At 59.3% G+C, this 56324-nt stretch carries 54 protein-coding genes, 1 pseudogene and 1 riboswitch (2 of these 56 only partly in view); of the genes and pseudogenes, 27 read left to right on the top strand and 28 right to left on the bottom strand.

Annotation, left to right across the window (positions count from 1 at the left end; translation table 11 throughout):
* On the bottom strand, positions 1-47 hold the beginning of the coding sequence (locus ACOWVD_RS04655) for an MFS transporter (RefSeq protein ID WP_049241039.1). The gene continues 1153 nt to the left of window position 1, outside the view; only the first 47 of its 1200 coding nucleotides appear in the window; it begins with the start codon at positions 45-47; its stop codon lies off the left edge, out of view.
* Positions 48-144: 97 nt separating this feature from the next.
* Here ACOWVD_RS04655 and ACOWVD_RS04650 point away from each other — a divergent pair, with 97 nt between their 5' ends.
* Positions 145-1086: a LysR family transcriptional regulator gene (locus tag ACOWVD_RS04650; protein ID WP_015377850.1), complete on the top strand. Its 942-nt coding sequence runs from the start codon at positions 145-147 to the stop codon at positions 1084-1086.
* Positions 1087-1092: 6 nt separating this feature from the next.
* Here ACOWVD_RS04650 and ACOWVD_RS04645 read toward each other — a convergent pair whose 3' ends face one another.
* Both ACOWVD_RS04645 and ACOWVD_RS04640 read right to left on the bottom strand, forming a co-directional pair.
* Complete coding sequence (locus tag ACOWVD_RS04645) at positions 1093-1386, bottom strand: SelT/SelW/SelH family protein (protein ID WP_004928553.1); 294 nt, start codon at positions 1384-1386, stop codon at positions 1093-1095.
* 127 nt (positions 1387-1513) lie between these two features.
* Complete coding sequence (locus ACOWVD_RS04640; protein ID WP_049241037.1) at positions 1514-2752, bottom strand: NAD(P)/FAD-dependent oxidoreductase; 1239 nt, start codon at positions 2750-2752, stop codon at positions 1514-1516.
* Positions 2753-2943: 191 nt separating this feature from the next.
* On the opposite strand from ACOWVD_RS04640, the gene ACOWVD_RS04635 reads away from it, so the two are divergent.
* The 3 genes from ACOWVD_RS04635 (at position 2944) to adhP (ending at position 6249) form a co-directional block, all read left to right on the top strand.
* Positions 2944-3729, top strand: a complete 786-nt coding sequence (locus tag ACOWVD_RS04635) for a sulfite exporter TauE/SafE family protein (RefSeq protein ID WP_033633071.1) — start codon at positions 2944-2946, stop codon at positions 3727-3729.
* Positions 3730-3745: 16 nt separating this feature from the next.
* Positions 3746-5035, top strand: a complete 1290-nt coding sequence (blh, locus tag ACOWVD_RS04630; protein WP_004928544.1) for a bifunctional sulfur transferase/dioxygenase Blh — start codon at positions 3746-3748, stop codon at positions 5033-5035.
* Between the two features lie 197 nt (positions 5036-5232).
* Positions 5233-6249, top strand: coding sequence for an alcohol dehydrogenase AdhP (gene adhP, locus ACOWVD_RS04625; RefSeq protein ID WP_004928541.1), 1017 nt, complete (start codon positions 5233-5235; stop codon positions 6247-6249).
* A gap of 55 nt (positions 6250-6304) precedes the next feature.
* Here the strand turns inward: adhP and ACOWVD_RS04620 are convergent, their stop codons facing one another.
* A complete protein-coding gene (locus tag ACOWVD_RS04620; protein WP_015377854.1) occupies positions 6305-7825 on the bottom strand; it encodes an aldehyde dehydrogenase family protein in 1521 nt (506 codons plus the stop codon).
* Between the two features lie 276 nt (positions 7826-8101).
* On the opposite strand from ACOWVD_RS04620, the gene ACOWVD_RS04615 reads away from it, so the two are divergent.
* The gene (locus ACOWVD_RS04615) at positions 8102-9877 is read left to right on the top strand and encodes a sigma-54-dependent Fis family transcriptional regulator (protein ID WP_421105474.1); all 1776 of its coding nucleotides are present in this window, start codon (positions 8102-8104) and stop codon (positions 9875-9877) included.
* 53 nt (positions 9878-9930) lie between these two features.
* Here the strand turns inward: ACOWVD_RS04615 and ACOWVD_RS04610 are convergent, their stop codons facing one another.
* Complete coding sequence (locus ACOWVD_RS04610) at positions 9931-10848, bottom strand: ABC transporter substrate-binding protein (RefSeq protein WP_021504584.1); 918 nt, start codon at positions 10846-10848, stop codon at positions 9931-9933.
* Positions 10849-10983: 135 nt separating this feature from the next.
* On the opposite strand from ACOWVD_RS04610, the gene ACOWVD_RS04605 reads away from it, so the two are divergent.
* Entirely contained in the window at positions 10984-12183 is a 1200-nt protein-coding gene (locus ACOWVD_RS04605; protein ID WP_164094993.1) for an MFS transporter, read from the top strand.
* Here ACOWVD_RS04605 and ACOWVD_RS04600 read toward each other — a convergent pair.
* Positions 12180-14273, bottom strand: a complete 2094-nt coding sequence (locus ACOWVD_RS04600) for a putative bifunctional diguanylate cyclase/phosphodiesterase (RefSeq protein ID WP_164094964.1) — start codon at positions 14271-14273, stop codon at positions 12180-12182. The two genes, ACOWVD_RS04605 and ACOWVD_RS04600, sit on opposite strands and share 4 nt — an antisense overlap.
* Positions 14274-15221: 948 nt before the next feature.
* Here ACOWVD_RS04600 and ACOWVD_RS04595 point away from each other — a divergent pair.
* Both ACOWVD_RS04595 and ACOWVD_RS04590 read left to right on the top strand, forming a co-directional pair.
* A complete protein-coding gene (locus tag ACOWVD_RS04595; protein WP_049241026.1) occupies positions 15222-16661 on the top strand; it encodes a serralysin family metalloprotease in 1440 nt (479 codons plus the stop codon).
* Positions 16662-16759: 98 nt separating this feature from the next.
* Entirely contained in the window at positions 16760-17074 is a 315-nt protein-coding gene (locus tag ACOWVD_RS04590; protein WP_004928502.1) for an AprI/Inh family metalloprotease inhibitor, read from the top strand.
* Between the two features lie 157 nt (positions 17075-17231).
* Here the strand turns inward: ACOWVD_RS04590 and pqqF are convergent, their stop codons facing one another.
* The 11 genes from pqqF to ACOWVD_RS04535 all read right to left on the bottom strand — a co-directional run bounded on the left by pqqF (position 17232) and on the right by ACOWVD_RS04535 (position 29728).
* On the bottom strand, positions 17232-19544 hold the full coding sequence (gene pqqF, locus ACOWVD_RS04585; RefSeq protein ID WP_197799552.1) for a pyrroloquinoline quinone biosynthesis protein PqqF: 2313 nt from the start codon (positions 19542-19544) through the stop codon (positions 17232-17234).
* Between the two features lie 2 nt (positions 19545-19546).
* On the bottom strand, positions 19547-20683 hold the full coding sequence (pqqE, locus tag ACOWVD_RS04580; RefSeq protein ID WP_273890454.1) for a pyrroloquinoline quinone biosynthesis protein PqqE: 1137 nt from the start codon (positions 20681-20683) through the stop codon (positions 19547-19549).
* On the bottom strand, positions 20676-20954 hold the full coding sequence (pqqD, locus tag ACOWVD_RS04575) for a pyrroloquinoline quinone biosynthesis peptide chaperone PqqD (RefSeq protein WP_049241021.1): 279 nt from the start codon (positions 20952-20954) through the stop codon (positions 20676-20678). Before pqqD ends, pqqE begins: the two co-directional genes overlap by 8 nt.
* A complete protein-coding gene (gene pqqC / locus ACOWVD_RS04570) occupies positions 20954-21709 on the bottom strand; it encodes a pyrroloquinoline-quinone synthase PqqC (RefSeq protein ID WP_015376769.1) in 756 nt (251 codons plus the stop codon). The genes pqqD and pqqC overlap by 1 nt, the downstream gene beginning before the upstream one ends.
* Positions 21710-21718: 9 nt before the next feature.
* Positions 21719-22630 (bottom strand): pyrroloquinoline quinone biosynthesis protein PqqB, encoded by a 912-nt coding sequence (pqqB, locus tag ACOWVD_RS04565; RefSeq protein ID WP_421105473.1) that lies wholly within the window; start codon positions 22628-22630, stop codon positions 21719-21721.
* Between the two features lie 58 nt (positions 22631-22688).
* Positions 22689-22766, bottom strand: coding sequence for a pyrroloquinoline quinone precursor peptide PqqA (pqqA, locus tag ACOWVD_RS04560; protein ID WP_004937827.1), 78 nt, complete (start codon positions 22764-22766; stop codon positions 22689-22691).
* Between the two features lie 117 nt (positions 22767-22883).
* Positions 22884-23933 carry a dipeptidase gene (locus tag ACOWVD_RS04555; protein ID WP_049241016.1) on the bottom strand — a complete coding sequence of 350 codons (1050 nt, stop codon included), beginning with the start codon at positions 23931-23933 and terminating at the stop codon, positions 22884-22886.
* 136 nt (positions 23934-24069) lie between these two features.
* The gene (locus tag ACOWVD_RS04550) at positions 24070-24993 is read right to left on the bottom strand and encodes a LysR family transcriptional regulator (RefSeq protein WP_197763561.1); all 924 of its coding nucleotides are present in this window, start codon (positions 24991-24993) and stop codon (positions 24070-24072) included.
* Between the two features lie 137 nt (positions 24994-25130).
* Positions 25131-26600, bottom strand: a complete 1470-nt coding sequence (locus ACOWVD_RS04545) for a pyridoxal phosphate-dependent decarboxylase family protein (RefSeq protein ID WP_031299643.1) — start codon at positions 26598-26600, stop codon at positions 25131-25133.
* Positions 26601-26618: 18 nt separating this feature from the next.
* Positions 26619-28001, bottom strand: coding sequence for a diaminobutyrate--2-oxoglutarate transaminase (locus tag ACOWVD_RS04540; RefSeq protein WP_164094959.1), 1383 nt, complete (start codon positions 27999-28001; stop codon positions 26619-26621).
* Between the two features lie 506 nt (positions 28002-28507).
* A complete protein-coding gene (locus tag ACOWVD_RS04535; protein ID WP_325994405.1) occupies positions 28508-29728 on the bottom strand; it encodes an NADH:flavin oxidoreductase/NADH oxidase family protein in 1221 nt (406 codons plus the stop codon).
* 72 nt (positions 29729-29800) lie between these two features.
* Here ACOWVD_RS04535 and ACOWVD_RS04530 point away from each other — a divergent pair, with 72 nt between their 5' ends.
* A complete protein-coding gene (locus ACOWVD_RS04530; RefSeq protein WP_103085269.1) occupies positions 29801-30208 on the top strand; it encodes a MerR family transcriptional regulator in 408 nt (135 codons plus the stop codon).
* Here the strand turns inward: ACOWVD_RS04530 and eno are convergent.
* The 3 genes from eno to ACOWVD_RS04515 are packed head-to-tail and all read right to left on the bottom strand — an operon-like array spanning position 30205 to position 32902.
* Positions 30205-31488, bottom strand: coding sequence for a phosphopyruvate hydratase (gene eno, locus ACOWVD_RS04525; RefSeq protein WP_421105472.1), 1284 nt, complete (start codon positions 31486-31488; stop codon positions 30205-30207). The two genes, ACOWVD_RS04530 and eno, sit on opposite strands and share 4 nt — an antisense overlap.
* A 16-nt stretch (positions 31489-31504) precedes the next feature.
* A complete protein-coding gene (locus ACOWVD_RS04520) occupies positions 31505-31933 on the bottom strand; it encodes a hypothetical protein (protein ID WP_004937850.1) in 429 nt (142 codons plus the stop codon).
* 3 nt (positions 31934-31936) lie between these two features.
* Positions 31937-32902 (bottom strand): DHHA2 domain-containing protein, encoded by a 966-nt coding sequence (locus ACOWVD_RS04515; protein ID WP_421105471.1) that lies wholly within the window; start codon positions 32900-32902, stop codon positions 31937-31939.
* A 40-nt stretch (positions 32903-32942) separates the two neighbouring features.
* A riboswitch (Fluoride riboswitch) is annotated at positions 32943-33018 on the bottom strand.
* Positions 33019-33131: 113 nt separating this feature from the next.
* Here ACOWVD_RS04515 and ACOWVD_RS04510 point away from each other — a divergent pair.
* From ACOWVD_RS04510 to ACOWVD_RS04500, 3 genes and pseudogenes are all read left to right on the top strand, one after another.
* A pseudogene (locus ACOWVD_RS04510) lies at positions 33132-33329 on the top strand (sensor domain-containing diguanylate cyclase); the annotation flags it as partial.
* Between the two features lie 199 nt (positions 33330-33528).
* Positions 33529-34377: an AraC family transcriptional regulator gene (locus ACOWVD_RS04505; protein ID WP_164094955.1), complete on the top strand. Its 849-nt coding sequence runs from the start codon at positions 33529-33531 to the stop codon at positions 34375-34377.
* A 53-nt stretch (positions 34378-34430) separates the two neighbouring features.
* Entirely contained in the window at positions 34431-34838 is a 408-nt protein-coding gene (locus tag ACOWVD_RS04500) for a DUF2000 domain-containing protein (protein WP_164094954.1), read from the top strand.
* 36 nt (positions 34839-34874) lie between these two features.
* Here the strand turns inward: ACOWVD_RS04500 and ACOWVD_RS04495 are convergent, their stop codons facing one another.
* Positions 34875-35744, bottom strand: coding sequence for a LysR substrate-binding domain-containing protein (locus tag ACOWVD_RS04495; RefSeq protein ID WP_421105470.1), 870 nt, complete (start codon positions 35742-35744; stop codon positions 34875-34877).
* A gap of 180 nt (positions 35745-35924) precedes the next feature.
* Between ACOWVD_RS04495 and ACOWVD_RS04490 the strand changes: the two genes are divergently transcribed.
* The 5 genes from ACOWVD_RS04490 to ACOWVD_RS04470 all read left to right on the top strand — a co-directional run bounded on the left by ACOWVD_RS04490 (position 35925) and on the right by ACOWVD_RS04470 (position 41515).
* Positions 35925-37097, top strand: a complete 1173-nt coding sequence (locus tag ACOWVD_RS04490) for an MFS transporter (RefSeq protein ID WP_239504273.1) — start codon at positions 35925-35927, stop codon at positions 37095-37097.
* 16 nt (positions 37098-37113) lie between these two features.
* Positions 37114-38166: an NAD(P)/FAD-dependent oxidoreductase gene (locus ACOWVD_RS04485; RefSeq protein ID WP_197763559.1), complete on the top strand. Its 1053-nt coding sequence runs from the start codon at positions 37114-37116 to the stop codon at positions 38164-38166.
* A 261-nt stretch (positions 38167-38427) separates the two neighbouring features.
* Positions 38428-38745, top strand: a complete 318-nt coding sequence (locus tag ACOWVD_RS04480; RefSeq protein ID WP_015377878.1) for a cupin domain-containing protein — start codon at positions 38428-38430, stop codon at positions 38743-38745.
* A 356-nt stretch (positions 38746-39101) separates the two neighbouring features.
* Complete coding sequence (locus tag ACOWVD_RS04475; protein ID WP_004937878.1) at positions 39102-39893, top strand: AraC family transcriptional regulator; 792 nt, start codon at positions 39102-39104, stop codon at positions 39891-39893.
* Positions 39894-39979: 86 nt separating this feature from the next.
* Positions 39980-41515 carry a phospholipase D family protein gene (locus ACOWVD_RS04470; protein WP_085336899.1) on the top strand — a complete coding sequence of 512 codons (1536 nt, stop codon included), beginning with the start codon at positions 39980-39982 and terminating at the stop codon, positions 41513-41515.
* A 60-nt stretch (positions 41516-41575) separates the two neighbouring features.
* On the opposite strand, the gene ACOWVD_RS04465 is transcribed toward ACOWVD_RS04470, so the two are convergent.
* Entirely contained in the window at positions 41576-41989 is a 414-nt protein-coding gene (locus tag ACOWVD_RS04465) for an energy transducer TonB (RefSeq protein WP_060559667.1), read from the bottom strand.
* A gap of 315 nt (positions 41990-42304) precedes the next feature.
* Here ACOWVD_RS04465 and ACOWVD_RS04460 point away from each other — a divergent pair, with 315 nt between their 5' ends.
* Both ACOWVD_RS04460 and ACOWVD_RS04455 read left to right on the top strand, forming a co-directional pair.
* On the top strand, positions 42305-43390 hold the full coding sequence (locus ACOWVD_RS04460; protein WP_421105469.1) for an NAD(P)-dependent alcohol dehydrogenase: 1086 nt from the start codon (positions 42305-42307) through the stop codon (positions 43388-43390).
* Between the two features lie 86 nt (positions 43391-43476).
* Entirely contained in the window at positions 43477-43752 is a 276-nt protein-coding gene (locus tag ACOWVD_RS04455; protein WP_239504272.1) for a helix-turn-helix domain-containing protein, read from the top strand.
* A gap of 36 nt (positions 43753-43788) precedes the next feature.
* On the opposite strand, the gene ACOWVD_RS04450 is transcribed toward ACOWVD_RS04455, so the two are convergent.
* The 3 genes from ACOWVD_RS04450 to ACOWVD_RS04440 all read right to left on the bottom strand — a co-directional run bounded on the left by ACOWVD_RS04450 (position 43789) and on the right by ACOWVD_RS04440 (position 46906).
* A complete protein-coding gene (locus ACOWVD_RS04450) occupies positions 43789-44730 on the bottom strand; it encodes a sugar phosphate isomerase/epimerase family protein (protein WP_164094951.1) in 942 nt (313 codons plus the stop codon).
* Between the two features lie 10 nt (positions 44731-44740).
* Entirely contained in the window at positions 44741-45916 is a 1176-nt protein-coding gene (locus tag ACOWVD_RS04445) for a Gfo/Idh/MocA family protein (protein WP_049241000.1), read from the bottom strand.
* 66 nt (positions 45917-45982) lie between these two features.
* Entirely contained in the window at positions 45983-46906 is a 924-nt protein-coding gene (locus ACOWVD_RS04440; protein WP_021503698.1) for a substrate-binding domain-containing protein, read from the bottom strand.
* 317 nt (positions 46907-47223) lie between these two features.
* Here ACOWVD_RS04440 and ACOWVD_RS04435 point away from each other — a divergent pair, with 317 nt between their 5' ends.
* From ACOWVD_RS04435 to ACOWVD_RS04425, 3 genes are all read left to right on the top strand, one after another.
* Positions 47224-48234, top strand: a complete 1011-nt coding sequence (locus ACOWVD_RS04435) for a LacI family DNA-binding transcriptional regulator (protein ID WP_049240996.1) — start codon at positions 47224-47226, stop codon at positions 48232-48234.
* A 39-nt stretch (positions 48235-48273) separates the two neighbouring features.
* A complete protein-coding gene (locus ACOWVD_RS04430) occupies positions 48274-48786 on the top strand; it encodes a hypothetical protein (protein ID WP_075201891.1) in 513 nt (170 codons plus the stop codon).
* A gap of 85 nt (positions 48787-48871) precedes the next feature.
* Positions 48872-49252 carry a DUF4440 domain-containing protein gene (locus ACOWVD_RS04425; protein ID WP_049240995.1) on the top strand — a complete coding sequence of 127 codons (381 nt, stop codon included), beginning with the start codon at positions 48872-48874 and terminating at the stop codon, positions 49250-49252.
* Between the two features lie 379 nt (positions 49253-49631).
* Here the strand turns inward: ACOWVD_RS04425 and ACOWVD_RS04420 are convergent, their stop codons facing one another.
* Positions 49632-49847 (bottom strand): GrpB family protein, encoded by a 216-nt coding sequence (locus ACOWVD_RS04420; RefSeq protein WP_053091203.1) that lies wholly within the window; start codon positions 49845-49847, stop codon positions 49632-49634.
* 252 nt (positions 49848-50099) lie between these two features.
* On the opposite strand from ACOWVD_RS04420, the gene ACOWVD_RS04415 reads away from it, so the two are divergent.
* Complete coding sequence (locus tag ACOWVD_RS04415; protein WP_033633031.1) at positions 50100-50477, top strand: VOC family protein; 378 nt, start codon at positions 50100-50102, stop codon at positions 50475-50477.
* 85 nt (positions 50478-50562) lie between these two features.
* Here the strand turns inward: ACOWVD_RS04415 and ACOWVD_RS04410 are convergent, their stop codons facing one another.
* Entirely contained in the window at positions 50563-51021 is a 459-nt protein-coding gene (locus ACOWVD_RS04410; protein ID WP_049240993.1) for a YbaK/EbsC family protein, read from the bottom strand.
* Between the two features lie 168 nt (positions 51022-51189).
* On the opposite strand from ACOWVD_RS04410, the gene ACOWVD_RS04405 reads away from it, so the two are divergent.
* Positions 51190-51615, top strand: a complete 426-nt coding sequence (locus ACOWVD_RS04405) for a DUF2231 domain-containing protein (protein ID WP_021503704.1) — start codon at positions 51190-51192, stop codon at positions 51613-51615.
* Between the two features lie 10 nt (positions 51616-51625).
* Complete coding sequence (locus ACOWVD_RS04400; RefSeq protein ID WP_421105468.1) at positions 51626-52927, top strand: PQQ-dependent sugar dehydrogenase; 1302 nt, start codon at positions 51626-51628, stop codon at positions 52925-52927.
* A 40-nt stretch (positions 52928-52967) separates the two neighbouring features.
* Here the strand turns inward: ACOWVD_RS04400 and ACOWVD_RS04395 are convergent, their stop codons facing one another.
* Entirely contained in the window at positions 52968-53576 is a 609-nt protein-coding gene (locus ACOWVD_RS04395; protein WP_197763554.1) for a class I SAM-dependent DNA methyltransferase, read from the bottom strand.
* Positions 53577-53805: 229 nt separating this feature from the next.
* Between ACOWVD_RS04395 and ACOWVD_RS04390 the strand changes: the two genes are divergently transcribed.
* Together ACOWVD_RS04390 and ACOWVD_RS04385 are read left to right on the top strand one after the other, a co-directional pair.
* On the top strand, positions 53806-54207 hold the full coding sequence (locus ACOWVD_RS04390; RefSeq protein WP_075201890.1) for a DUF2946 domain-containing protein: 402 nt from the start codon (positions 53806-53808) through the stop codon (positions 54205-54207).
* Between the two features lie 224 nt (positions 54208-54431).
* On the top strand, positions 54432-56324 hold the 5' portion of the coding sequence (locus tag ACOWVD_RS04385) for a TonB-dependent copper receptor (RefSeq protein ID WP_420286772.1). 174 nt of this gene lie beyond the right edge of the window; only the first 1893 of its 2067 coding nucleotides appear in the window; it begins with the start codon at positions 54432-54434; the stop codon falls past the right edge of the window.

Raw genomic sequence — 56324 nt, 5'->3', positions numbered from 1 at the left:
AATACGACGTTGGCGGACGGTGCGCCGTGGGTGGTGGCGGTGCTCATGGCAAAAATTCCTGTAAGGTGAATGTGCGGTCATTTTTACCGCTTGCTTCATGCCGCTGTAGCCCCCTCGCAGGTAAAACTGTTATACACTCAACGTATGAATAAAATTAACTTACCTAACGGCGACCGCATAACTTTGCTGCATACGCTGGTGCGCATCGTCGAAAGCGGCAGCCTGTCGGCGGCGGCGCAGCAGCTGGGCACTTCGCAGCCGACGATCAGCCGGCGTCTGCAGGCATTGGAACAGCTGCTGGGCGCCAAACTGATCCAGCGGACCACCCACGCCCTCAAACTGACCGACGACGGCGAGCGCTGTTACCGCCAGGCGCGGGGGCTGATCGAACAATGGCAAAGCCTGGAAGAAGGGCTTGGCGGCGCGCGCGACGAACCGGTCGGCGTGTTGCGCGTGCGGGCGCCGCACGCATTCGGCCAGGATCAGCTGATCGGTCCGTTGGGCGAGTATTTGCGGCGCTACCCGCAAACTTACGTTGAGTGGACGCTAAACGATCATTCTCCGGACTTTATTCCCGAGGGGGTGGATTGCGCCATTCACGTCGGTGCGGTGACCGATCCGTCGGTCGTGGCGGTGTTGCTGGCGGAGGTGCCGCGCAGCACGGTGGCGTCACCGGCGCTGTTGGCTGAACGACCGGCGATCGTCGATCTCGACGATTTGGCCTCATTGCCGTGGCTGGCGGTAAACAGTTTTTATCGTAATGAGGTCGTCTTGACCCACGCGACCAGCGGTGAACAGCGGCGTTTCGACATCGCGCCGAGGTTGAGCACCGACAGCCTTTATGCGGCGCGCAAGGCGGCGCTGGAAGGGCTGGGCGTCGCGATCGTGTCGTCTTGGGTGGTGAAAGAAGAATTGGCGCAAGGCGCTCTGCAGACGCTGTTACCCCTGTGGCGAGCCGAGCCACTGCCTATTTACCTGTTGTATCCCTACGCCAGCTATTATCCCGCGCGTTTACGCAAATTCATGGAAATGATGAAAGAAACGATGCCGCGCATTCTCGGCGCGCAGCCGCCGACGGGGCGCTGACGGCCTTCAGTGTCTGGCTTTTTTACCGTCGCTGTGGCCGAGAGAACGATCGGGGAAGCTGTGATCGCGCAGCCGCTGCTTTAACTGCGCCGCATCGGGGAAGCCGCCGTCAATCTTGCGATCCCAAATCATCACGCCATCGACGCTGATTTGGTAGACCCCGCCGGTGCCCGGCATCAGGGTGACGGAGGCGAGATCGTCGCCGAAGGTGTTCAGCAGCTCTTGCGCCATCCAGCCGGCGCGCAGCAACCAGTTGCATTGTGAACAGTAGTGAATCGTAACGGCGGGTGCGTTTTTCATCGTTGATCGACCGGTTAGTGGTGACGGCTTGCAATCAGCCTGCTGGCTCGCAAGCGATGGTGGCTGTGTATCGCCAAATAGTCAAGCGCCTGCTGCGGCCAGAGCGACAAGGGGAGCCGAGTGCGCATCACGGCCGCTTGCTTCCGGCAAACCATTCAACCCCGCGCAGCATGCCCGCCCAATAAAACCGGGGTAAAAACCAGGCTTTCAGCCACCAGGCCATACGGCTGGGCTGGGTTGCGTCGAGCAGTGGAAACGTGGGCAGCAATTTACCGTCATAGCCAAACTCCGCCAGCACAACTTTGCCTTTCTCGACCGTCAATGGACAGGAACCATAACCATCATAATGGGCTGTGAGAGGCGTGCCATGAATACGTGCCGCGACGTTTTCCGCCACCACCACCACCTGCTTTCGCGCTGCCGCCAGGGTTTTGGCGTTTGGCGTTGAGCAACAGTCGCCTACCGCAAAAATATCCGGCCAATGCTTATGTTGCAGCGTCAATTTATCCACATCGCACCAGCCGGCGCCATCCGCGAGTCCGCTTTGCGAAATAAACGCCGGGGCTGATTGAGGCGGCACCACGTGAAGCATATCGAAGGGCAGGGTTAACTCGCGTTTTTCCTCTTCATTTGTCTCCACGGCAAATATCGCTTGCCGATTTTCGCCATCTATACGGATTAAATTATGATTGAAGTTGACCTGTGCACGGTATTTTTCCAAATAGCCGCTCAGCGGGGGGACAAATTGCGGAATGCCAAAAACCGCCGTGCCCGCAAGGCAGAAATTGACGTTAATATTATTCAGAACGCCTTGCCGCCGCCAATGGTCGCATGAAAGATATAAGGCTTTTTGCGGCGCGCCGGCGCATTTTATGGGAAGCGTGGGTTGGGAAAATATCGCCTTGCCGCCTTGCATCTCCCGGACCAGTTGCCAGGTGTATTCTGCAAGATCAAAACGATAATTAGAGGTGACGCCGTTAAATCCTAACGTCTCTTCAAGGCCTTCTATTTTATCCCAACGTAAAACAAGGCCGCAGGCAACAATAAGGAAATCATAGTTTACGCGTTTACCCTGACGGGTCTCTATATATTTTTCATTGGGATCAACCCTGACAACGCTGTCCTGGAGCCATGAGACGCCAGAAGGAATAACATCGCGCATGGCGCGCTGCGTTTTATTGATATCAAAGAGCCCGCCGCCCACCAGGGTCCATGCCGGCTGGTAATAATGACAGTCATTGGGTTCAACGACAATTATATCCGCATCTTTAACTCGCTTCCTTAAGCTTGCGATGACGCCGATGCCAGATGAACCACCGCCAATAACAACAACTTTCTTCAGGGTGTTTATTTTTTCTGGTTTCATGCAGGTCTCCTTTCATAAGAAAGTAGGGGGTTGCGGCTCAGATTTAAAGATAATTTATAGAACTTATAGTTATATTAAAATTCGCATATTCGATTTTGCTATATGTAATAGCCAAATGTAATAAGTTATTTGACAATCAACGCAAACTGATCGTTAATAAATGCCATAAATATCGAAAGGGAATTAATGCATTGGATTTTTTCCATTTTACTTTTTATACCCTGACGCTGTTGGTGATAACCGGGGGAATAGTCGGATTTCTCCTGGCTCTGACCGGGGGAGGCGGATCCATCGTCTGCGTGCCCTTGTTGCTGTATATGGTGAAAATCCCGGATACGCACTTGGTTATAGGCACCAGTGCCATGTCCGTTGCCATTAGCGCGCTGATCAATCTTTTTGTTCATGCCGCCAAAGGAAACGTCCGGTGGCGGACCGGCGTTACCGTTTCGCTGGTGGCGGTGGTGGGAACGCTGGCGGGCTCTCAGGTGGGAAAAATGACGGACGGGCACCATTTAACCCTGCCTTTCTCTCTGCTGATGCTGGTTGTCGCCGGATTGACGCTGAAAAAAAATCATCGGGCAGGCAACGGATTACCGTCCTCCCATCCGACATTTCATCCCGCCATCGTGTGGCCCAGCGTGCTGGCGCTGGGCGCGGTGGCCGGTTTTTTGGGCATCGGCGGCGGATTTTTGGTGGTGCCGGCGCTGCTCTGGTTCTTCCGCTTTTCGCTGGTTGAAGCGGTGGCGACCTCACTGGTCGTGGTTTCCGCCATGGGATTATCGACAAGCGCAAGCTATGCCATGTCCGGCAAGGTGTCGCTGGTCATTACCTGCTGGCTCATCGTCGGCGGTGTTCTGGGGGGCGTCGTGGGGGTGGCGCTCACCGAGCGCCTGAAAAAACGCGAGGACATTATCCGTGTGCTCTATGCCGGCATGTTGTTGGTGCTGGCCCTTTATATGCTTTTTAAAAGCCTATAAAACAAAAGGAAAAAATATGCACATCCGTACTTACCATCATCAGCTCTCCTTTTCGGGGGCGCCCGCAGCGAATGATTTCGCCATCCTGCATCAACAAGGCTATCGGTTTATCGTCAACAATCGGCCAGATGAAGAGCCGGGCGAGTACCTTAACCATCAACAAGAAAAAGCGTTGGCTGAGCAATGGGGAATGGGCTACGTCTATCTGCCTTACACATTCGACACGCTGACCTGGGAGACCGTTTATATCTTCCATTACCTGTTGCGGCGGGGTGAGAAGACCCTGGCGCATTGCAGGAGCGGAGCGCGTTCTGCCTGCCTTTCCCTGCTGTATGCGCTGCGCGAAGGCCAGATAGACGAAGCGCAATTCCGCAGCCAGTGCGCAGAGTATGGCGCCGATGCCGATAAGGCGCTGGGCTGGTATGGCCGGCATCAGGCCGTTCAGCCTCACGCGCAAGTGCACGCGTTTTATGAGCCGGAAAGCGGCAGCCTGCAGTATGTCGTCGCCGATCCCGCAGCGCGTCGCTGCGCCATCATCGACCCGGTGCTGGATTTTGATCGCCGATCGGGCACGGTCTCGCATCAGCAGGCCCGCACCATTTTAAGCTTTATCCAGCAGCAAGGATGGGGAGTGGCCTGGGTGCTGGATACGCACCCGCATGCCGACCATTTTTCTGCCGCCACCTGGCTGGCGCAGAAAACCGGCGCCCTCACCGGCATAGGCGAAAAAATTACCGCTGTGCAGGGGCTGTGGCAAGACATCTATAATTTGAAAGAATTGCCTCCTGCCGAGACCCTGTGGGATGCGCTGTTTGCGGATGGGGACGTCTTTTTTATCGGCAACCTGCGTGCTGAAGTCTTGCTGTCTCCTGGCCACACCCTGGCGTCCGTCACTTATCACATCGCCGATGCGGCGTTTATTCACGATACGTTTTTCATGCCGGACAGCGGCACCGCAAGGGCCGATTTCCCCGGCGGAAATGCGGAAGCCCTGTGGGATTCGTTGCAGCGGATCTTGAGCCTGCCAGCGGATACCCGCCTGTTTACCGGCCATGATTATCGCCCGGCGGGGCGTGAGGCCCGCTGGGAAAGCACCGTGCGAGAGCAGCGCGAGAACAACCCCTGGGTGGCCAACATGGATAAAGCCCAATTTATCGCGCAAAGAAAGCAGCGAGACGCCACGTTGCCGCATCCGGAATTGATGCTGATGGCGCTGCAGGTCAATATTCGCGGCGGCGTTCTGCCAGATTGCGAAGATGATGGGCGGCACTACCTCAAAATCCCTGTTAATCGCTTCAAGGGGTAAATCAAGCCGTGGAGGCGCGATCGTTCACGGCTGCCAACCTCAAGGCGATCGCGCCGTCTGTTAATGGTTTTTTATGAAATAAGCAGACTGATTCATATTTAATTATTTGTTTTTACACAAAACAGGTGGCACTTGCCCTCACCGAATACAGTCACTACATTAACAACTGTACTTCCCACTCTGCTAAGGAAAACACCATGAAAGCTGCCGTAGTGACGAAAAACCATACCGTAGACATTCAGGATAAAGTGCTGCGCCCGCTGAAGCACGGCGAAGCGGCGTTGAAAATGGAGTGTTGCGGGGTGTGCCACACCGATTTGCACGTGAAAAATGGCGATTTCGGTGAGGTGCCGGGCATTACGTTGGGGCATGAGGGCATCGGCGTGGTCTCCGCCGTCGGTGAGGGCGTCACCTCGTTAAAAGTGGGTGACCGCGCCAGCGTCGCCTGGTTTTACCAGGGGTGCGGCCATTGCGAATACTGCGTCAGCGGCAACGAGACCCTGTGCCGCTCGGTGAAAAACGCCGGCTATAGCGTTGACGGCGGCATGGCGGAAGAGTGCATCGTGGTGGCGGACTACGCGGTGAAAGTGCCGGATGGGCTCGATTCTTTCGCCGCCAGCAGCATCACCTGCGCCGGCGTCACCACCTACAAGGCGGTGAAGATTTCCGATATCAAACCGGGACAGTGGATCGCCATCTACGGCTTGGGCGGGCTGGGCAACCTGGCGCTGCAGTATGCCAAGAACGTGTTTAACGCCAAAGTGATCGCCATCGACGTCAACGACGGTCAGTTGGAGTTCGCCAAACAGATCGGCGCCGATCTGACCATCAACTCCAAAACGCAAAACGCGGAGGAGATCATTCAGCAGCAAACCGGCGGCGCTCACGCGGCGGTGGTGACGGCGGTGGCGAAAGCCGCCTTCAACTCGGCGGTGAATGCGGTGCGCGCCGGCGGTAAAGTGGTGGCCGTGGGGCTGCCGCCGGAGAGCATGGATCTGAGCATTCCGCGCCTGGTGCTGGACGGCATTCAGGTGGTGGGTTCGCTGGTGGGCACGCGCGAAGATCTGAAGGAGGCGTTCCAGTTCGCCGCCGAAGGCAAGGTGACGCCGAAAGTGACCAAGCGGCCGCTGGGGGATATCAACGCCATCTTCGACGAGATGAAGGCGGGCACCATTCGCGGTCGCATGGTGATCGATCTCGGCATGGCGAAGTAGGCCACGCGAAAAAAGAAGGCCACCTGCGGGTGGCCTTCTTGTCATTACGCCGGATTCAGAACAGGCCCAGCGGCTTGGCGTCGTAGCTGACCAGCAGGTTTTTCACCTGTTGATAGTGCGACAGCGCCGCCTTGTGGGTTTCGCGTCCGATGCCGGAGTTCTTGTAGCCGCCGAACGCGGCGTGCGCCGGGTACAGGTGGTAGCAGTTGGTCCACACGCGGCCGGCCTTGATCGCGCGGCCCATGCGGTAAGCGCGGTTGATGTCGCGGGTCCACAGCCCGGCGCCCAGCCCGAACTCGGTGTCGTTGGCCAGCGCCAGGGCTTCGGCCTCATCCTTGAAGGTGGTGACGCCAATCACCGGCCCGAAGATCTCCTCGCGGAAGAAACGCATGCTGTTGTTGCCGGTAATCAGCGTCGGCTGCAGGTAGAAACCGTTTTGCACTTCGTCGCCGCGCTGAGCGGGCTCGCCGCCCGCAACGATTTTGCCTCCCTCGTTTTTAGCGATCTCGATATAGGACAGGATCTTGTCGTACTGCTGTTTTGACGCCTGGGCGCCGATCATGGTCTCGGTGTCGAAGGGATCGCCCTGGCGGATGGTGGCGATACGCGCCAGCACTTTCTCCATGAACTGCGGGTAGATGGACTCCTGGATCAGTGCGCGTGAAGGGCAGGTGCAAACCTCCCCCTGGTTGAAGAAGCCCAGCACCAGCCCCTCAACCGCCTTGTCGATAAACTCCGGTTCCGCCTGCATGATGTCTTCAAAATAAATGTTCGGCGATTTTCCGCCCAGCTCGACGGTGCTGGGGATGATGTTCTCCGCCGCACAGGCGAGGATGTGGCGGCCAACCGGCGTGGAGCCGGTGAAGGCGATTTTTTCGATGCGTTTGCTGCGCGCCAGCGCTTCGCCGGCCTCGGCGCCGAAACCTTGCACCACGTTGAGCACGCCCGGCGGCAGCAGATCGCCGATCTCTTCCATCAGCACGCTGATGCCGAGCGGCGTTTGTTCCGCCGGTTTCAGCACCACACAGTTACCGCCCGCCAGCGCCGGCGCCAGTTTCCAGGCGGCCATCAGCAGCGGGAAGTTCCACGGAATGATCTGGCCGACCACGCCCAGCGGTTCATAGATATGGTAGGCCACGGTGTTCTGGTCGATCTCCGCCGCGGTGCCTTCCTGCGCGCGCAGGCAACCGGCAAAGTAACGGAAATGGTCGACCGCCAACGGCAGATCGGCATTCAGGGTTTCGCGGATCGGTTTGCCGTTGTCCCAGGTTTCGGTCAGCGCCAGCATCTCCAGCCGCGATTCGATGCGATCGGCGATCGCCAGCAACACGTTGGAACGCTCCTGCACGCTGGTTTTACCCCAGGCGTCCGCCGCCGCATGCGCCGCGTCAAGCGCCAGCTCGATGTCTTTGGCGTCGGAACGCGGGAATTCGGCGATCGGCTGGCCGGTCACCGGCGAGGTGTTGGTGAAGTAGTTGCCGGATACCGGTTCGACGAATTTGCCGCCAATGTAGTTGCCATAGCGTTTGCGGAACGAAACCAGCGAGCCAGGCAAACCGGGGTGGACATATTTCATGTTAAGCACCTCTCTGCAGATGAAAAGCGGCGCTATTGGGCTGCGCCTGTGAATGCGGCATGTCGCCGCAGCACAGAGAAGCACGGCGCGTGCCAGATTAGCGACAGAGGTAGCATCCGTAAAAAAAAGAACGAGTTATTAAAACCTTAAGCATTGAGAGGGCTGAGAACTTCGGGCGGCGCCGCCGTCGCCGATGATTTTTTGTGTCCCGTGTCGCAACGTCTGGTACACATTTATGATACACATTTGCAACACTCGCGAACGGGGGAGAAACGCATGTTGTCTGACGACCGCTTGCCCGCAGAGGGCGCCAGCTTGCTGACCCAGCCGTTGGCGGAATCCTGGCAACGCAGCCAGGGTTATGGCTTGACGCGCACCGATCAACATATCCCGTTTATCAAAGCCGGATTGCTCGAAGAGCTGCGCAGCCGCAACGATTGGGTGCCGCAGCGGGTACAGCCGCTGATCGAGCAGCTGGGCACGCAAATTACGCGCCAGCCCGCCATTGTGGTGATCGCCGACGCCGACGGGTTGGTGCTGGAAACCCGCGGCAATACCGACTTTCTGCATAAGGCGTCGCGCTTTGCGCTGGCGCCGGGCAACCAGTGGGGAGAAGCGGAGCGGGGCACCAACGCCATCGGCACCGCGCTGGCGCTGGGCGCGTTCTGCGAAGTGCGCGGCGACCAGCATTTTCTCAACCAAAATGCCGGATTGAACTGCACCGCCGCACCGATCTATCGGCCGGATGGCCGCATTGCCGGCATACTGGATCTCTCCGCACCCGCGCAGCGCCCGTACCGCGATGCACAGCGCCTGATCATGCAGGCGGTGCGGCATATCGAACACCGCTGGGTCAGAAGCGCGATCGCCGACCGCCACTGGACGCTGCGTCTGCACGCCGATGCCCGCTGCCTGGGCAGTGCGCAAGAGCTGCTGCTGGTGTTTCACGACGAAGTGCTGATCGCCGCCAATCGACTGGCGATGATGGAGTTCCAGCTCTCGTCGGCCTCATTCGGCTCCGTTGAGTTCACCCAGCTGTTTCCCGACCTGTTGCGACAGTCTTCCGGGGCACCGCGCCAGACGCTGGCCGGCAATCAACAGCACTATTATTCGTTGCTTGAGGCGCCGCAGCGCCGCGTCAGCGCTCTGCGTTCTGCGCCGCCGGCGGAACGGCACGACGAGCAGCATCAGAAAGCGCTGCGCATTCTCAACGCCGGCCTTTCGCTGTGCGTGACCGGCGAAACCGGCTGCGGTAAAGAGCATTTCAGCCGCCGCCTGTTTCAAGAGAGCCGCTGGCGCAACGGCAACTTCGTGGCGATCAACTGCGCGGCGCTGCCTGAGCCGCTGATCGAATCCGAACTGTTTGGTTATGCGCCGGGAGCGTTTACCGGCGCCAATCCGAAAGGCTACATCGGCAAGATCCGCGAGGCGGACGGCGGCGTGCTGTTTCTCGATGAAATCGGCGACATGCCAGCGGGCCTGCAAACGCGCCTGCTGCGGGTATTACAGGAAAAAACGGTCACCCCGCTCGGCAGCCGCAGCGCTTATCCGGTCGAATTCGCGCTGGTCTGCGCCACGCACCACGATCTGCATCGGCAGGTAGAGGCGGGGGCGTTTCGCGAGGATTTGCTGTACCGCATACAGGAATACAGTCTGCGCATTCCGCCGCTCAGAGAGCGGGCGCAGCTGGAGGCCTTCATTTTGCAGCTGTGGCGAGATCTGGGCGGCGAGCGGCGCGACATTCGTCTGTTGCCGGAGGCGCTGGCGATGCTGGCGCGCTATCCGTGGCCCGGCAACGTGCGGCAACTGTTGAGTACGCTCAAGGTGCTGCTGGCGCTGGCGGACGATCATGCGGTGCTTACCCTGGACGATCTTCCTCAGTCCATCGCGGTGCTGGCGCCGCGGCAAGAGAACGCCGATACCGATCTGGGGGCGCTGCAGGCGGCGATCGACAGGGCGGGCGGCAATCTCAGCCGGGCGGCGAAGGCGCTCGGCGTTTCACGCAGCACGCTGTACCGCAAGCTGGGGAGGCAGAAAACGGCGGCGGAATAAGGTGGCGCGATTGAGCGGCGATAAGGCCCCGCTGCGCGGGGCCTGTTGCTCTCTCAATCCCCCAGCCCCGGCGGGTTAATCTCGGAATGGGCAATCTTCTCGTCGCTCTCCGCCCAGCGATCCAGCACCTGCAGATAGCTGCCGTTGGCGATGGCGCTGTTGAGCGAAGCCTGCACCGCGTCCACCAGGCCGTTGCCTTTCTTCAGCGTGACGGCGATGTTGGCGGTCTTCGGCCAGCCGCCGGGCACGATGCCCACCAGCCGGGTTTTGCCGGTCAGCCGCGCCTGATAAGCGCCGGAAACGTTGGGCCCGAAGGTGGCGTCGGCGCGGCCGGACTGAATAGCCAGCGTGGAGGCGGCCTTGTCGGTGACATACACCGGCTGCAGCGGCGCCAGCCCTTTGGCGCGGTTCTCTTTGTCCCAGGCCAGCAGCACCGCTTCCTGATTGGTGCCGGAGTCGACGATGATCTTTTTACCGGCGATATCCGGCGCGGTTTTGATCTGGGTGATTTTACTGTCGGATTTGACGTAGAAACCCAGCGTATCCTGCCGATAGGTGGCGAAATCGAATTTGGTCTTGCGTTCGTTGGTCACGGTGATGTTGTAAACCGCGGCGTCATATTTGCCGGAGGCCACCCCCAGCGGCCAGTCTTCCCACGAGGTGGGCACCAGCTTGAGTTTTAACCCCAAACCGTCGGCCACCAGGCGCGCAATGTCCGCCTCGCTGCCAATCACCGTTTTATTGTCGCGGGCGTACAGGCCGAACGGCGGGCCGCTGCCCAGCAGAGAAATGGCGACCGTCAGCGTGCCGGGTTCCACGAACCGGAAGCCGGCGGGGATTTTGGCCACGGCTTCGGCGCTCTTCACCGTGTGGATCGGCGTTTCGTTGGCGACGAGATCCACGCCTGGTGCGGCGGCGGCGGAAAAACTCAGCAGCGCCGCAATCACTATCATCTTTTTGCTATATATCATTATGTTAATTACCTTCATTATTATGGGTGTCACACGGTCGTTGCACTATCTCTAAAGGCGGCAGATCTGTGAACGAACAAAATCAACTAACCAATCTTGGAAAAATCATGAGGCGCCTCTGGCGGCGCTGAATCGATCGAGGATGCACCATGTCGTCGCGTTTCGCGCATACCGCGCGGCGTGTGGATATTGGGTGGCGTGAGCCTGCTGATGGACGTTTCCTCGGAGATGATCCATAGCCTGTTGCCGCTGTTTATGGCGACGACGCTCGGTGCCAGCGTGATCGTCATCGGGTTGATCGAAGGGCTGGCGGAGGCGACGGCGTTGATCGTCAAGGTGTTCTCCGGCGTGCTCAGCGATTACCTCGGCAAACGCAAGGGGCTGGCGCTGCTGGGCTACGGGCTGGGCGCCATCAGCAAACCGTTTTTCGCCATCGCGTCGTCGTCCGGCATGGTGATGAGCGCGCGCCTGCTGGATCGCGTGGGCAAAGGCATCCGTGGGGCGCCGCGCGATGCCCTGGTGGCCGACGTGACGCCGCCGGAGATCCGCGGCGCGGCTTTCGGGCTGCGCCAGTCGCTGGATACCGTTGGCGCCTTTTTAGGGCCGCTGCTGGCCGTCGGCCTGATGCTGCTGTGGCACAACGATTTTCGCGCCATCTTCTGGGTGGCGGCGATCCCGGCGGCGCTGGCGATTGCGCTGCTGTTTTTCGGCCTGAAAGAGCCGGCCGCCGCGATAACCCACAAACGCACCAACCCGATCACCCGCGCCAACCTGCGGCTATTGGGGCGCAGCTATTGGTGGGTGGTGAGCATCGGCGCGATCTTCACGTTGGCGCGCTTCAGTGAAGCGTTCCTGGTGTTGAAGGCGCAGCAGGGCGGCACGCCGCTGGCGTTGATCCCGCTGGTGATGGTCGCCATGAATCTGGTCTACGCCTGTTCGGCCTATCCGTTCGGTAAATTGTCCGACCGCATGAGCCATGAAGGATTGCTGAAAGCCGGGCTGCTGGTGCTGATCGCCGCCGACCTGGTATTGGCGCTGAGCGATCATTGGGCGGGCGTGCTGTTTGGCGTGGCGCTGTGGGGCGTGCACATGGGCATGACGCAGGGACTGTTGGCGGCGATGGTGGCGCACACTGCGCCGGCGCACCTGCGCGGCACCGCGTTCGGCATGTTCAATCTGATCGGTGGCGCGGCATTGCTGCTGGCGAGTCTCGGCGCCGGAACCCTGTGGGAACTGTTCGGTTCCGCCTCCACCTTTTACGCCGGGGCGATCATCTGCGTGGTGACGCTGGTCGGCATGAAGCTGGCACCGTTCGGCGAACGGCAGGGCGCTTAGCGGCCCTCGACAAACTGCGGCATCGCCTGCAGCAACTCGGGCACCTGCTGGGACTCCACCGCCCGGCTGAACAGAAAACCCTGGCCGATATGGAAACCGGCTTCGCACAGCGTTTGGCGCTGCTGCTCGGTTTCCACGCCTTCGGCGATGATATCGATCGACAGTTTTTGACCGAGAATGCCGATGCTTTCCACGATCGCCAGGATCGCCGGTTCGGTGTTCATGCGTTGAATAAAGTCGCAGTCCAGCTTAATGCAGTCCAGCGGGTAATCCATGATATGGCTGAATGAGGAGTGGCCGGTGCCAAAGTCGTCCAGCGCGATGCGAATACCCATCTCTTTAAGCATTTGCAGCGCGCGCAGTACGTATTTCGAACCGTGCTTGTTGAACGCGTGTTCGGTCACTTCCAGTTCGATCAGGTGATGGGGAATGCGGAACTTCAGCAGACGTTGCAGGAAGGTTTCGGCGTAGTTGTCGCGTAAAAACTCGATCGGCGACACATTCAGCGAAATAGGCCGCACCGCCACGCCGGCCGCGCGCCAGCGGGCGATATCGGCGAAGACTTTCAGCTGCATGGCTTCGCTGATCTTGGTTGCCAATTCGTAGTCGTTGAAGGCCTCGCTTACCGTCGCCGGCAGCTGTACGCCGTTTTGCGGGCAGTGCCAGCGCAGCAGCGCTTCAAAGCCGACGATGCTGCCGTCGATCAGGCAGACTTTCGGTTGGTAGCTGGGGCGGATGCAGTTGTCGCGCACGATCTGGCGCGCGTAGTTGAGCTGGCTGGCGCGGGCGCGGGCTTTGTCCATCATCTTGCGATCGAACATGTAGACGCCGCCGCGGCCGCCGTCTTTCAGTTCATACAGCGCGGTATCGGCGCATTTCATCAGCTCCGAAGCGTCGCGAGCGTCTTTGGGATAGATGGCGCCGCCGATGCTCATGCCGCAATGCAGCGTCTTGCCGCCGTGGGTGATCGGCGTCTCCAACTGCAGCAGAAACTTGTTGGCGATGCGGAAAATATCCTGCTCGTTTTCGACATCGCTGATCACCACGGCGAACTCGTCGCCGCCGAGGCGGGAGACGAACGAATGCGCACTCATGCAGGCGCTGAGCCTTTTACCCAAGACCCGCAGCAGATGGTCGCCCGCCGCGTGGCCCAGCGTGTCGTTCACCAGCTTGAAGTGGTCAAGATCCAGCAGCATCAGCCCAAGCGACTTTTTGCCGTGCAGGGCGCGTTTCATCTCTTGCTTCAGCTTTTTCTTGAATAAGCGCCGGTTGGGCAGGCCGGTCAATTCGTCATATTCGCTGGCGAGCAACAGACGTTGTTCCATCACGCGTTGCGACGTCACGTCGCGCGAGACGCACAAGATCTCGGCCACGGCGCCGTGTTCATCGCTGACCGGTGTGAGAATGTTGTCCCAGTGCTGTTTTTTACCCTGAGGCGTCACGCTCAATCCGGTGAAGCGCGCATTTTTTCCGGCTCTGACGTTGCGCAGCGCCTTGCTGCCGCGGCGACGGATCTCGGGGGACAGCAGCCCCAGCCAGGGCATGCCAAACTCTTTTTGCGCCGGATCAAGACCGAGCGCCAGGCTGCCGGAGCGATTCATGTGGCGCAGCGTGCCGTCGTGATTGATCACTTTGATGCAGTCGACGCTGGCGTCCAGCATGTCTTGCTGGATAGAGAGCGCCTGAACGTTTTGCTGGCGTTGCAGCATTTGCGGATGGATGTCGGTGGCGGTGAGGTACCAGCTGGGCTCCTGCGCCATGCCGTCCTGACGGGCGTTAAACGCCAGCATAAACCACCGGTAGGCGCCGCTGCGCTCGCGCAGACGGGCTTCGCCGGCGAACGAGGAGAGGGCAACGATCGCCTGGCGCCATTGCGCGGCCAGGCGATCGCGGTCGTCGGGATGCAGTGCATCGAGCCAGTCTGCGGCGGAGTGCTCACCGGCGATGGCGCCGGTATAGTCGCGCCACTGCTTATTGAAGTAACCGCCAAGGCGGTTGCCGAAGCAAATCAGACCTGGCAAGTCGTCTACGATTTCGCTATAGAGATCAATCGGATTTTTGTTATTACTCTGCTTGGGCAACAGGGTCATGCGGTATTTCCTCGGAAAATTACCCATATTCTTGCTCTATAGCAGAGCCTCTTTCAATATAGTCATTGCCAATGAAAATGGAAATAGCCAGCGGGCGTGGCTAAGAACCAGCCTGGTAGCATGAAATAGATTACGCAAGAACGCATTAGGAATACTCCTGTTATTTATAAGCCCCTCTTATATTGCATCGAAAAATAAGTGCTCTGACTACGATGTTTTACTGTCTGAAAAAGTAATCAATATTGATGTTTCAATGTGGCGAAATGTTTAGCTGCCATGCTGTTGTTGCGCTCGGCATTTTGCTTGCGCTATGCACCAATACTGAAGAAATCCTCGCTTATGGCGGTGATGCTCACCATTTTATGCACGTTTCAACAGACGCCAAAGCACGGTTCCCGGGCGATGACGAGAAAAGTGATGATATAAATCAAGAAATGTTTTGTTTCATCTGTTGACACTTTGCTGACGTGTGAGATAGCCTCGCGAATGATAATCATTAGCAAAACTGGATGGTGTCGCAAATGCATTCACGTAATGATCCCCAGGTAGCGGTTCGGATGACAGGCAACGTTCATCACACGAGACCACGTCTGCTGTGGTCTCTGGCAACGAGACAATGTATCGAACGGCAGTTGTCATCAGGCCTCTTGGGCGGCATCTTCACTTAGCCTCAACCAGCAGATCTCAGTATTAAGCCATGGCCGGATCAAGGCGGTCTATTATTTCCACGCATTTTTCGCGGATATATCGCGATCTCACGGAGTTGCATACGTTCTCAATCATGGGTAAGGAGGCCTCGGGCGGTTAAAATTAAATTTACTCTCTGGGTGTAAAGGAATTGGCAAAAAGAATGGGGCGTATCGGGTTACCGCTATTCTCAGGACTTTGATTAACCCCAAGAGACATTTCGGATGTCATATTAATACTAGCTTCTTTGTGGAGAAAGCTATGGGTAATACCATGAATGGAAACAAAACAGGTTGGGACAGTGTTAACGATCTTATTCACTACCATGAGCGCGGGAATGGTTTAACGATCAATAATAAACCGTCCTATGACATAAATGATGCGGGGTTGCAGATAGCGCGCAGCGATAAAACCTGGAATGGCGTTCACGTCACGGGCAAAGATGCGACGGTGACCTATTCCTTCCCGGATTGGGAATATAACGAACTGAACCTGGGCCACCGCTCCTCAGAACGCGATACGGGGCTAAGTGCGTTCACGCAACATCAACAAGAACAGGCGAAGTTATCTTTGCAATCCTGGGCCGATGTTGCCAACCTAAAGTTTGTCGAAGTGGCATCGGATCAACCTTCCAATATTACTTTTGGGAATTATGAGGGGAAAGGGCAAGCGTATGCCTTGAAACCATTCTCATATAATGGCAATGACTACAGAGGATACAATTCTGATGGGCAAAGTTGGTATAATATTAAGAACCATTCTGAAAACTTGCACCCTGAGCTGGGTAATTACGGCCGTTTAACCATTACCCACGAAGTTGGCCATACTCTCGGGTTAGATCATCCGGGAACGTATAATGCGGGGCAAGGAAGCCCAAATTATACCAAGGCAGTTTACGCCGAAGATACCCGGCAGTTTAGCGTAATGAGTTACTGGAATGAATCCATTACCGATGCGGATCATGGCCACTACTATGCCGCTGCACCGCTGGTTGATGATATCGCGGCCATCCAACATCTTTACGGTGCCAACATGACCACCCGAACCGGCGACACCGTTTACGGGTTTAATTCAAATACAGGCCGAGACTTCTATACACTCAAGGGCAGCCACGACAAGCTGGTGATGTCTGTCTGGGATGCAGGTGGTAATGATACTCTTGATTTCTCGGGGTATAGCCAAAATCAACGTATCAACTTGAACGAAGGCGCTTTCTCCGACGTCGGGGGATTAAAAGGGAATGTTTCCATCGCTGCCGGTGTCACCATCGAAAACGCGATAGGGGGCTCAGGTAATGACATCATCGTTGGGAATCACGCAGACAATACGCTCAAAGGCGGCGCCGGCAATGATGTTATTTACGGCGGGGCTGGTCAGGATCAATTATGGGGAGGAGACGGTAATGACATTTTTGTCTTCTCTGATCTTAATGACTCGCCTGTTCAGGCACCTGATACAATTTGGGACTTTGAGTCAGGCAAGGACAAGATCGATCTGTCCTTCTTCAACCAAGGCGATAAAGGCAGTGATTTCATTCAGTTCGTCGATCATTTCAGCGGGCAGGCCGGTGAGGCGCTATTGTCCTATGATAGCCAGAACAATCTGAGTGAATTGGCCTTCAACATCCAGGGCGGTGCAAATCCAGACTTCCTGGTGCACATCGTTGGACAGGCTGACGTCGCTGTTGATTTTATCGTTTAAAATGGCAACGGTGGGCGATGATGCCCACCGTTTCACATGGGCCACCTATGTATAAATTTATTCTTGTCGGAATAATATTCTTGTTTTCAGGAGTCTCTATGGCAAGCAGCCTGGTTTTACCTTCCGCCGAAACGCTATCCGGGCAGTGGACGGTCAGTGATAAATCAAAATCTTGTGTTGTGCAGCTCAACACGGAGAGTGTGGATTCGGCTGGCGGCTATAGCCTGAAATTCTTGTCTGATTGCACGCCCGACGTATTGCCGCAAGAGCCTGCCGCATGGCGTCCCGCCCCCGATGGCATTGCGCTGTTGGACAAGGATGGGCTAACCGTACTTTTCTTCTCTCAGGAAGACGATCATTACCGTAGTCAAATCTGGGCTGAGACAGGAAAAATCTTGAAGAGAAATAACTAGCCAACAACGCCTTCTTATCCCTCGGCCTCGGCCGGCGCTTCTGAACGCGGTCATCAGGTTTCACGTCGCTCCGCTCACGATTTTCTGAGATATCGTTCCCTTGGTTATTCGTTGTCTTGCTGCGTTTATATTGCGTCGGGTGGACACCGGCGCAATATCAGCCGGCAACGAACAGCCGCTGCTGCCAGTGCAACAGTTGTGTCAGCGTGATTGGCGCAGCGGCAGCAATGGTCGCGCGATTTTCCAACGCAATCTCCCGCGCGCGTTGCAACGGCTCGGCGCTGAGGCGTTGCAAGTTTTGTTGCAGCGCCTGTTGCGTTTGCTCCAGCTCACCAACGCTAACGTGCGTCAGCTCATGATGCATCTGCTGCAAGAATTCGTCGGTTAACTGCCGCAGCTGTTCCGCGGTGAACGTCGGGGATTGCAGCGCGAACAGCAGGCCTTCGACATGGGTGCAGCGGTGGAAGGTGCATTGCACCACGTAGCCCACGTTGCGTTCCACGCGCAGCCGCTGAAAATAGCGCGGCGCGTAAAGCCGGGCCAGCACGCGCAGCGCCCAGCGGCCTTCGGCTTCATCGCTTTGCAGCGGGTAAAACTGCAGCAAAGCGTGTTCGGCGCCGCTTTCCGTCAGCGTGACAGGAGGATGTAAACGCGGCGGCGTTTGCGGCTCAGCCGTTATGGCGTAGGGGAAGTCATACAGCAAATGTGACAGCCGCCGTTTTAACTCGCCATCGCCGCCGACCAGGGTGGCATGCCAGTGTGGCGCCGTTGCCGTAGAGACGTTCAACGCCGCCGGCAATTGGGCTAACAGGCGGCGAATGGCGATATCGTTTTGTTGTTTTAACTGCGCGTGGCGCAGGTTTCTCGCCGCCTCGTTGATGACGGCCGGCGACGGCACCGCCAGGGCCCGGTTCACGACGTTCAGGCCGTGGCAGATCAGCCCGTGGCTGCCCGCCAGCTGCAGCAGCCACACACCCTGGTGGCGTTCGACGCTTAAATGTCCCTCCCGATGCGCTAACTCGGCCGCTCCGGGGCGCAATGCCGCCTGCAAACCACAGGACTGTTCTTCGCTGAGTGCGCCATGCGACGATGGGCGCAGCAACAGCACCGGCTGCGCCTCGCCGGAACGTAGATGCTGCAGCGGCGCCTGGCCGGCCGGCAAGGGCGGTATCGGCAGCGCCGCCGAAGCGGAGAAAAAGCGGAAAGGCTCCACTGTAGGCGTCAGCGCGGCGCCGACGAAGGGGCCAAGGGTCAGCGGCAGCCCTTGGATTTCGCGCGTTTCACCGCCCCCCTCGGGCAGCACGGCCAGGCGGCGGCGCGGCGCTGCCATCAGCATAGCGAGTTGCCGTGTCCAGTCGTCATGCTGTTCCGTCGGCGGCAGCCCCAATGCCCTGGCCCGCAGCTGATCGAGCGGCGCCAAACGGTGAAAATCGCGGTTCGCCAGTTGCCCGAAATGCGCAAGCTGGCCCGGTGTCAGCGCGTTCAGGGCCTGCAGCCATGCCAGCAAGGCGCTTTCGATATGGGCGGCCTCAGACGCCGAGCCGTGATTGACGGTGAAAATAAAACTCAGCAGGGCGCTGTTTTCGCCGCAGCGGGCATAATCCAGACGAACGGCGTCGCCCCACGCGTGCGCGCGCAGCCGTGCCAGCAGCCCGCCAGGGGCATCGTCCAGCAATAAACGCTCAAGCCGTCGCAGCCAGCCGCGTGAACGGCAGTGCGGCAGAGCAAACACCAGCCGCAGCTGCGGCGCGCCGGGAAGAGACAGCGTGTAATCTTGTCCGGCGGCCAGCGGCGGCAATGTCTCGGGCGGCGTGGCGCTGCCCGACGGCAAGCCGCCACCGTAGCGCTGCGCCAGCGCATGCAGCTGCTCAAGTGATTGCGGGCCTTGCAGCCACAGCGTCATGTTCGGTGCGCGGTAATAATGGTGGTGAAACTGCCGCAACGCCTGCTGCAATGCGGAAATATCGCTGCCGAAAGCGGCGCGGCTGCCGATATGAAAGCGATGCAGCGCGTCAAATCCGCTGAACATCTGCCGCTGCGCCGCTTCGCAGCGGGTTTCACCGTCGGCGCGCAGCAGGCGGTATTCGGCGTCGATGACCTCGATCTCCTGGGCGATTGCCTCAGCCGCCAGCTGCGGGGCGGCGAGCATATCGATCAGCCTGGCCAACCCCTCCGCCAGCTGTTCGGCGCCCACTTCAAAGAAAAACGCGGTTTGCGTGGCCTGGGTGGTGGCGTTTAGCCGGCCGCCGGCCGCCTGCGTCCAGCCCATCAGCCCATCTTGCGCGCTGAAGTTCGCGCTGCCGCGAAACAGCATATGCTCCAGCAGATGCGCCAGGCCGGGCCAGGCGGCAGGCGCCTGAAAGCTGCCCGCTTCGATGCACACCAGTGCGGCGGCGCCCTCAGCGGCCGGGGTGCTTATCGCCCTGACGGCCAAACCGTTATCGAGCTGCCACGAAGCGGCGAGTGTCATCGTCAGCCCTTGAAGATCAGTCGGGAGTTGGTCTGATTGCGAAAGCGCAGCTGATCGATACCGATCTGCGAGCGATTCGCCGCTTCACGCGCCGCCAGAATGGTGCCGTGGTGCGGCGATTTGCCGCACACCGGGTCGGCGTTGTCGGCGTCGCCGGTCAGCATGAACGCCTGGCAGCGGCAGCCGCCGTAGTCTTGCTCTTTCTCCGAACAGGACCGGCAGGGCTCCGGCATCCAGTCATAGCCGCGATAGCGGTTAAAGCCGAAGGAGTGATACCAGATATGCTGCAGATCGTGCTCCAGCACCGACGGAAACGTAATCGGTAACTGACGGGCGCTGTGGCAGGGTAACGCCATGCCTTCCGGCGTCACGCTCATGAAGATGGCCCCCCAACCGCCCATGCAGCCTTTAGGCCGCTCCTCGTAGTAATCCGGCGTGACGAACAGCAGGTTGGCCAGCTTGCCGTCGGCGGCCATGCGCTCGCGATAGCGTTTCACCACCGCTTCTGCCTCGGCGATCTGTTCGCGGGTCGGCAGCAGCCCTTCGCGGTTCAGGTGCGCCCAGCCGTAGAACTGGCAGGTCGCCAGCTCGACATCGTCGGCATCCAGCTGGATCGCCAGTTCGATGATGCGGTCGATCTGGCCGATATTATGGCGATGCAACACGAAGTTGAGCACCATCGGGTAGCCGAGCGCCTTGACCGCCCTGGCCATCGCCAGCTTCTGCTGAAACGCCCTGGCGGAGCCCGCCAGCGCGGCGTTCAGCGTTTCGTCGCTGGCCTGAAAACTGATCTGAATATGATCCAGCCCGGCGTCGGCGAAGGTTTGCAGTTTCTTCTCGGTCAGGCCGATGCCGGAGGTGATCAGGTTGGTGTAAAACCCGAGATCGCGCGCGGCGGCGATCAGCTCGGGCAGGTCTTTACGCACCAGCGGCTCGCCGCCGGAGAAGCCGAGCTGCACGCTGCCCATCGCCCGCGCCTGGCGAAACACCTCTATCCACTGCGCGGTGGTCAGCTCTTTTTCCTGCGCGGCAAAATCGAGCGGGTTGGAGCAGTACGGACACTGCAGCGGGCAGCGGTAGGTCAGCTCCGCCAGCAGCCAGAGCGGCGGATTCACCGCCGGCGCACGTGGTTCAGTCACGGAAGGTCACCCATTTTTGTTCGTAGGCGCGCTGGAAAAACTCCAGCACGTCGTCCGCCAAGCCGTCGGCGCCGGGGAAGCGGACGTTCAGCTGGGCGATGATGCCATTCAGCGTGGTGTGGCCGTCGACCAGCTGCAAGATGGCGGCGGCGCTGTCGTTCAGTTTGGCCATGCCTTCCGGGTAGAGGATCACGTGGCTGTTTTGCACCGGCTCCCATTGCAGGCGGTAGCCGCGGCGGAAGACGGGGGTGTGTTCAGGATTCAGCGTCATTACACCAGCCTCTGATTGTGCCAGACCCGCGCGGCGGTCACGCTGTGATAAGGCGGGCGGTTCAGGGTATAGGCCATGCTCATGGCGTCCAGCATGCTCCACAGAATGTCCAGCTTGAACTGCAGGATCTCCAGCATGCGCTGCTGCTTTTCTACGGTGTCGCAATAGTCCAGCGCCAACGCCAGGCCGTGTTCCACGTCGCGGTTGGCCTGGCCGAGGCGGCTGCGGAAATAGTCGTAACCGGCGGCGTCGATCCACGGGTAGTGTTGCGGCCAGCTGTCGAGGCGCGACTGGTGGATCTGCGGCGCGAACAGTTCGGTCAGCGAGCTGCAGGCGGCTTCCTGCCAGCAGGCGCGGCGCGCGAAGTTGACGTAGGCATCCACCGCAAAGCGCACGCCGGGCAGCACCAGCTGTTCAGAAAGCAGGGCGTCGCGCTGCAGGCCGACGGCCTCGCCGAGGCGCAGCCAGGCCTCGATGCCGCCTTCGCTGCCGCCGTAGCCGTCGTGATCCAGAATGCGCTGCACCCATTTACGGCGGGTGTCCGGCTGCGGGCAGTTGGCCATGATCGCCGCATCCTTGATCGGAATGCTGGTCTGGTAGTAGAAGCGGTTGGCCACCCAGCCCTGGATCTGCTCACGCGTCGCTTCGCCGTTGTGCATCGCGATGTGATACGGGTGGTGGATATGATAATAAGCGCCTTTGGCGCGCAGCGCCGCTTCAAATGCCTGCGGCGTCAGGGGGCGTGGTTGCGTCATGGCGATTCCCTACAGTTCGATGTTCATGCCGTCCCAGCTCACTTCGATGCCGGCGGCGGTCAGGCTCTGCCGTTCCGCGGAGTCTTCATTGAGGATCGGGTTGGTATTGTTAATGTGGATCAGGATCTTGCGTTTGGCGGGCAAGGCGCTGAGCAGGGCCGCCAGCCCGTGCTCTTCCGCCAGCGCCAGGTGTCCCATGTCCTTGCCGGTGTTGCGCCCCACACCGGCGTTGGCCAGCTCGTTGTCGCGCCACAGCGTGCCGTCGATCAGCAGGCAATCCGCCCGGCGTAGCCAGGGCATCAAGGCCTCGTCCGGCTCACCGAGGCCCGGCGCATACAGCAGGCCGACACCGCGCGCGATATCTTCGATGAACAGCGCCACATTGTGGCCCGGCAGCGGGCGATCGCGGTACGGCGAATAGGGCGGCGCGTTGCTGAGCAATGGAATGGCGGTAAAGCGTACGTTCGGGCAGACCGCCGTGCGGAACGGTTCGCCGGGCGTCACCGGGTGGTGAATCAACCCGCCGTTCCAGTGGGAGAGCATGGGAAACAGCGGGAAGCCGGTGCTGAGATCGTCATGCACTTCAGGGGTGCACCAGACGTGGTGCGGGCAGCCCTCACGCAAATTGAGCAAGCCCGCGCAGTGATCGATCTGGCTGTCGGTCAGCACGATCGCGCCGATGCCGGTGCCGCGCAGCACGTCGGGATTGTTCAATTCAGGCGAGGCCAGCAGCTGATGGCAAATGTCCGGTGAAACGTTGCACAGTACCCAGTTTTTACCGTCGTCGCTGACGGCGATGGAAGACTGCGTGCGGCGCGTGGCGTTGATGCTGTGGCTGCGAACGCCCCGGCAGTTGTCGCAGTTGCAATTCCACTGGGGAAAGCCGCCGCCCGCTGCCGAGCCGAGAACTTTTATCTGCATGTCTGAACCAGAAAAAGAAGGAAAGAAATGCCCGCGCGAAAGGCGGGCAGACGGGCGATTAACGGTTGGAAATGTACAGCGTCACTTCCAGCCCCAGACGCAGGTCAACAAACTCAGGTTTAGTCCAGGTAGTCATAGCGGTGCTCCTTTACATGCATCGTGATAGTTCGAGCCCAATGAGAAATTTTCGCATTAGGCCGGCCCAATGTTGGCGAAATGTGACGAAGATCGCAACCTTTAAAGCGTAACCGGGTTATTCACCCCAGGTGGCGGCGAGCACGTTCAGCCAGTTGCGCCAGGTCAGCTTCTCCAGCAGCCGGTTATCGAACCCGGCCTGCGCCAGCGCTTGCGTCAGGCGCGGCAGGCCGGCGGCGTCCTCCAACGGTTGCGGTACGTTGACCCCGTCAAAATCAGAGCCAAATCCCACGTGATCTTCACCAAGTTTAGCGATCAAATACTCAACGTGTTTAACAATTTCTGTTAGGTCGGTCGTTGCACTGTCACGTTTACCGTCAGCGCGCAGGAAGGCGGTGCCGAAATTGACGCCGACTATCCCGCCGCTCTGGGCGATGGCCTCCAGCTGTGCGTCGGTCAGGTTGCGCGGCTGCGGGCAGAGGGCATGGACGTTGGAGTGGGTGGCGACCAGCGGTGCGCGGCTCAGCGCGGCGGTTTGCCAGAAGGTTTTCTCGTTCATGTGCGAGACGTCGATCATGATGCGGCGCTGGTTGCAGGCGCGGAGCAGCGCCTCGCCGGCCGGCGTCAGGCCGGGGCCGGTATCGGGGGAGCCGGGGAACGGCCCGCTGACGCCGGTGCCGAAGGCGTTCGGCAGATTCCAGAATGGCCCGATGCTGCGCACGCCCAGCCGGTAGAAGGCCTCCAACTGCGTCAGCTCCGCATCGATCATGCCGGCGCCTTCGATATGCAGCACCGCGGCCATTTGCCGGTTGAGGCGGCACTGTTCTATCTCGGCGGCGGTGCGGCAGATGTGCAGCCGCCCCTGGGAAGCCTGTTCCAGCTGATAAAGGATAGCGATCTGCCGTTCGGCGATCGCCAGCGGATCGAAGGCGGCCTGCGCCTCCTCCGGCGTTTGATTACGCATCTGGGCGATATAGCTGACCGGGGGAATAAATACCGCGAACAGCCCGCCGCAGAATCCGCCGCGCTGCATGCGGGAGAAATCGAGGTGGCCCGGCGTGACGCGGGAATAAAAGGCGGCGACCGGATCGTCGTCATGCTGTAGCCACAGGTTGAGCAGCAGATCGTTATGGCCGTCGAACACCGGCCAGAGAGGGGGAAGCGTCATGGGCATTTCACTGAGTCAGGCATCGTGAATGCTATGTTCTCCCATCGCGCGAGGGGGAACAACCCTCAGGCTATGGGGGTTTTGCCGTCGACTGGATCACTCGACATCAGCAGGGCAAAACTTAGTGACATTGTCACTATTCGCAAAGCGGTTCCTGCACGCGTTGGCGGCAGACCGTCAGCAGTAGCTGCCGCAGCCAGCGGTGATCCGTCTCGGCGTCCAGACGCGGATGCCACATCTGCGAGACGGTGATGGGCGGCGTTCTTACCGGCAGCTCGAAGACGCGCAGCGGGCCATCGGCAGGTTGAGCCTGGAGGAAAGAGGCGGGCAGCAACGCCAACAGGTTCGAGGCTTGCGCCACCGCCAGCGCGGCCGGAAAGCTCGGCACCACGGCGGCGATATGGCGTGCCAGCCCCAGCTCCGCCAGCGCGGCGTCTACCGGCCCGAGGATGCGCCCGCTGCGCGAGGCCACCACGTGGCCGCAGGCGGCGTAGTCGGCGGCGCCGATCTCGCGCTGCTGCGCCAGCGGATGTGCGGTTCTCATCACGCCGACGAAGCGATCGCGGAACAGCGCCTGCAGGCGGATTTCCGGGCCCATGTCACCCAGCACGCCGATCTCCAGATCGACCAGCCCTTCACGCAGGGGGCGGTCGCTTTTCTCCGGCTTGGGCGCAAAGCGCAACCGTACCCGCGGCGCCTGTTCGGCAGCGGCGGCGATCAGCGCCGGGCCGAAGGCCTCGACGAAGCCGTCGTTGGCGCGCAGCGTGAAGGTACGATCCAGCGCGGCGGGATCCAATGCTCCCTGCGCCGGGCGCAACACAGCGCGCGCTTCGAACGTCGCGTGCCGCGCCCGCTCGCACAGCGTTTCGGCATAGGGCGTCAGCACCATATGACGGCCGGCGCGCACCAACAGCGGATCGCCGGTGGCCGCGCGCAGTCGGCTGAGGGTACGGCTCATCGCCGAGGGGCTTAAACCGAGACGGCGCGCCGCGCCGGCAACGCTGCCCGCCGTCAGCAGCGCGTCGAGCGCGATCAGCAGGTTGAAATCCGGGTCGGTCATGCGTTTATCCTGTGGCGCTGGAAATAGGGAAGGCGTTTGCTGCAGTATATCAGCGTAAGCGCTGCGTCTCCTGCGATTGATGAGCAATAAAAAAGCCGATAACAAACGTTATCGGCTTTACAGGCAGGGGGACGACGTTACGCCGGCAGCTGCTGTGCGGTTTTCTCGACCAGCGCCAGCAACAGCTTGATGTCTTCCAGCGTCACGATCGGGTTCAGCAGCGTCATCTTCAGGCAGGTCACGCCATCGAACTCGGTCACGCCGACGTTGGCACGGCCTGATTCCAGCAAGGCGTCGCCGATGCGCTGGTTGAACAGGGCGACGGCCGCGTCGCCTTTCGCCGCCAGCTGCGCCGGACGGTAACGGAACAGCACGCTGGCCAGCTGCGGCTGCATCACCAGTTCCAGCGATTCCTGGTCGGCGATGTAACGCGCCACCTGTTGCGCCAGCGTGACGCCGTGATCGATGATCTCGGCGTATTGCTTCTGCCCCAGCGCTTCCAGCCCCATCCACAGCTTCAACGCATCGAAGCGGCGGGTGGTCTGCAGCGATTTGGAGACCAGGTTCGGCACGCCTTGCGCCTCGTCGAACTCGGAGTTCAGGTAGGCCGCCTGATAGCGCATCAGCTCATAATGGCGCGCGTCTTTCAGCAGGAAGGCGCCGCAGCTGATGGTCTGGAAGAACTGCTTGTGGAAGTCCAGGGTGATGGAGTCCACCAACTCCAGGCCGTCCAGGTAGTCGCGGTACTGCTCGGAGAGCAGCAGCGCGCCGCCCCAGGCCGCATCCACGTGCACCCAAATTTTCTGCTCCGCCGCCAGCCGCGCGATATCGCGCAGCGGGTCGATCGCGCCGGCGTCGGTGGTGCCGGCGGTGGCGACGATCGCCATCACCTGCTCGCCGTTGGCCTTCGCCTGCGCCAGTTTGTCCGCCAGATCGTTCACGTCCATGCGGGCGAAGCGATCGGTTTTCACCAGGGTGACGGACTGGTAGCCGAGGCCCATCAGCGCCATGTTCTTCTGCACCGAGAAGTGGGCGTTTTCAGAACAGAACACTTTCAGCTTGCGCAGATCGCCCACCAGACCGTCCTGCTGCACGGAGTGGCCCTGACGCGCGAAGAACGCATCGCGCGCCAGCATCAGCCCCATCAGGTTGCTCTGGGTGCCGCCGCTGGTGAACACCCCGGCGTCGCCGGGCTGGTAACCGACCTGGGCGCGCAGCCACTCGATCAATTTCATTTCGATCAGCGTGGCCGACGGGCTCTGATCCCAGGAGTCCATGCTTTGGTTGGTGGCGTTGATCAGCACTTCGGCGGCCTGGCTAATCACCAGGCTCGGGCAGTGCAGGTGCGCCACGCACTGCGGGTGGTGCACCGACAGGCTGTCTTTCAAAAAGTACTCGATGGCGCGCTCGATCGCCGCCTGGTTGCCCAGGCCTTGCGGAGTGAAGTCGAGCTGGATGCGCTCGCGCAGTTCGGCAACGCTTTTGCCCTGATACATCTCGGGCTGTTGCAGCCACTGCACGACGGCTTCACTGCTCTGCGCGATCGCCTGGCGGTAAGCCTCGGCGCTGTGCGCCGAGGAAGCCAGAATCGGGTTTAACTTGGACATCGCGGTTATTCGCTCCACTTAGACTGGCTTGATGCCGGCGGCCAACAGCGCCTGCTCAAATTTATCCAGGAAAATACCCAGCTCATCGTTGGTGATCAGCAGCGAAGGCAGCAGACGCAGAACGCAGCCGTTGCGGCCGCCGCGCTCCAGGATCAGACCGGATTCGAAGCATTTCTTCTGCAGCAGCGCGGACAGTTCGCCATCGGCCGGGTAGCAGCCCATGTGATCCTGCGCTTCGTTCGGCTTGACGATCTCGATGCCGATCATCAGGCCCAGACCGCGGACGTGACCGATCACCGGATAACGTTTCTGCAGCTCGGCCAGCTTGCCTTTCAGCCACTCACCCTGAGCGGCCACTTTGTCGGCGACCTTATGCTCTTTCAGGTACTGCAGGGTGGTCAGGCCGGTGGCCATCGCCAGCTGGTTGCCGCGGAAGGTGCCGGTGTGGTGGCCCGGTTCCCAGGCGTCGAACTCTTTTTTGATGCCCAGCACCGCGAGCGGCAAGCCGCCGCCGACCGCTTTCGACATCACGATGATGTCCGGCTCGATGCCCGCGTGTTCGAAGGCGAACAGCTTGCCCGTACGGGCGAAACCGGCCTGAACTTCGTCGATGATCAGCAGAATGCCGTGTTCCTGGGTCACTTTGCGGATGCGCTGCAGCCACTCGGCCGGCGCCGGGTTAACCCCGCCTTCGCCCTGAACGGCTTCCAGGATCACCGCAGCCGGTTTACGCACGCCGCTTTCCACGTCGTTGATCAGGTTGTCGAAGTAGTAGGTCAGCGCCTTGACGCCGGCTTCACCGCCGATGCCCAGCGGGCAGCGGTATTCATGCGGATAAGGCATGAACTGCACTTCCGGCATCATGCCGTTGATCGCCGCCTTCGGCGACAGGTTGCCGGTGACCGACAGCGCGCCGTGGGTCATGCCGTGGTAGCCGCCGGAGAAGCTGATCACACCGGAACGGCCGGTGTGCTTTTTCGCCAGCTTCAGCGCGGCTTCCACCGCATCGGCGCCGGACGGGCCGCAGAACTGCAGGCAATACTCTTTGCCTTCGCCAGGCAACAGAGAGAGCAGGTAATCGGAGAAACGATCTTTCAACGGGGTCGTGAGATCGAGAGTATGTAACGGCAAGCCGCTGGTAATGACATTTTGGATGCTTTGCAGGACGTCGGGGTGATTATGTCCAAGAGCCAACGTTCCCGCCCCGGCCAGGCAATCAAGATATTGATTATTCTCAACATCAGTGATCCAAACGCCCTGGGCTTTCGCAATTGCCAACGGCAATTTGCGCGGATAACTCCTAACATTCGACTCAAATTCGGCTTGACGCGCCAAATAGGTTTCATTGTTTCCGTTTAATGAGTTTGCAACTAAAGTATCAATACGGACTTTATCCGTCATCATATCTCTCCTACAACCGAAGGTCTCAAGACGCAACGATTGAATTAATGAATTTAGAAAAGTAACTGCCTTGTGAAAAGCGCGACCAATATATGGCTTTTTCGCCTGGGACTCAATAGCCGATTTTGTTTTGAATTGTTTAGTTTTTTCTTAGGCTCATCAATATGTTGTTGATTTGTTGACCGTTGGTTTTGCCGGCAGAAAACAACATTTCTTTAACATTGCGTAAAAATCCTTTTCTGCTTTCCTTTGGCTGCTTCTTTAATGCATTTATTATTAAGGTGAATTTCCGATTAATAACATAAATAGAAAATAGCGGCTTATTTTCATCTATTCACCACCTTAAGTCCTATAGCGGTTATATACACAAAATTTGTGATGAATATAAGCAATCGAGCGTTAAAAGCGCAGTACCCAGAGTGGTGATTTCTTGCAGATTTTACGTAGCGCGATCAAAACAGCGGGATTTTTGTGCGGTGCCGGCATGTCTGCCGGCGCCGCGGTCATTAACGTTGCCGTAACCAGGCATGATAGCGCCGCAGAGTGCGGCGGGTGCGCCACCGATCGATGAGCAGCGACCACAGCGGGGAGTAACGCACGTTGCGCGTCCGATCGCGGCTCAGAGCGTGCATGCGGCGCTTGATCAGCGCCATGCGGGCGAGCAGCGTCAGCGTTTTGTCGCGCCATGTTACCGGCGCGGGCAGCGCATGAGGGGCTTCGCCGGTTTGCCAGCGGCGCGGCAGATCGGGAATTTCCGCCATGGCGGTGGCGATGCCGACCACCGCGACGCCGCTGTTCAGCACCCGTTGCGCCACCGTCGGGCGGGTGATGCCGCCGGTGGTCATCACCGGCATGCGGGCTACTGCGGCGAGATCGCGGGCGAAGGTCAGAAAATAAGCTTCACGCGCCAGGGTACTGTCGTCTGCCGTTTCGCCCTGCATCGCCGGGCTTTCATAGCTCCCGCCCGATAACTCCACCAGATCGACCGGCAGTTCGTTGAGCATCAGCAACACCTGCCGGGCTTCGTCCGGCGAAAAGCCGCCGCGCTGAAAATCGGCGGAATTGAGCTTTACCGCCACGCAAAAACCTGGCGAGACCCGCTTGCGCACCGCGCGCACCACCTCCAGCAGCAGGCGGGCGCGATTTGCCAGCTCGCCCCCCCAACGATCGCTGCGCTGGTTGGCCAACGGCGACAAAAACTGAGAGATCAGGTAGCCATGCGCCGCATGGATCTGCACGCCGGTAAACCCGGCCCGTTCGGCGGCGTGCGCGCTGGCGGCAAAGCGGGCGATCACCTCGGCAATCTGCGCTTCGCTCATGGCTTCCGGCTGCGCGAACGCTTTGCTGTACTTACCCATGGCCATCGGAATGGCGGAGGGCGCCCAGGCGTTGCCGCCCATGTCGGCCATTACCTGGCGGCCCGGGTGGCTGAGCTGCATCCAAACCTGCGCGCCTTCCTGGCGCGCGGCCTTGGCCCAGGTTTCGAACGAGGCGAGCGGCGTATCCTGTTCCAGCACCACGCCGCCGGGTCCGGTCATGGCGCGGCCGTCGATCATCACGTTGCCGGTGATGATAAGACCGGCGCCGCCGATACCCCAGTGGCGATACAAGCGCCATAGCGCGGGGCCGGGCAGTTGGCCTTCATCGGCCAAATTTTCTTCCAACGCGGCTTTGGCCAAACGGTTGGTCAGGCGGCTGCCGTTGGGTAGTGTCAGTGGGGTAAACATCGGGTTTGCGCTCCTGTCGCAGGGGGAATGGCGCTATACTAGGTTTAAAGTTAACTTTAAGGTCAATAGGGCATGAAGATCGGAGAATTGGCGGAACGGGCCGGCGTGGCCGCCTCGGCGATACGCTACTACGAGCAGCAGGGTCTGCTGCCCAAAGCGGTGCGCGGCGTCAACGGTTATCGGGTGTATAGCGAAAGCGCGCTGGAACGGCTGCATCTGATCCAAATTGGCCAGAATCTGGGCTTTTCGCTGCAGGCGATCCAACGCGTGCTGGCGCTGCAGGGCAGCGCTTATGAGGATGGGTTGATACAGGGCGTCGAGACCCGTCTGGCGGAAATCGAGCGGATGTTGGTCACGTTGAATGAGCAGCGAGAAGCATTGCTGGCGACCCGACTTACCTTGCTGGGATCCGGCGTGGCGGGGTTATGCCAGGTCAAAAATGAAAAGTTGGCCGGTGCGTGGCCGGCCTGCACAGATTAGCGGCGTTTAAAGGCGGAGCGCCCGGCATATACTGCTGCGGTGCCCAATTGGTCCTCAATGCGCATCAGCTGATTGTATTTTTCGATGCGCTCGCCGCGGCACGGCGCGCCGGTTTTCACATGGCCGGCTCGCATCGCAACCGTCATATCGGCGATAAAGCTGTCGACGGTTTCGCCGCTGCGGTGCGAGATAAAGGCGCCCCAGCCGTTTGCCTGGCAAAGCTGCACGGCGGCGAAGGTTTCGCTCAGGGTGCCGATCTGGTTCAGCTTGATCAGCGCGGCATTAGCCAACCGTTCATCAATCCCGCGCTGGATATATTTCACATTGGTGACGAACAGATCGTCGCCGACCAGCTCCACCTGATCGCCCAGGGCGTCGCTCAGAATACGCCAGCCGGCCCAATCGTCCTCGGCCAAGCCATCTTCAATCAGCACAATGGGGAAATCCTGTACCAGCCGCTGGTAATAGGCCGTCATCTGGGTTGCGTCCAACTCGAGGTTCTCGCTGCGCAGGCGGTATTTGCCGTCGGCGTAGAATTCACTCGAGGCCGGATCCATGCAGATAGCGATATCTTCTCCCGGTCGGTAGCCGGCTTTCTCTATCGCCTGCACGATCAGCTCCAGCGGCTGGCTGTTTGAGGCGACCGCCGGCGCGAAACCGCCTTCGTCGCCGACGCCAACCGACAGGCCTTGTTCCAACAGGATTTGGCGCAGCGCCTGATAGACTTCACTGCCCCAGCGCACGGCTTCGCGCAGCGACGGCGCGCCCAGAGGGGCTATCATAAACTCCTGAAAGTCCGCCCCTTGCCAACGGGCGTGCACGCCGCCGTTGATGATATTCATGCAGGGCACCGGCAGCAGGTTGGCGCCGATGCCGCCCAGATAACGATACAGCGGCAACTGCGACAATTGCGCTGCGAGGCGGGCGGCGGCCAGAGAAACGCCGAGCAGGGCGTTGGCCCCCAATCGGCTCTTGTTCTCGCTGCCGTCCAGCGCGATCAGTCGGCGGTCAATCTCCTCTTGTTGGCGCACATCCACCCCACGCAGCGCCTCATTGATCGCCGTTTTGATGCTGTGCACCGCCTCCAGTACGCCTTTGCCGCCGAAACGGTGCGGATCGCCGTCGCGGTGCTCCACCGCCTCGCGCGACCCGGTGCTGGCACCGGAGGGGACCGAAGCCCGGGCTACGACGCCCGCCGCGCTCATTTCGACTTCGACGGTCGGGTTGCCGCGCGAATCCAGGATTTCTCTGGCGGTTACGTTTTCAATCTCATAGCTCATGGGTAGTCACCTCATTCTAGGGAGTTGGCACATGCTTTATCAGCACGTCGATGGACAAATGGTTAATGAACTCGAAGCCGAAGGAGGAAAAGACGCCGAACGGACGGTTCTGATGGCCTAACAGCAACAGATCGACGCCTTCGCGGGCAATCAGGGCTTCGACGTCTTTGAAGCGATGGATACTGACAATTGCGCGCACCTCCAGGGGGATTGAGCAGTCTTCCACCAGACGGCTGAGCATGGCCTTGGCGGCGATCACCTCGCTGGACTGGCGATCTTTGGTCAGCGAATCGCTGAGATAGTCCAGCTCGGCATAGTCGGCGCTGATGTGCGCCACGGTAATGCGCGTATTCATCTGCTGATTGAGGCGTTCGGCATGATGCAACAGCAGCCGGCCGTCGCGTTCATCCTGCACCAGCAGTAAAGCATGTTGGTAGAGCGGCATGACTTATCTCCCTGCGTTAGCGATCTGGCGGGTTAACCACGGTAAAACCTCTTTTTTCCGGCTCGTCATGCCGGGCAGAGACACCTGACGAATGTCGAGCACCCGGTTCGGCGAGAAATACAGTGTGGAGCGACGCCAGGTGATATCGGTGACCAATAGCGCGGCCATCTCCAGCCCGGCTTCCTGCTTCGCATGTTCAAGCGCCTGTTGCAGTGCGGGCAACAGCGGATCGATGTCGCTCATGGTCCGCACTTCTATCTGCGACAGCAGCAGCGAGACGCTCTGGATGCGGTAATTCTTGGCGTCGCGGTGCAGCAACTGCGCGGCGGATTGCCCCGAGAGATCGGTTTTGGCGGCGAGCAGCCCGGCGGTGAAGGCGTCATAGTCGACATGAGAAATTGCGCGCAACCGCGAGACCGCCAGCCGATCCTGTTCGGTGGCGGTCGGCGCGCTCAGCGCGACGGTATCGCTCAAAATGGCGCCCAGCAGCAGCGTGGCCTGGGCGGAAGAAAGCGGCATCGGCCTTTCCGCCGCCAGGATCTGCAGGATCACGGTGGCGCAACAGCCGACGGCGCGAACCCAGACATCGGGCGGGTTGCGAGTGACTAACGTGCCCAGCCGGTGATGGTCGATAACGCCGACCACATCGCTGTCGGGCAATGAGGCCGGCCCTTGTTCGACGTCGGTAAAATCGACCAGCCAGACTTTACGGTCACGGAGATCTTCTGTCAGCAGCGGAGGCGCTTGTACGCCGGCGGCGGCCAGTATGTAGCGGGTTTCCGGCGTCAGTTCGCCAAGGCGGAAAGCGACGGCCGGTTTGCCGAGGTGATTGAGCCAGTCCGCGACCACCAGCGCGCTGCAGATGCTGTCGCTGTCGGGATTTTTATGGCCGAAAACGTACAGCGGCATTTCCCGCGTGACGGCATCGGGCTGGAGTGGAAAAAGGGTAAAGCGTGAGATTTCATTCATAGCGACTCCTGACATACCTGCCTAAAAAATAAAGCGAAGTTGTATATCAGGCGTCATCATCCGGTTCGAGCGAACGCGGCGGTTGGGAAAGGTGGAACACCATCACCTTGTTAACGACTGTAGCGCAGCGCGGTGACAAACGCAACGCCCGGCAAAGCTGACGAGAATGCGCAATCGGATTGATACTGAGTGAGTCTATGATGGCTTCCCCGAAAACGAAGCCGAACGCCTGTCGGTATTGCATTCGCTGAACGTGCTGGATTCAAACTCGGTGGAAAAACTGGATCGCCAATGGTTTTTATCGCGTTACGGTCTGGATGCCCGGGAAACGCCGCGCAATATCTCGTTTTGCGGCCATGCTATCTTGCAACGCGAAGCGCTGGTGGTGCCCGATACCGCCAAAGACCCGCGATTTTTCGATAATCCGCCAGCATCGGCGCGGCCATTTCCCCACGCGGCGATGTGACGGAGGAGATGCTGCTGACCCGCGCCGACGGCGCAATGTATCAGGCGAAATCGGCCGGAAAGGGCACTTATGCCATCTGCGAGCTGTGAGCGTGCAACGGTGGCGGTCTCAGGGTAAGCTGTTTTTTCTTTTCCTGTGAGCAGAACTCCGGATTTATTGCATGGCGTCAAATCATCAACATACCGACTGGCTCGAACTGCAGCGCGATGACGAAACGGGTATTGAGAGCGTCAACGCCCACTTTCAGGGGCATGCCTACGATCCTCACGATCATGATGAAATGCTGGTGGGCGTCACGCAGCAGGGCTTGCAGCGTTTCAATTGCCACCGCTCGCTGCATACCAGCCGGCCGGGGCGCGCCATGCTGATCGAGCCGGGCGCGGTGCACGATGGCCATGCGCCGCAGGCCGAAGGGTTTACCTATGCGATGCTTTATCTACCGCAGCGCTGGGTCTCCGACGCGATGCAGCGCCGCGGATTGGGGGACGCCTCAGTGCTGGAAGGCGCTTTCCACAGCACGTTGACCGACGATCCGATGCTGGCGACCGCGATACAACAGGCTTTTTTTGCGTTGCATCAGAGGGAAGGCCGGCTGGCGCGCGATCAAAGCCTGGACCAACTGCTGACGCTTTTGGCGCGGCATATACGCGTCAGGCCAACGTCCCAAAGCGATGACGCTTTGATTGAGATGAATCGTTTACGGGACTACTTGCACGAGCACATGGCGGATAATCCCAGTCTGGAGGAACTTGCGCTTCAGTGCGGCCTGGATCGTTTCCGTCTGACTCGCCAATTCGCCCGCGCTTTCGGCCAGTCGCCGCATGCTTACCTGATCCGGCTGAGGCTGCGTGCCGCGCGACTGTTACTGGCGCAGGGGGAAGAGCCGGCGCAGGTCGCCATGCAGGTCGGCTTTGCCGACCAGAGTCATTTGGGCCGCTGGTTCCGGCGCGCCTACCGTTTATCGCCGGCGGCCTATCAACGCCAGTGCACAAACGTTCTATACCGCTGACTCGCTCATCGCCGATGATGCGCTTTTAAGAGCACAACGGAGTAAAGCGAAACATGTTTGATACCAAGATAGCGTTTATCGTGCGTGACGATCTGCAAACCTGGCAGCGGCTGAACGTGGTGGCCTTTCTGGCGACGGGGATCGCCGCTGCGGCCCCGGAGATCATCGGCGAATGTTACGTGGATGCGGAAGGCAGACGCTACGGCGGCATTTCCGGGCAGCCGATGCTGATTTTCGCCGCGGATCTGCCGGGCCTGCAAAATGCGCATCGTAAAGGGCTGGAACGGGAATTGACGCTGATCCCCTATGTGCACGCCATGTTCTCGACCGGGCACGATGAAGCCAACCGGCAGGTTTTTCTCGTTGAAAACGCGGACAACCTGGATTTGGTCGGCCTGGCGCTGCGCGGGCCGAAGAAAGCGGTGGATAAGGCGATAAAAGGGCTGACGCTCCACGCCTGAGAATACCGTTAGCGCGGTGCGCTTCCAATACGGCGCTTAGGCCTGGAACGTCTGCAGCCAGGCGGCGAATTTTCTCACGATCTCATCGTCCCGATCGCGCAGCAGCAGGGAGTAAACGCCGGTTCGGATAGTCAACGCCGGGAAAGGCGACACCAGCCGACCGGACGACAGATGTTTGGCGCAGAACAGGTAAGGTACGACGGCCAGCCCCAGGCCGTCTTCGGCCGCCTGAATGGCGGCGAAGGTATGGTCGAGCGTGAGCGGCGGCGGTGAGGCGTTCAGCGCCGTCGGGTAGGTATTCAGCCAGCTGTGCCATAAATCTTCCCGGGCGCGAATGCGGATGGCGGTATGCTCGCCAAGCTTGTCCGGCGCACTGACCGGCATGGCGCGCAAATAGCTCTGGCTGCAGACCAGCAAGCTGTCTTCCTGCAGGAAAGGGATCGCCTTCAGCCCGGAGAAGTGCGCGGGATCGCGCCGGATCGCCACGTCAAACGGCGTATTGCGATCGACGGCGCCGGTGCTGGTGGTGATATCAACCGCGATCCCCGGATGTATCTCATTGAATGCCGCCAGCTTTGGCATCAGCCAGTGCATGGTAAACGTCGGCAGGCTGTGCACTACCAGCCGCTGCCGGCCGGCGCTCGCTTTCAGCGCGCTTTCCGCCGCAAACAATTCGCTTATCACCCGAGACGCGGTGCGCGAAAAATTCTCACCGGCCGGCGTCAGCCGCACGGACTTGTGTGCGCGATAAAACAGCGTGATCCCCAGCTGTGCTTCCAGGCTGCGAATATGGCGGCTGACCGCGCCGGTGGTGAGAAACAGCTCATCCGCAGCGGCGCTGAAGCTGCCAAGACGGGCGGCGGCTTCGAAAGCGGGCAGGTGCGGCAGGGAATAAAGTCGCTTCATAGGTTGAGTTTAGCTCAACCAAATGAGGGAGAAAAGATCGTTTGTCGGCCATTGATTTTGCTCATTATTATGGCGCATTCTCCCTTGTCTGTGAGTGTGTCATGCTGACGTTTTCCCCGCCTGTCGCCCGTGTTAGTCGAGTCATCCTCACCCATCGATGGACAGGGAGGCGGCGCTGAGATGCGAGCTTTCTTTCTGCTTTGCGTAAGCCGGGCCGGCCTCTGCCTGGGCACCATGATGTTCGCCGGCGCATTGCCGACCATCAGGAGCGAGTGGCAGCTCGACGCCGCCTCCGCCGGCACGGTGCAGACGGTGTTCAGCCTGACCAACGCCCTGGCGTTGCTGGTGGCCTCCTGGTGGTGTGATTCGTTGGGCGCCCGCCGGGTTTATCTGCTGTTCTCCTGGCTGGGCGCCGCTGCGTTGATGCTGTTCGCCGTATTTGCCCATTCTTATCTCGGCGCGTTGGTGTTGATGGCCTTCGTCGGTTTGACGCAGGGCGGGGCTTATACGCCGGCGCTGCTGTTGGCGATGGGGATGAACGGTCCGGCGCGGCGCGGTTATGCCATTGGCATGGTGCTGGCGGCCAGTTCGCTGGGGTATTTTCTGTCGGTTTTCATCGCCGGTTGGAGCGCCACGCGCTGGGGCGCCGGCGTGGCGTTTTCGCTGTGTGCCGCCGGTGCGTTACTGGGAGCGCTGGCGGGATCGTTGGCCCTGGTCGGTTATCGGGAACCGCAACCGCGCACGCTGGGGAGGAAGACGAAACGTGAAAGCTATGCTATCACCTACGCGACCCTGCTGTTGCTGATCGGGTATATCGCCCACAGCTGGGAGCTGCTCGGCAACTGGGCCTGGGCGCCCAGCCTGGTCAGCGAGGCGTTGAGCGGCTTCTCTCTGGATCCGCTCAGCGCCGGATTGATCGTCGCGGCGGTGATCCACCTGGCCGGCATGGTGGCTACATTGATTGTCGGCACCGTTTCGGACTATTTCAATCGCGCGTCGGTGCTGATGTTTATGGGCGCCGCCGGCGCATTGGGTTCGCTGTTGATGGGGTGGTCGGCGAACTGGGGGCCGGGCTGGACGCTGCTGGTCGTCAGCATCGGCAGTTTCTTCATCCTCGGCGACTCCGGCGTGCTGTCGGCTGCGATGGCGGACAACGTGCCGCCGCAACAGCTGGGCAGCGTGATGGGCTGGCGATCGTTGCTGGGGTTCGGCATCGGTTCGTTCGCCCCGTTATCCTTTGGCGTGGTGATGGATACCACCCACAGTTGGGGCGCGTCTTACGCCGTGCTGGCCTGCGGCGGCGGGGTAGCCTGTCTGGCGGCCTGGCTGCTTTGGCGACAACATTTGAAATGAGGCACGGGCATCATTAATGAATGGAACATCATCACGCATTATTATCGTGGGCGCCGGGATTGTCGGGGCATCGATCGCCTATCATCTTGCGCGTCAGGGGCAGCGCGTTATCGTCGTTGAGCAGGCGTATCCCGCAGCGGGGGCCACAGGCAGCTCGTTCGGCTGGATCAGCGAAGGCGTACCTGACGGCGCTCCCGACGCGTTTCTGCGGCGCGAGATCGTGGCTGACTGGATGCGCCTGACGCAGGAGATCCCGGAATTGTGGGTGAATTGGTCCGGCGCGCTCAGCTATGGTCAGGCGCCGGCTACGCAAAACCCCGACAATCGGCGTCTGTCCTTAGCCGAGGTGATGGCGCTGGAGCCGGCGCTCTGGCGGCCCGATAGCCAGGCCTATTTTGCGGCGCGCGATGGCGCGGTCGATCCGCAAGAGGTGACACAGCGGCTGCTCGAACGGGTAGGCGCGTTGGGCGGCGAGTTGCTTCTGGGACGTGCGGTCAGCGGATTTCTGCGCGAAGCCGGTGGGCAGATAACCGGCATCGTTACCGATGAGGGCGCGATCGCCGCCGAACGGGTCGTGCTCGCCTGCGGTACGGGGATCTCTGCGCTGCTGGACGGCAGCGAATTCTCGTTGCCGATCGAGGCGTCGCCGGCAATTTTGTTGCGCTATCACGCGGCGGCGCAGGCGGTGAACACGCTGATTGCGGGCGACGACATCGAAGTGCGTCATGCGCAAAATGGCGATCTGCTCGCGGCGGAGGATTATCCCGCTGGCGGCGATGTCAAACACGTGGAAGAGGACGCGCGATCGGCGCTTCAAAACCGCCTGCACGGCTCGGCGCCATTGCAGCTGCAGACGTGTTCGGTGGGGCTGCGCCCCAGGCCGCGCGACGGTTATCCCATCCTCGGGCCGCTGGGCGCCACCTGTCTCTATGTGGCGGTGATGCATCCGGCCGTGATGTGCGCTCCGACTCTGGGGCGGCTGGTCAGCGACGAGCTGCTGCACGGCGTTAATCCCGCCATTCCTCGCGGCTACCGCCCGGCGCGATTCACTGATCGGGCTGCTGGATAATCTTTCCGACTATGGATTCACATCGTAATGCGCTCAACGTTGCAGCGGTTTTTTGCGCCGTCGGCGAGGCTCTTATATATTTATTAGCATGCCTGAGGCAGGTTAGGCATGAAACGGCGGTCGATCGGGCCGCTGCAAGTACGACAGTTAATCCGTTCGCCAAGAGGCTCCGAGCCTGTGCTTTCGGTAGGGACAGCCGCCAATCGTTTCTACGGCGACCGAAGGCGGAGCAGCTACTCACCGGTCACGAGGACACTTACCATGCATAAGAGAACACTGGCGTCACTGCATTACGAAAACATGCCTTACGATGGGGTACACTTTCACATTTTGAAACGGGAGACGCCTGGCCATACGGCGTTGCTGAAGCTGGATGCGGGCAGCCGGCAACCGGCGCGTTTTCATCCGGGCTGGGTGAAACTGATGGTGCTGAGCGGTGAACTGAAGGTTGACGATCAGACGTTGCAACCCCATGAGATGTTGATCATTCCTGCCAATACCGCTTATACGGTACAGGCCATCACGGAAGTGATTTGTCTGGCGATTTCAGAGCTGGACGGCGCCGAGTTGGCCCGTTGATGAGATAACAACGTTGGATGGAGGAGAGCCTAGGCGCTCTCCCTATCCCTTCAGCAGTAAGCCGTCCCCCAGGCCGCGCTACCTGCTGATTGATGCGTACACCTCCTGATTATGCCACCGCGCTTTCCCTCTCCATCACTTTCGGCCGCGTCGCCCCCGCAACGAGCCGCCATCGCGCAGCGCATGCGCAACGTCATCGCCTCCGTTTTACGCAGAACGATGAAATTTTGGTGTAAATAGTGAGTTTCTTCGCATAAGGCCCCTGGTGTGGCTTGCGAGAACGTCACTATATGGAGGATCATGCGCTCCCTCTATCAAATAAAAGACATTCGCGTTATCAAAAGGGACAAACGATCATGGGATTCGAAGTCGACAACGCCGAAACGAAACGCATCGACCTCAGCAGCCACGAAAATTCCTCGTTCGAGGTGACGGGGCTGGTGAAACACTATCCGGCGGGCTTCGTCATTCCTTACCACTCGCATAAACGCTGTCATTTGCTCTATTCGCAACAGGGCGTTATGGCGGTCGAGGCGAGCAGCGGTCGCTGGATCGTGCCGCCCACCACCGCGGTTTGGTTGCGGCCGGGGGTAGAACATCAGATCGTCATGCAGAGCAACATCTGCGTTTACGGGATTTTGGTCGATGAAATCACCGCCGCGCGTTTGCCGCTGCGCGACGGCGTATTACAGGTTTCACCGCTGTTGCGAGAACTGATCGCCCAGTTGGCGACGCTGGCGCCTGAAGGGGCGGAGACCAAACGCAATGCGCTGCTCAGAGCGTTGTTCCTGGAGGAGCTGAGCCTGCAGCCGCAGCTGGCGCTGCATCTGCCTTGGCCGGTAGAGGCGAGAATGGCCGAAATTTGCCGGCAGTTGGTCATCACGCCGGCCGACGAACGCGGTATTGAGGCCTGGGCCGATTCACTGTCGATCAGCGTAAAGACCTTTCAACGCCATTTCAGCCAACAAACCGGCATCACCTTTGGCCAGTGGAAACAACGCCTGCGGCTGCTGTCGTCCATTCCGCTGCTGCTGGCCGGCAACTCGATCATCCACGCCGCCTTCGAAAGCGGTTACGAGAGTCACAGCGCCTATTCGGTGGCGTTCAAAAAACTGTTTGGCGTTTCGCCTTCGCGCTTTACGCTATAGCCTTATGGCATAGCGCGCTTCTCCTATAGATTGAAGCAACCTAATGACGTATAAAGCAAAGCAGTCAACTTCAGAGGCCGCGTCCCGTGATAAAAATTGTCGTGTATCTGATTCTCGCCGTGACGATCGCCATTATTGCGGCAAGAGTCCTCTTTCGTTTGCCGGATATTTCCCAACGTTCACCGCAGGCGGCGTTGCCGGCGGATCCTGCCGCGCTATTGCCGGCGCGAGCCGCCGAACTGATGGCGGCGCATCCCGGCCTGAGCGGCGTGGTGCCGCTGGTCAGCGGCCACGATGCATTCGCCAGCCGCCTGGCGCTGGCGCGAATGGCGGAAAGGTCGATCGACGCCCAGTATTACATCTGGCATAACGACACCTCCGGGCAGATCCTGCTGAAAACCCTGTATGACGCCGCCCAGCGCGGCGTGCGCGTGCGGCTGCTCTTGGACGATAACGGCGTCGCCATGGACGAGACCCTGGCGGCGCTGAACGCCCAGGAAAACGTCGAGATCCGTCTGTTCAACCCATCAACCGTGCGCACGCCGAAGTTGGCCGGCTACGCCTTTGACTTTATGCGCATGAACCGGCGCATGCATAACAAGTCTTATATCGTCGATGGCGCTGTGGCGATCATCGGTGGCCGCAACATCGGCGACGAGTATTTCCAGGTCGGCGACGAAAACTATTTCCTCGATCTCGACGTGTTGAGCGTCGGTAACGTGGTGGCGGAAACCGCCGAGGTCTTCGATCGCTACTGGAACAGCGCTTCGGTGTTTGGCGTTGAGCAAATTATCCGAGGCAAAGGCAATCTTTCTGCTTTCCTGACGCAGGCCACCGCGACCGAAAGCAGTGACCGGGCCCGCAAACTGGCGGTGCAGCTGGAAACCAGTGCGGTGCGCTTTCGCGATGGCGCCGTGCAGCCGGAATTCACCCAGGTCGAGCTGGTGGCCGACGATCCGGCGAAAGGGTTGGGTAAGGCTTCGCGCGATCGTTTGATGGTGACGCAGCTCAGCAAGATCATCGGCGGCGTCAACCAGCAATTGGAGCTGGTTTCCGCCTATTTCGTGCCGGGCCGGGAAGGGGCGAGCTTTTTTGAATCGCTTGCCAAACAGGGGAAATCCATCCGTGTGCTGACCAACGCGATGAACACCACCGACGTGCTGGTGGTCCATGCCGGTTACGCCAAATACCGCCGCGATCTGCTGCAGGCGGGGGTGGAGCTGTTCGAGCTGAAATTGCGCGCCGGCCAACCGACGGGGCGCAAGGAACTCAAACCTCTGGGGCTGTCTGGCGCGGCGCTGCACGCGAAAACCTTCGCCATCGATGATAAGCGGGTGTTTATCGGTTCGTTCAATTTCGATCCGCGATCGGCGCACCTGAACTGCGAAATGGGCTTTTTGATCGACAGCCCGACGCTGGCGGCCGACACCCGCCAACTGTTTGATGGCCCGCTCGAGTATGCCGCCTACCGGCCGACATTGACGCCCAAGGGCAAAATGGTGTGGAACGAAGCCTTCGAAGACGGCCACACCGAGGTGCACCAGCAAGAACCCGGCGCCGGCTGGGTAAAACGCATCGTTCTCACCGTGGCCGGCTGGCTGCCGATCGAGTGGATGTTGTAAGGGCGGCGAATGCCGCCGACACCCGTTAAGTCAACCGTTGCAAGGGAACCTATCCTGCGCTTATCGGTTGGCTTCAGCATCACCAGAGAGTTTAAAAGTAAACAACGCTGTTTCATTAACGCTGCCTGGTATCCAGCAGCTGCGTGCGATAGCGCTTTTGGTGTCGCGATAGAACTCCGGGGTGCCCGTTAGTACGATATTTCTGGCTTTACCCTTATCATCAACATCAAACGTTGCGCTCACTTCGCCTTCACGTTTTTCAGCCTTCGCAGAGGCGGAATAGTATGGCCGCTCATAAAAGACTTGGCCGTCGCATCCCAGATTAGGCGGTTGCTTTGCCGCTGGAACATTGCTGCCTGCACGCCAGGCATAGACGCAATCGTTCACCGCACTGGCTTTTTCACAGCCATCAGGTTGCAATGGCGCGCAGCCGGCAAGTGCCAGGCTCAGCGGGATGAGGGTGAATCGTGACATGGCGTTTCCTGCATGTTCTATCAATCAGATAACGCATATTTTCGCTTAGCGCAGGGTATTTAGAAAGAGAAGTAATGCGGCTTTCGCTAGGGTGTTAACCATTCTTTTCTTAAGCGATGCTCTACTCGAAAAGATGAAGGTAAATAGTTTGTCGGGGTGGGATTAATTCTTCGGTTAATTATATTTCTTATTTTACTTCGCTATTGGAATTATTGATGAAAGTGATTACTTTACAAGAAATTAAAATAGAAAAAATAACCGTTTTGATTATTCTTTCTTGTAATTACCTCGACAGAAACCAAAGGATCTTCCACCATGCGCATGATGAAAGCCGCCGCCTTTATCGACAGGGGGAGAATAGAACTCATTGAAAAGCCGATTCCTTCTCCTGGCCCCAACGATGCTTTGCTCAAAATAACCACGACGACAATCTGCGGTACCGATATTCATATTCTTAAGGGCGAATATGCCGTGCCTCACGGATTGACCGTGGGTCATGAGCCGGTTGGGATTATAGAAAAGCTCGGGAGCAATGTTAAAGGCTTTAATGAAGGGCAGCGGGCGTTGGCCGGCGCCATTTGCCCCTCTTTTACATCCTATGCCTGCCAGGATGGATTTCCTGCCCAGGACGGAGCCTATTTGCCGGAATGCCGTTGCCACGGATATAAAGCCACGGCGGGTTGGCGCTTCGGCAATGTTATCGATGGTACCCAGGCTGAATATGTACTGGTGCCTGATGCTGAAGCCAATCTGGCGCTCATACCGGACGGTCTGACGGATGAACAGGTGCTGATGTGCCCGGATGTGATGTCTACCGGTTTTAAAGGCGCGGAAAATGCCAACATTAAAATTGGTGACACGGTGGCCATCTTCGCCCAGGGGCCGATCGGTTTATGCGCCACTGCGGGCGCTCGTCTGCAGGGCGCCAGCCTGATTATTGCCATCAGCAGCTCTCCCGAAAAGCTGATGATGGCGGGAAAGATGGGGGCAAACGTCTTGCTGAATTACAAGAAAACCAATGTGATTGATGAAATATTCAAGATTACGGCGGGGCGTGGTGTGGACGCCAGCATCGAGTGTTTGGGGACGCAAGCCACCTTCAATCAAGCGCTGCGGGTGTTAAAACCCGGCGGCACCTTATCCAGCCTTGGCGTTTATAGCGAAGACCTCCATCTGCCGGTGAGTGCACTTGCCTATGGGTTGGGCGATCATACGATCCGTACGGCTCTGTGTCCCGGCGGCAAGGAGCGGATGCGCAGAATGATGAACGTCATCCAGCATGGCGGTTTGGATCTCAGGCCGTTCGTGACGCATCGCTTTCGGCTGGAGAATATCGCAGAGGCCTACGCGTTGTTCGCGGAGAAACGCGATGGCGTGATTAAGTTGGCCATCACGCCATAAAGCCCAGCGATACGGTTAGCGGCGGATTATTCCCCGTTATCCTTGAGACTGACCGTCGCCGTGCGGCCGGCGATCAGCTCGACGCCGTGGGGAACGCTGGAAGAGCTGGCCCGCATCGCCGGCTATTCGCTCAACGTTTCAAAGGGCTGGTTGGTAGCACCGCCATGGAATACCTCTCGCATTGGCGTATGCTGCAGGCGGCAGATCGCCTGCGGGCCGGTAAAGAAAACGTCGCATCGATCGTCTACCCGTTGGGGTATGGCTCGGAAAGCGCGTTCAGCACCGCCTTCAAACGGGTGATGGCGCAGTCGCCGTCGCAGTATCAGCGGCAAATGCCGGCCGGGGCGAGTGAACCGGAGTGAAAGGGGGCGCGGCGGCCGTAGCCGCCGCGCCTGAGGCTACCGGCTGATCGTCTGCTGCAACGCCTGAACGGAAGAGTCGATGCCGGCATCGACCGACATGGTCAAGTCCTCCATTTCCAGCGACACCCAGTCGTTGTAACCCATCATGCGCACCACCGAGAAGAATTCCTTCCACCACTGCAGATCCCGGCCGCAGCCGACGGCGACATAGTTCCAGGCCCGGCCAGCTACCTCGTCGATCGGTTTGGTCTCCAGCAGCCCGTTGATCTCGACGACGCCGCGCTCCAGGCGCACGTCCTTGCCGTGTACATGGTGAATGGCGGGGCCGAGGGCGCGGGCCACCGCGATGGGATCCGCGCCCATCCAGATCAAGTGGCTGGGATCGAGGTTCAAGCCCACCATTGGGCTAACGGCCTCGCGCAGCCGGAACAGCGTTTCCGGGTTCCACACCAGCATGGCGCTGAAGTTTTCCAGCGCAAAGCGCTCGACGCCGCACGCTTTGGCTCGGGCGACCAGCGCCTGCCAATAGGGGATCGCCACCTCATTCCATTGATAGTCCAGACAGTTTTTCACCGTAGGCGGCCAGCTGACGGTATAGGTGATCCAGTTGGGGATGGTGTCATGCGGGCTGGCCGGCGGCAGGCCGCTCATCATCACGATCTTCTTCACCCCCAGCAGGCCGGCCAGCTCCAGCGTATTGTCGGTTTGGCGCAGATGACGCTGCCCCAGCTCGCCCGGATCGAGCGGATTGCCGGAGACATTGAGCGCGGCGATCTCCATGCCGCGGCTGGCCAGCGCTTGCTGCAGCCGCCGGCGTTTGGCGGGGTTGGCCAGCAGTTCCTCGGTATCCAGATGGGGCGCCGGGGACCAACCGCCGGTGGTCATCTCCACACCGCGCACCCCCAGCTCCAGCAGCCGATCCAGCATCGGCTCGAAGGGTAAATGGCCCAGGCTGTCGGTACAGAACGAAAGTTTCATGGTGCTTTCCTTATTGGTAATTAACCCAGGTGGCGCCGTTGTCGGCGGAACGAACACAGTTCTCAATCCAGCGCACGCCTTCCAATCCGGCATCGATATCCGGATAGATCAGCGCGGCCAGCGTCTGCCGATCGCCGCGCTGACTGGCGCTGATGGCGATGGCGAACTTGAGGTAAATATTGGCCCAGGATTCGGCCAGCCCTTCGGTATGCAATGCGCCGAGCCGCTCTTCCGCCAGGGCGCTGTCGTCCAGATAGGGCATGCCGTGGTGCAGCGTCTGGCTGGGCCGCCCCTGGATCTCATAGCGTAATTCGCCGGGTGTGGAATCACTCCATTGGAGGCTGGCGCGTGAGCCCACCACGCGGATGCTTTGGCTGTCCATTGCGCCCGCGTTGATGGCGGAGGCCCACATGCGCCCGACGGCGCCGTTTTCGTAGTGCATCAGCACCATGGCATTGTCTTCCAGCGGGGCGCGGGAAGGGATAAAGCTCTGACGATCGCACAGCAGGGAGGCAATTTTCATGTTGGGCATGACCAGCTGTGAGATGTAGAAGGTGTGGGTAGAGATGTCGCCCAGCACAAAGGAGGGGCCGGCGATTTTCGGATCGACGCGCCACTTTTGCGCCTCGAACGTGTCCGCGCTTTCATTGGCGTTGAAGCCATGGGTGTACTGCAATTCGACCATGCGTATTTCGCCGATGTCGCCGTTCGCGATCATGGCGCGCATCTGCATCAGCAGCGGATGCCCGGAGAAGCCGTAGGTCACCCCGACGATCAGACCTTTCTCCGCCGCCAGCGCCTTGATTTCTCTTGCCTCCGCCGTGGTAAAGAACAGCGGCTTTTCGCAGATGACATGCAGGCCGGCATTCAGCGCGGCGCGCGTAATTTCATAGTGGGTGCCGTTAGGGGTGGCGATGGTCACCACCTCAACGCCATCTTCGCGGTTGGCCTCTTGTTTCAGCAGCTGTTGATAGTCGTCATAGCAGCGTTCGGCGGGCACACCGAGATTGACGCCAAACTCACGTCCGCGCGCCGCGTCGATATCAAAAGCGCCGGCAACCAGCCGATAGGCGGTATTGTCGCGCAGTGCGCCGGAACGATGCTTGTAGCCCACCTGGCTGAGGCGGCCGCCGCCGATCATCGCCCAACGCAGCGGGCGAGGGATGCTTCTTTCACCATTTAACATGCTGACTCCTGATATTGTGGTATTGCACTCGGGTGCAAAATGGGTTGAAAAGAGAGTGGCAACGGTTTATTTCTGGTTCATCTGTGCAAATTGCGGGTAGTTTTCTCGCGTCACGGTGGCATAAGGCACCCAGTTGTAAGACTCGGTTTTGGCGCGATCCAACATCGCTCGGGTCACTTGCACCGCGCCGATCGCCTGGGCTTTGGCATCCTGGAAAATGGTCACCGCCAGGTCGCCATTTTTGATAAATTGCAGGCCGTCGGGCGTGCCGTCGATACCGGCAACCAGTACGCCGTTCTTTTTGGCCTGCTTCAGCGCCATGATCGCGCCGATGGCCATCTCATCGTTGTTGGCGGCGATCGCATCGATCGGTACGCCGTTCAGCAACCAGCCGGAGACCACGTCGACCGCTTCATTGCGCTGCCATTTGGCGGTCTGTTTCTCTACCACGTTCAGGTCTTTGTGTTTGGCGATCACCGCCTCCACCGCGCGGGTGCGTTCGCGGGTTTCTTCGTTGGAGAGGGCGCCCATCAGGATCGCCACGTTGCCGCGGTAATTCATTTTTTTCGCCAGGGCCTCCATCTGCAGGCGGCCGCTGAGCGCTGAATCGGAGCCGACGTAGGCCGTCGCGCCGCTCAGCGGCACTTCGGGTTTGCGGTTGACGAAGATAAGGGGGATAGCGGCGCGTTTGGCGGCCGCTATCATCGGCTGGACGCCTTGCGTATCAACCGGGTTGAGGATAATGGCGTCCACGCCCTGATTAATCAGATCGTCTACCTGCTGCACCTGCAGGGCGACATCGCCTTTGGCATCGACGAACTGGCCTTGCAGCTGTTGCGCAGCCAGTTCTCGCGCCATTTGGCTGCGCAGGATGGAGACAAAGTTGAGATCGAAATTGGCCAGCGCCACGCCGACCTGATAGCTCTTGGCCTGAGCGGTCACGACAAACAGCGAGCAGGCTAACATCAACAGCAGTCTGGTTTTTTTCATTACGGTATCCTGTTGAGAAGAGAGGTGTTATGTAAAAACAGCGTTTCTGCAACCGGGTGCAAATCAGAAGAAAAAACGGCGATGAGTCTCTGAATGCCACCGTGAATGTCGGCCATGGATAAAATTTGGTCAACAGGGGAAAGGTGAAAATAGCGCGGACGATCACAAACTCTTTACGTTTTGCACCCGGTTGCACAGCAAATTGCAATCGGGTGCAAAAACGATACATAATTGCAGCTGATATGCCGGCAGGCGCTTAGGGGATCTGAGCGAGCAGGGTATAGTTTAACTTCACCGAAGCAGGGATCGACGCAACCATGAAAAAACACCACAAAGCCACCGCCAGCGACGTCGCCGAAAAGGCAGGCGTCTCTAAATGGACGGTATCGCGCGCCTTTACGCCCGGTGCGTCGATCTCGGACAGCGCGCGTGATAGCGTGTTGGCGGCGGCGGCCGAGCTGGGCTATCGGCCAAACCTACTGGCGCGCAGCCTGTCGCAAAAACGCACGCACATCATTGGCGTGGCCATCGACGAGATGAAGAACCCGCATTCGATGATGATGCTCGATATGGTCACCAAACAGCTGCAAACTCGCGGTTATATGGCGCTGCTGCTGAACATCACTGCGGGGGAAAACTACCGGGCGGTGATGGCGATGGCCGATCAGCTGCAGGTCGATGGCATTTTGTTCCTGGCGACGGTGTTAACCAAAGAGTGGGCGGCGATCGCGCAAGATCTGCATCAGATCCCGCTGGTGCAGGTATGTCGCAATACGGAAAGCGAACACATTGATGTGGTCAATATCGACGGCTACCGCGCCGGCGAAGAGATCGCTGCGCTGCTGATAGAACAAGGGCATCGGCGCTTTGGTTACATGAAGGGGCCGGACACGCAAAGCAGCCATTTGCTGCGCATGGAAGGCTACCGCGACAGGCTGATGGCCGCCGGCTTTCGGCTGGATCGGGTGCTCACCGCCGGCCACTACGATCGCCAACGCGGTTTCCAGCTGATGAGCGAATACCTGCAGGCAACGCCGGAAAGCGAGCGGATTGAGGCGCTGTTCTGCGAGAACGACGTGCTGGCGCTGGGGGCGCTCGAAGCGCTCAGGCAAACGGCGCCGTCGTCCGCGATGGCCGTGGTGGGCTTCGACGATATCGATGAGGCCGGCTCAGCCAATTGGGCGCTGACCAGCTATAGCCAACGCATCGACCGGCTGGTTGAAGAAGCCTTGAATCGCCTGATCGACAATCGCGCCACGGCAGACGGCGCCTGGCGGCACGGGGAATTGCGGGTTCGGCGGTCGCATTTTTGGGAAAAACAGGCGTGAGATTTGTCTTTTTTGTGACGGTGTCACTTTGGGGGTTTGATGAGAACTCATCGCGATACAAAGAAAAAACTCTATAGAAGAGAAAGTGTTACATCCAAAGGGGCCATCGCCAGCGGTGGTGAATACCGTTGGGGACGCCATGGCAAACAGGCGGATGATGAGCAGTTGCCGCTGCGTGAAAGCATGCATGGGCGGATACAACATGGCATGGATTACACGCCGCTATTTCAATTTCTGCTCAGTAAAGTGGGCCAACCCTGGAATGAAGTACATAGCGAAGCGGTTAGTCGATTGGACAAACCAGCACCCATTTTTTACCTGGTGGCGCTGCACCGTAAAAACTGGCGGAGCTATGTCTGCTGTGGTGAATCTAGCTATTACAGCGGACTGTGTGTCGATGAACGAGGGATACTGCAGAAAGTGAACCCGGCATTTACCGCAGAAGATGTGCCGGTGAGATGCCGTTGTTGCACCTACACGTTCAACGGGGAACTTGTGCCCGTCACGGAAAAGAACTGGCAGAAGCATTATGAGAAGGAGTCCTGGGAATAATCAGGTCTCACGAGTGTCATTCTGGTGCAGATTGACTGCCGGAGTTTGCCAGATTTCACGTAGCGCGATCAAAAAGGAGGGTATTTTGACCCATTTTGCAGAGTGGCACAGCCAAATCCAGGCGCTTGAGGTTGAACTGCATCAGCCGTCGGTGCGCCGCGATCCGCGCCGCGTCGCGGCATTGCTGCATGAAGACTTTGAAGAGATTGGTCGTTCAGGGCTGCGTTATGACAAACGCCAAACCGTTGCGGCGCTGGAAATGGAAACTGAACATCCGCAGATTTTTGCCGAAGGTTTTAAGCTGGCGCAAATCAGCAAAGGCGCCGTGTTGCTGACGTATAAAAGTTTTCAGCGTGATGCGCAGGGCCACGCCGTTCGTTGCACCGAACGTTCATCGATTTGGCTTCTGACAGCCAAGGCAGATTGGCAAATGCGGTTTCATCAAGGCACGCCGACTGATGAGTGATTGCATTTAAAAGCGGCCGAGTGGCAGTAAGCCTGGCGGTAAAACGGGATGTCAGAGGGATGGATAGCGTTGAAGGTGAGGCGGGAGATAATGTGCAGGGCTAAACCCGGTGCGTATCCAGCAATTCAATTTAACATAATATACATTATGCGCACTCATATGCAGGTATGTGGATTATGCCGTCCAGGCCTGATTCATGGGGTTTCACCTGTGGCCAACCAGGCCAGCGCCAACTGCTCGTGCCGTTGAATCAATTCGTTTTTCAACCGGCCATAAGCCGCTGGATTTTGCCGGCAGTCTTCTGCTGTCTGGTATTTGATTGCCCTGTATTGCTGAGAACAGCATAATGCTTGCGCAGATAATCTCTGAACGCCAAATGTCAGATCGCCTGTTCACTTCCAGCAATAAATGCATGCACGTGATGCGTGCGTTTGCCATTTCCCTTGATGTAGTAACGCCTGCCGGCAATGCCGTTCTCGCCACGCGGCGTATATCCCATGTCACGCATCCTGTCATTCAAGCTATCCAACGCCGGCAGACTTTCAACCTCCAGCAATATATCAATCGTTGGGATCGTGATGATGCGCGCTGACATTTTCCACTCCAATAATGATGACCGGGCATGTTTTCCAATGACGTATACCTGCCGGTATTTTTTGATCGCGCTACGTGAAATCTGATAAAACGTGGCGGCTACGATACTGCAGATTTCTCCCAAACGCGTCATTTAAGCGGGCAGTATTTGCACGCCAAATGCGCATTGGCGCGCGTTTCATTGCTTTCGGCGCCCACCACGGCGTTGGCTATACTGAATGGAAACATTCTTCCTCGCTCCAGGAGCCTCTCCATGTTTGATCATGTGAAATTTGGCGTCAGCGACTTTGCCCTAAGCAAAGCGTTTTTCCTCAATGCGCTGGCGCCGCTGGGCGTAAAAATCGTTGCTGAAGGCGAGCCCGGCTATGGCGTCGAACTTTGTCCCGATCGGGGTAATGTGTCATTGTGCCTGTTTCAAACCGACGAAAAGCCGGCGCACCTACACCTGGCATTTGTCGCAAGCAGCCGTGAGCAGGTCGATGCGTTCTACCACGCCGCGCTAAAAGCCGGCGGCAAAGACAATGGCGCGCCCGGTTTACGACCCAATTACCATGCCCACTACTATGCGGCATTTGTGATCGCCCCGGATGGCCATAATATCGAGGCAGTTTGCCACAATCCGATGGACTAGTGATTTTTCCAGTTAAAACAGCATATTAATCACGATGTAATGCATTGGATTTAACATAACGCAATTGTGACATCGTCACTTAAAGTTACCCCGTCACGTCAATCCATTCTGCTCCGGTGATGCTGGCCAGCCGCTGCGGCGCAATTCTCACGCCTGAGTTATCGCTGCCGCCAGCCGGAAGCACTTCACTGTAGCTGCACAGGCTGCGATCGCAGTAAACTCTCACCGTTGCCGGTACGGCAAAGGGGCAAACGCCGCCGGGCGGATAGCCGGTCAGCGCCTCCACCTCCTCCGTCGGCAGCATGCGTGCCTTTACGCCAAAGAATTGCTTGTACTTCTTGTTGTCGATTCTGGCGGTTCCCGCCATCACCAACAACACCACGCCGTCGTTTACACGAAACGAAAGCGTCTTGGCGATCTGCCCGCCCTCCACGCCAAAGGCTTCCGCCGCCAGCGCCACCGTTGCGGTGTTCTTTGCCAGCACCGTCACCGTCGTCTCCGGTGCGTGCTCGGCCAGAAAACGCTGAACGCGTTCTATGCTCATGCCCTGCCTCCTGATATTGCTAAGCCATTGATAATGCCGAAGTGATGGTTTCGGTTTTAACATCGCATGCTAAAAATGAGAATCAAAATTGTTCAAATCGATGAATCTGAACAAAGCTTTAAGGGGCCAACGCCTTTTTTATCTATCATTTTTCATGGAGATAACCGTATGACCACGCAAACGACAGCAAGGCCTTCAGCGGCCGCGGTGGCCGTCTATGAATGGCTCAATCCAATACCCTACGGATTTTTTACCGCGGCGCTCATTTTCGACATCATCTATGCCTGCACGGCGAATATTCAATGGGTCAATGGTGCCAGTTGGCTGATCGCCATCGGCCTGATTTTTGCCATTATTCCCCGGCTGATTAACCTGGTGCAGGTGTGGTTCGGCAGCGGCCGGCTACAGGGCTCATCGGTCAAGCTCCATTTCTGGCTGAATCTGTTGGCCATCGTTCTCGCCATTATCAACGCTTTCGTGCATAGCCGGGATGCGTATGCCGTGGTGCCGCAAGGCCTGGTGCTGTCTGCGATCGTGGTCGCGCTGCTGAGCTTCGCCAACATTCTGCTGGCCGTGAGCGCCCGCGCAAAATAAGGAGGTTTTCATGAAGCTATCATCCATCGCGATTGCGCTTTCGGCCGTGTTGGCGCTGGCCGGCTGCGATAACAGCGCCGTCATTTCGCCGGAACAACAAATGGGGCCGGATCCGGCGTTGCCGGCGGCGCAAGACTTCCTGATGCCGCCGATGCAGGTGCCAAAGGGCGTGGGCTGGCAGCAAAACCAGATGCCGAAAGTCGCCGAAGGCTTGAAAATTGACAAGGTGGCAGACGGTTTGCTGCACCCGCGTCAGTTGCTTACCCTGCCCAACGGCGATATTTTGGTGGTGGAGGCCAACGGGCCGGGCACCGAAGCGGTCAGCACCCCCAAGCAGCTGATCGCCGGGCTGGTTAAGGGCAAGTCAGGTAAAGGGGGAAAAGGCGGTAACCGTATCACCCTGCTGCGCCCAACCGCCGACGGCAGTTGGGAAAAGCATGTCTTCCTCGAGGGGCTCGATTCTCCGTTCGGCGTTCAGCTGATTGGCAATAGCCTGTATGTGGCCAACACCGGCAATATCATGCAGTACGCCTATCAGCCGGGCGAAACGCACATCAGCGATCCGGGTAAAGAGCTGGCCGATCTGCCGGACACCATCAACCATCATTGGACCAAGGCCCTGCTGGCCAGCCCGGACGGTAAAAAGCTGTATGTCGGCGTTGGATCCAACAGCAACATCACCGAAAATGGCCTGGCCGTAGAGTACCGGCGCGCCGCCGTGTTGGAAGTGGACACCGCCTCCGGCGCCAGCCGCATCTTCGCCAGCGGCCTGCGCAATCCGACCGGGCTGCAGTGGGAACCGCACAGCGGTAAGCTGTGGGCGATTGTCAACGAGCGTGACGAGATCGGCGCCGATCTGGTGCCGGACTACCTGACCTCGGTGCAGGACGGCGGCTTCTACGGCTGGCCTTACAGCTATTTCGGCCAGCACGTCGATCGTCGGGTGCAGCCGGCGCGGCCGGATCTGGTGGCGAAAGCCATCAAGCCGGACTACGCCCTCAGCTCGCACGTCGCGCCGCTGGGGCTGCTGTTCTACACCGCGAGCGCTCTGCCGGCCGACTATCGCGGCGGCGCCTTTGTCAGCGAGCACGGCAGCTGGGATCGCTCGCCGCTGAACGGCTACCGGGTCAGCTACGTGGCGTTTGAGCAAGGCAAGCCGGTCGGTAAACTCAAAGCGGTGGTCACTGGCTTTGTCTCCGACGACGAGAAGGAACTCTATGGCGCACCGGTTGGATTAGCGGTCGATAAGGCTGGCGCCCTGCTGATTGCGGATGATGTGGGCAACACCGTTTGGCGCGTCAGCGCTAAATAACGTTAACGTGCAGGTTCCGAAGAACCTGCACGTGACATTGTCACTCAATGCTTTGCGCCAACCAGACCGTTCTTCCCCCGCAGGCGGGATCTTCCACCACATGATCGACCACGCGGAAGCCGTTCTCCTGCAGCAAGCGCGTATACTCCTCCGGCGCCAGGCTGGCGTGAAACAGCGGCTGGCCTTCGAAATTGCCGATCGCCACGCCGTCTGCAGGGCCGCTGGTGAACATCAATGCGGTATTCGGCTTGGCGTGCCGTCTGAACAGTAGAAACATGCGGCGCTGATCGTCGCGCGCCAAATGGAAGAAGCTGTCCCAGGCCAGCAGGCCGTCGAATCTTGTCGCCAGATTCAGCTGGCGCATATCCATCTGCCGCCACTCCTGCTGTGGAAAACGCTGCCGGCAGCGCGCGATCATCGCCTGCGCACCGTCGATGCCGGTGACTCGATACCCTTGTTCAATAAAGTAGGCGGCGATCGGCGCGCCATTGCCGCAGCCGAGATCGAGCAGCCGTGCATTGGCCGGGGTAAGCTGTAAAAAGCGGTCGAGCCACGGCCGCTCAAACAGCGTGGTGGGTCTGAGGCGTTCCCAGGCGGCGGCATGTTCGTCATAAAGCGGAATAATCGTGCTCGCCAGTTCTTCCGTCATTAATATTTTCCCCGTTATGTTATTGGCGCAGTAAAAATAGCCTTTGGCCAAAATTAACGCGCTTATCCGATAATATATTCATCAACAGGCCGTTGACCAGAAATAAAAGGTTTTAACATTTCGACATAAACCAGTACAATTCCCTACCCTGTGTTAACCCTTTTTTAGGTCGATTGTGTCGTTAATTCAGCCCCATGCATCGCGAAATCGGGCCGCCGCCTGGTTAGGGATGTTTGCCATTCTGATGTTGTTCATTGCGCCGGTGATCTCGCGATCCCTGGAGCATGTACGCGCCGGAAGTGCTGGAACGACCGTCATGGCGGATTGCGGCATGGATATGCCGATACATCACGAGATGCACTCGCCGTCGCCTGAACCTGAAAAAGCCGCGCAGCCGCTGATGCAGCACGGAGGCGGCCACCACAACATGGCGATGATGATGGACGACAGCGCCTGCGGCTACTGCGTGCTGTTGTTGCATGCGCCGCTGCTGGACGTGAGCCACGCCCCGCTGTTCTGGTCCCTGCCGCTGGCTTCACGCCCGCCGCCGATCCACTATCTCGTTCCCCTGTTTGCCCACGTCGTTCACACCGAATTACAGCCGCGCGCGCCGCCCGTCTCTTTCCTCTGATTTAACAATAAGCCCATTGCCGTTCTCTGTATTGCCGTTGATCGCTTCAACCCGGCGGAATTAATTCGCCCAATGGTTAATCATCGAGACGACATTATTAGCCCGGTTATTTCCACGTTCAGGGAATTAACCCCCGTATTTACCGATGGTGATTTTCGCCAGGCCTCCCCACGCCTGAATAATCCCTCGGCCAAGAACGGAAAAAGTTAGCTTAAGGAAAGATGATGTTTAAACCCGTTTATAAAAAGAACGCCGCCACCCGCGCCATTACCACCGCCATGCCGCTGTTCCTGCTGGCCGGCCACGCGGCGCAGGCGCATCAGCACCCTACCGACACACAGGTTAATGATGGCGACGTGATCACCGTCACCGCACCACTCTACTCTCCGCTGACCATCGTGACGTCACCGAAAACTCCGCGCCAGCCGGTGCCCGCCAGTGACGGTTCGGACTATCTGAAAACCATTCCCGGCTTTTCTCAGATCCGCAACGGCGGCACCAACGGCGATCCGGTGTTCCGCGGCATGTTCGGTTCACGGTTGAAGATCCTCACCGACGGTTCGGAAATGCTGGGCGCCTGCCCATCGAGAATGGACGCGCCCACCTCTTACATCTCGCCGGAAAGTTTCGATCTGCTGACCATCACCAAAGGGCCGCAGACGGTGCTGTGGGGGCCGGGATCGTCGGCGGGCACCGTGCGTTTCGAACGTGAACGCCCGCGCTTCGACAAGCCGGGCGTCAAAGGCAACGCCAGCGTGCTGACCGGTTCCAACGGCCGCTGGGACGAGAATATCGACGCCAGCCTCGGCGCCGAACAAGGTTATCTGCGGGTGATGGCCAACAAATCCCGCTCCAACGACTATCAGGACGGCACCCATACGCGCGTGCCGTCGCGTTGGGACAAATGGAACGGCGATCTGGCGCTCGGCTGGACGCCGGACAACGATACGCTGCTGGAAGTGACCATGGGCCGCGGCAACGGCGAAGCGCGCTATGCCGGCCGCAGCATGGACGGTTCGCAGTTCAAGCGCGAAAGCCTGGGCATGCGGGTGGAAAAATCCAACATCGGTGAGGTGCTGGATAAGCTGGAAGCGCAGGTCTACTACAACTACGCCAACCACGTGATGGACAACGTCACCCTGCGCTCACCGGGCGGCGGCGGCATGGGTGGGCACGGTGGCCATGGCGGCATGAGCATGGGCGGCCATGGCGGGCATATGATGTCCTCCGGCATGACGATGCAGCTCGATCGCCGCACCGTCGGCGGCCGCGTGATGGGCACCTGGCAGTGGCAGGACGTGAAGCTGGAAAGCGGCCTGGACACCCAAACCAACACCCACCGCAGCATGAGCCGCGGCAGCTGGGAAAAAGACGCCCAGTTCAACAGCTACGGCGCCTTCGGCGAGCTGACGTGGTCCACCAGCGAGCAGGATAAGCTGATCGGCGGCGCGCGTCTCGATCGCACCCTGGTGGAAAACTTCCGCAACGGCGGCGATGCGGAGCGTTCCGACACCCTGCCGAGCGGCTTTATGCGCCTTGAGCACACGCTGGCCGAGCTGCCGCTGATGCTGTATGCCGGCGTCGGTTATACCGAGCGCTTCCCGGATTACTGGGAGCTGTTCTCGCCGAAGCTCGGCCCGAACGGCAGCAAGGATCCGTTCGCCAGCGTCAAGAGCGAGAAAACCACGCAGCTTGATATCGGCGCGCAGTATAACGGCAAGCGCTTCAACGGTTGGGTCTCCGCTTACCTGGGCCGCGTCGATGATTTCATCCTGTTCAAATACGATCCGCACAACGCGCGCCTCAGCCAGGCCGACAACGTCAACGCCAACATCATGGGCGGCGAAATGGGCATGGGCTACCAGCTGAGCGAACACTGGAAAACCGACGCCAGCCTGGCCTACTCCTGGGGTAAAAACACCCGCGACGGCCGCCCGCTGCCGCAGATCCCGCCGCTGGAAGCGCGCCTGGGGCTGACCTACGAGTACGGCGACTGGAGCGGCACCGGCCTGTGGCGTCTGGTCAGCAGCCAACACCGCGTGGCGATCAACGAAGGCAACGTGGTGGGCAAAGACTTTGCCGAAAGCGCCGGCTTCGGCGTGCTCTCCGCCAACGCC

It is taken from the genome of Serratia sp. SA088, from assembly GCF_049065515.1.
GTDB lineage: Bacteria > Pseudomonadota > Gammaproteobacteria > Enterobacterales > Enterobacteriaceae > Serratia > Serratia nematodiphila.
This window is presented reverse-complemented; position numbering and strand designations above follow the sequence as displayed.

Bases quoted from the DNA above. Each gene is read 5' to 3' on its own strand.
- pqqA (WP_004937827.1), bottom strand. From the start codon at position 22,766: ATGACTACCTGGACTAAACCTGAGTTTGTTGACCTGCGTCTGGGGCTG.
- ACOWVD_RS04485 (WP_197763559.1), top strand. From the start codon at position 37,114: ATGAATGGAACATCATCACGCATTATTATCGTGGGCGCCGGGATTGTC.
- ACOWVD_RS04475 (WP_004937878.1), top strand. From the start codon at position 39,102: ATGGGATTCGAAGTCGACAACGCCGAAACGAAACGCATCGACCTCAGC.
- pqqC (WP_015376769.1), bottom strand. From the start codon at position 21,709: ATGACGCAACCACGCCCCCTGACGCCGCAGGCATTTGAAGCGGCGCTG.
- ACOWVD_RS04440 (WP_021503698.1), bottom strand. From the start codon at position 46,906: ATGAAAAAAACCAGACTGCTGTTGATGTTAGCCTGCTCGCTGTTTGTC.
- ACOWVD_RS04520 (WP_004937850.1), bottom strand. From the start codon at position 31,933: ATGCCGCTCTACCAACATGCTTTACTGCTGGTGCAGGATGAACGCGAC.
- ACOWVD_RS04590 (WP_004928502.1), top strand. From the start codon at position 16,760: ATGGCAAGCAGCCTGGTTTTACCTTCCGCCGAAACGCTATCCGGGCAG.
- ACOWVD_RS04640 (WP_049241037.1), bottom strand. From the start codon at position 2,752: ATGAAACCAGAAAAAATAAACACCCTGAAGAAAGTTGTTGTTATTGGC.
- ACOWVD_RS04465 (WP_060559667.1), bottom strand. From the start codon at position 41,989: ATGTCACGATTCACCCTCATCCCGCTGAGCCTGGCACTTGCCGGCTGC.
- pqqB (WP_421105473.1), bottom strand. From the start codon at position 22,630: ATGCAGATAAAAGTTCTCGGCTCGGCAGCGGGCGGCGGCTTTCCCCAG.
- ACOWVD_RS04390 (WP_075201890.1), top strand. From the start codon at position 53,806: ATGTTTGCCATTCTGATGTTGTTCATTGCGCCGGTGATCTCGCGATCC.
- ACOWVD_RS04445 (WP_049241000.1), bottom strand. From the start codon at position 45,916: ATGTTAAATGGTGAAAGAAGCATCCCTCGCCCGCTGCGTTGGGCGATG.
- ACOWVD_RS04490 (WP_239504273.1), top strand. From the start codon at position 35,925: ATGCGAGCTTTCTTTCTGCTTTGCGTAAGCCGGGCCGGCCTCTGCCTG.
- ACOWVD_RS04550 (WP_197763561.1), bottom strand. From the start codon at position 24,993: ATGACCGACCCGGATTTCAACCTGCTGATCGCGCTCGACGCGCTGCTG.
- ACOWVD_RS04505 (WP_164094955.1), top strand. From the start codon at position 33,529: ATGGCGTCAAATCATCAACATACCGACTGGCTCGAACTGCAGCGCGAT.
- ACOWVD_RS04430 (WP_075201891.1), top strand. From the start codon at position 48,274: ATGAGAACTCATCGCGATACAAAGAAAAAACTCTATAGAAGAGAAAGT.
- ACOWVD_RS04400 (WP_421105468.1), top strand. From the start codon at position 51,626: ATGAAGCTATCATCCATCGCGATTGCGCTTTCGGCCGTGTTGGCGCTG.
- ACOWVD_RS04460 (WP_421105469.1), top strand. From the start codon at position 42,305: ATGCGCATGATGAAAGCCGCCGCCTTTATCGACAGGGGGAGAATAGAA.
- ACOWVD_RS04495 (WP_421105470.1), bottom strand. From the start codon at position 35,744: ATGAAGCGACTTTATTCCCTGCCGCACCTGCCCGCTTTCGAAGCCGCC.
- ACOWVD_RS04420 (WP_053091203.1), bottom strand. From the start codon at position 49,847: ATGTCAGCGCGCATCATCACGATCCCAACGATTGATATATTGCTGGAG.
- ACOWVD_RS04620 (WP_015377854.1), bottom strand. From the start codon at position 7,825: ATGAAATATGTCCACCCCGGTTTGCCTGGCTCGCTGGTTTCGTTCCGC.
- ACOWVD_RS04545 (WP_031299643.1), bottom strand. From the start codon at position 26,600: ATGTCCAAGTTAAACCCGATTCTGGCTTCCTCGGCGCACAGCGCCGAG.
- blh (WP_004928544.1), top strand. From the start codon at position 3,746: ATGCACATCCGTACTTACCATCATCAGCTCTCCTTTTCGGGGGCGCCC.
- ACOWVD_RS04600 (WP_164094964.1), bottom strand. From the start codon at position 14,273: ATGACCCTGTTGCCCAAGCAGAGTAATAACAAAAATCCGATTGATCTC.
- ACOWVD_RS04450 (WP_164094951.1), bottom strand. From the start codon at position 44,730: ATGAAACTTTCGTTCTGTACCGACAGCCTGGGCCATTTACCCTTCGAG.
- ACOWVD_RS04595 (WP_049241026.1), top strand. From the start codon at position 15,222: ATGGGTAATACCATGAATGGAAACAAAACAGGTTGGGACAGTGTTAAC.
- ACOWVD_RS04615 (WP_421105474.1), top strand. From the start codon at position 8,102: ATGTTGTCTGACGACCGCTTGCCCGCAGAGGGCGCCAGCTTGCTGACC.
- ACOWVD_RS04535 (WP_325994405.1), bottom strand. From the start codon at position 29,728: ATGTTTACCCCACTGACACTACCCAACGGCAGCCGCCTGACCAACCGT.
- ACOWVD_RS04415 (WP_033633031.1), top strand. From the start codon at position 50,100: ATGTTTGATCATGTGAAATTTGGCGTCAGCGACTTTGCCCTAAGCAAA.
- ACOWVD_RS04650 (WP_015377850.1), top strand. From the start codon at position 145: ATGAATAAAATTAACTTACCTAACGGCGACCGCATAACTTTGCTGCAT.
- pqqD (WP_049241021.1), bottom strand. From the start codon at position 20,954: ATGACGCTGAATCCTGAACACACCCCCGTCTTCCGCCGCGGCTACCGC.
- ACOWVD_RS04645 (WP_004928553.1), bottom strand. From the start codon at position 1,386: ATGAAAAACGCACCCGCCGTTACGATTCACTACTGTTCACAATGCAAC.
- ACOWVD_RS04610 (WP_021504584.1), bottom strand. From the start codon at position 10,848: ATGATATATAGCAAAAAGATGATAGTGATTGCGGCGCTGCTGAGTTTT.
- eno (WP_421105472.1), bottom strand. From the start codon at position 31,488: ATGAGCTATGAGATTGAAAACGTAACCGCCAGAGAAATCCTGGATTCG.
- adhP (WP_004928541.1), top strand. From the start codon at position 5,233: ATGAAAGCTGCCGTAGTGACGAAAAACCATACCGTAGACATTCAGGAT.
- ACOWVD_RS04555 (WP_049241016.1), bottom strand. From the start codon at position 23,933: ATGACGCTTCCCCCTCTCTGGCCGGTGTTCGACGGCCATAACGATCTG.
- ACOWVD_RS04540 (WP_164094959.1), bottom strand. From the start codon at position 28,001: ATGACGGATAAAGTCCGTATTGATACTTTAGTTGCAAACTCATTAAAC.
- ACOWVD_RS04410 (WP_049240993.1), bottom strand. From the start codon at position 51,021: ATGAGCATAGAACGCGTTCAGCGTTTTCTGGCCGAGCACGCACCGGAG.
- ACOWVD_RS04435 (WP_049240996.1), top strand. From the start codon at position 47,224: ATGAAAAAACACCACAAAGCCACCGCCAGCGACGTCGCCGAAAAGGCA.
- ACOWVD_RS04395 (WP_197763554.1), bottom strand. From the start codon at position 53,576: ATGACGGAAGAACTGGCGAGCACGATTATTCCGCTTTATGACGAACAT.
- ACOWVD_RS04480 (WP_015377878.1), top strand. From the start codon at position 38,428: ATGCATAAGAGAACACTGGCGTCACTGCATTACGAAAACATGCCTTAC.
- ACOWVD_RS04500 (WP_164094954.1), top strand. From the start codon at position 34,431: ATGTTTGATACCAAGATAGCGTTTATCGTGCGTGACGATCTGCAAACC.
- ACOWVD_RS04405 (WP_021503704.1), top strand. From the start codon at position 51,190: ATGACCACGCAAACGACAGCAAGGCCTTCAGCGGCCGCGGTGGCCGTC.
- pqqF (WP_197799552.1), bottom strand. From the start codon at position 19,544: ATGACACTCGCCGCTTCGTGGCAGCTCGATAACGGTTTGGCCGTCAGG.
- ACOWVD_RS04530 (WP_103085269.1), top strand. From the start codon at position 29,801: ATGAAGATCGGAGAATTGGCGGAACGGGCCGGCGTGGCCGCCTCGGCG.
- ACOWVD_RS04515 (WP_421105471.1), bottom strand. From the start codon at position 32,902: ATGAATGAAATCTCACGCTTTACCCTTTTTCCACTCCAGCCCGATGCC.